We start from the raw sequence: 55,966 nt of genomic DNA on the forward strand, positions 1-55,966 counted from the left end.
GGTCAGAGCCTGATCCCCGCAGCCCGCAGCGCTCTTCAGAGGCGGCTGGAGAGGCGGGCATTCTTCACCTTGGCCTGGCCGGACGAACTGACGATCTACCCCTTCGGCGTCAAGTCGGTGATCCCAGCCCCGGACTCGATCACCTTGAACTTCGAAGGCGACCACGTCGCCGATCACGCAGTGCAACTGCTGCCATGGACCCGCGACACCGAGATCGGCGGAGTACCAGGACTCCGTGTATGCCGAACCTCGGCAAGCGGAATCGACCTCGTCGTCGCCGGGACCTCCGCCACGATCAACGTAACGGGGATCAGCAGGCATGCATGGGAGCAAGCCGAGTCCGCCAGAATTAGCTGGCTCGCAGACGCCGGTGAGGAGATGTGTCACATCACGTCACCGCACCTCCAGACAGCCCAGGAGCGCTTGTTCGAGCGGTACCTCGCTACGGATGACCATTCAGCCTGGCTCAGCAGCGGTCTCCTCCGCAGGATCGGCCTGTTCAGCCGGATCGAGGTACCGCTCCACTTCTCTGCCTGGAGGAATCCCGGACAACACGGCGAACAGTGGTGCTTCGACATGGACTACCACCCCCTGAACGGCGGTTGCCAGCACGAGGCGTTCCTGAGCCGACTCACCGACCCCATGTTTGGTCTCCCACTCACGGTCGTCCGTCGCCACTGCACGGGCGACTACTCATGGGGCGCCCAGTGCTCTATCGATGCCAAGGGCATGGGGCAGCCCGGAGAAGTCAACCTGCGATTCAACCGGCGTACTGCCGAACGAACCATGGCCTGGCAAGACATGTCACCGGCCGTCATGGCTGCAAAGCAACTCGTCTGGCACACACCATCTTTGCTCAGGTAGGTGCCCCTCGGCGGCATGGCTCAACACCCACGGGTCGCCCGTCACATGCCGCTACACGACGCTGCGACGCAGGCACGCATCTTGCGCTGCAGGCGGCTGCGGAGGACGCCGACCGGGGAGTGCAGGGGCACGGGCAGGCCGGGCAACAGGGCTTGGGCCAACTCCTGGGCAGTGCTGCCGCGCTCCAGCCACTGGGCGACGAGCGGCGCCAGCTCAGTGGCCTCGGCCTCGCCCAGCCACAGGCGCGGCTCCGAGCGGATCCCCCGGAACAGCGTCGCCGCCGCCTCGCGGACCTGCTCGTCCGGGATGGTCAGAGTCTCCTGGTCGATGGTGTGGCCCTCCTCCCGCCCTTCGGGCCGGTCGGCGGCCTCACTGCTGGTGGCCGATCGCTGATCGGCCTGCTCGGCGGGGTGGGAGGGTTCTTGATACCGGTCCTTTACAAGAGGGACGCCAGCACGGCCGGTGCTCGCCTCACCGGAGACCGGACGGGTGACACCCGGTGCCGCCAGCTGAGGGGTGTCGTAGACGTGGGTCTCGGTGTGGATCGTCCCGTCCGGCAGGCGGATCTTCTCGACCCGGTAGTACCCGGCCTCGGTCAACTCCTTCAGAGCCTTGCGGATCGCCCCGCGCCCCTGCGGGCTGGAGTCGGCCATGTGCCGGCCGTCCTCGCGCCAACCATCCGGGCGGGAGAGGAGGTCGGCGAGCAGGCCACGGGCGGTGTAGGACAGCTGCCGGTACTGCAGCATGGCGTTGGGCAGCACGGTGAAGTTGCGCACGTGGGCGCTACGACGGACACGCATCGGGAGGTCGCACTCCTGCTGCCGGACCCCGGGGTGTTACCAGCACCGCCGGGGTCGCCTATTTTCGGTTGGACCACGGAACGTACCACAACAACCAGGCGCACAAGGCGCGTTCACGCCAGCGACCTTGATCACTGTCCGGCCTCTGCGGAGGAACGCACTGCCCTGAGAGGTGTCGGCTCTGATCATTAGGCTTCCACCCATGACCAGTGATCTCGGATTCACCTGCTCGTGCTGCGGCGGGCACCACCCAGAGCTGCCGATGAACTACTCGACAACGGCCCCCTACGTCTGGGCCCCGGGCTTCGCCGACGCTCCCGACTGCCTGCTCTCGTCGGATCAGTGCGTCATCAAGGCACAGCACTACTTCGTCAAGGGCCTGATCGAGATACCGGGATGTGTTCTCCTGGGGCGTCTGGGTCTCCCTGAGCCGCGAGAACTTCTCCCGCGCCGCAGACCTCTGGGACACCCCAGGGCGCGAATCCGAGAAGCCGTACTTCGGCTGGCTGACCACCGAGCTTCCCATCTATTCGCCCAGCACGATCAACCTGAAGACCAACCTCCACATCAGGCCCATCGGTCAGCGACCCCTCATCGAGCTCGAACCCACCGACCACCCCCTCGCCGTCGAGCAGAGGACCGGCATCACCCAGGAACGCGTACGCGAAATCGCCGAGGCCGTTCTCCACTCCGCCAACGACGGCTCCTAACCACGACCAGCCAGGGGGAAGGGACATGAAACAGCTCTCGGAGATGGACGAGCGCGAGTACTTCGCCTGTATCGGCCAACGCCCCCTGATCATCGGCTGCAGCTCCTTCCACCAGCTGACCGCCTTCCTGACCGGCTACGACGAACACGCCAGCCGCCACGGCGGCCCCGTCCTCCTCACCGGCTGGCACGAGTGGCTCGTCGCCCGCCGAGGCCGTGACTGTAACCATGCCTGGCCCGGCCAGGTCCTGCACATCGCCCTCCCCGACGGCTGGGACAACATCTCGGACCTACCGTCCAAGGACGAGAAGCACGCGATCAAAGTCCTGTTCCAGCTCCTCGACGACTTCATCGCTGAACGCGAGGCCGCAAGGGGCGCTTGATGTTGGGTGGCCGAGCCAACCCGGCCACCCTTGCGGTCAACGGACGGCGAGGAGTTCTCCGCGCTCGACGGCCTCGCGCAGGACGGCCGCGAAGTCCTGGGGCAGGAGGTTGACCGCGTCGAGGGCGGCGGCGGTCAGGGGGATCTCTTCGAGGAGGTACTCGCCCCGGCCTTCCTGGCTGAACTCGGGGCCGGTGCGGTCCTCGAAGATCCACTTCTCGATGGTGGCGAGGTAGAAGTCCTGGCGTTCGTCGGCGGTCTCGATGGTGTGGAGGAGGTTGACGATCTCCGCCTCGCCCGCGATCTCCTCGCGGACCTCGCGCAGCAGGGCCTCCTCAGGGCTGACGTCGGTCGGTTCGATCTTGCCGCCGACGATCACCCAGTACGGGTCGATGCCAGGTCGGATGCGCTTGATCAGCAGCATGGTGTCGTTCGGGGTGAGGAGGACGGCGCGGACGCGGTGCTGCATAGTGGCCTGCTTCCTGTTCGATGGTGCGGGGCGAGTCAGTGGGGGAGCCAGCTGCTCGACAGCCCGGCAGGAGCTAACTCGCGGGCGCCAGGTGCCGGTTCAACCATCGTTCCTCCTCCGTCCTGTCCCGTAGGGGAGCGACCAGCCAGGGCACGAGGCGAGGGGCCGGCACTGCGGCGATCTGTTCGACCGGGTGGAGGAGCCCCCGTTCGCAGGTCTCCGCCGTCCAGACCGAGAAGCCGGCATGCGGGTGGGCCGGATTGATGCCGATCTCCCCCTTGGGGGTCGTGCCGTTGAACGGCGTCGGGATGCGCTCGGAGTTCCAGTAGCTCCACGCTTCCAGGGCCTTGACCTGTTCGAAGCAGTGGTAGAGCTGCGGGTAGCGGTCGGCGATCCGGATCTCCCGGAAGATCAGCTGGCCGAGGAGGTACGGGGCGGTGTCCGCCAGTGTGTCCAGGTCCGCCCGGTGGAAGGTGAGGGCGGAGGCGTCCTGATCCGGGGCAAGGGCTGTGGCGGCGAACAGGTGGGACAGCCGGCGTCGCACATGGCCGGGCAGGCCGGATGCCAGGCCGGGCTCGATGCGCTCGACGAGTTCGAGGAGCCGCGCGCAGTCCGGCGCGAACCGCCCGAGGTCGAAGAGAACTCCCATCCCCCGCACCGCAGAGAACGCGAGCTCCTTGTACAGGCGGTTGTTGAGCTCGCCCCGGTGGGCGTACTCCTTGGTCGCCCGGCTGGTGGAGTGGAGCATCAAGTACTCGGCGACGGTCTCGAAGTAGAGGTACCCAAGGTAGGGGAAGACCGGGACCGTGACGGCAAGGGTGTCGATGAACGACCCGTCCGGCGTCGTGCCACCGCTGGCGTTGCGCAGGAGCATGTCGAGGAACGGGGCAGCGACGCGCACCCGGTCCACGACGGACCGGAGCACATCGTCATCCTCGGCTTCGGTGAGGAAATGCCGGTACGTCTGGTACGTCCTCAGGTGGATACCTCCGAGGCGCAGGTAGTCGATGCCCTTGGCGGGCGCTGGAGCGCCGGGGGTGACCTCGATGATGAGCGGTGTGCTGTTCTGCCTGCTTTCCAGCAGGTAGGAGCCGAGGTTGTGGGGCCGGAAGGCGCTACCGGTCGGAGTGAGAGGCGCCCCGTAGATGGCGCCGACCAGGCAGCCGGTGGAGGCGTAGAGGTGCCCGCTGCTGCGGACGGTGCCCAGGTCGCGGGTCAGGTGGAGCAGGTGCATCGGGGCGCCGCTGGCCAGGCTTCGGAGCATGGCGTTGTCCCGCAGGAGCCAGCCGTTCGGGGTCTGCGTCTCCAGGCGGTGAGCCCAGTCGGCTTCGCTCTCCGCGAGCCCGGCGGGTGACGGGCGCGAGACCGGCGCGTTGTAGCTGGTGTGGGCGTATTCCCAATCGGCGTGCAACGGGTCCTCCTACTCGGGCAGCACGGTGTGGAGTGCGTGTTCCAGGGCTTCGCCGTGAGTGGCGCCGTCGAGGCGTGCCTGCTCGCTGTGAACGACCAGGTCGAACGCGACCGGCGGGAGCCACGCCGGCAGGGCTACGCGGAGGCGGCTCGGGTCAGGCCACCAGCGGCGGAGGGGCAGTCGGTAGCGGTCGAGTGCGTCGGCGGCCTTGAGGAGGTCCACCAGGTGCGGGCTCTGCCGGTAGGCGTCGGCCTGGCTGTCGGTGAAGTTGTCGTGCGGGACGTCGTGGAGCGCGACGGCAGTGATCGTCTCGGTGGTGACCGGTTGGCCGAAGGTGCGGGCCACGGTGTCGAGGTTGCCGGCGAGCCAGCGTGCGGCGCGTTCGCCGTGGCCGGGGTCGTCGCGGTCGTGGTGCCGTCGGCAGTCGTGGCAGGCCGCTGCGGCGGCGAGGGCCAGGGCTTGATCACGACCGGGCTCGTGATGTTGGGCGAGGAACTGGACGAGAAGGCTGACGCGGGCGTTGTGCATGGCGCCGTGGATGGAGTTGATCACGGCCGGGCTGGCGAACCAGGAAACGTCGGGTACCAGCAGGGTCGGGCGATGTGGCATCGTGGCCGGGGCACTGGGACCGGCGGGTCGGTTGCCGGCGATCCAGCTCAGGGTGTGCTGGTCCATGTGCTGGTGGTCCGGGAGCCTGCGGGTCTCGGCGAGTACGCGCAACGGCGCGTCGGCCGCTTCCTGTGTCGGCGAGATCATGAAGGACTCCTCGATGGGATCGGGTGCGATGGGCGTCACGCTGGGCGTGGTGGTGCTGACGATGGGCAACCGGCCGAAGGAGCTTCGTGCGCTCCTGGACTCGGTCGAAGCCCAGGAGGGCGGCGGCAGCACCCGGGCCGTGGTGCTCGGGCAGGGCGTGAAACTGCCCGAGCTGCCGGAGTGGCTGGACGCGGTCGAGCTGCCCGAGAACCTGGGCATCCCCGGAGGGCGGAATGCCGGCGTCGAGCGGCTGCGTGAACTCGGCGGTGTCGATGTCCTGGTGGTCCTGGACGACGACGGGCTGCTTCCCCGAACCGACACCTTCCGGTTGATCCGGGAAGCCTTCGAAGAGAATCCGCGCCTCGGTGTGGTGTCCTTCCGGATCGCGGACGAGACCGGGTACACCCAGCGCCGCCACGTCCCCCGATTCGGCGCGAGCGATCCGCTGCAGTCCGGCCCGGTCACGACGTTCCTGGGCGGCGGGCACGCGATCCGCATGAGCGTGATCGACCAAGTCGGCCTGTTCCCCGCCGAGTTCTTCTACGCGCACGAGGAGACCGACTTCGCCTGGCGCGCGCTCGATGCCGGATGGGAGATCTACTACCGGGCCGACCTGGTGTTGCAGCATCCCCGCACCGATCCGGCCCGGCACGCCACCTACTACCGGATGACGGCACGCAATCGGGTGTGGCTGGCGAAGCGTCATCTGCCTGCCGTTCTGGTGCCCGTCTACCTCACCTCCTGGGCGCTGTACACGGTGGTGCGGCGGCCGCCGCTCTCCGGTCTCAAGGCTTGGTGGTCCGGCTTCTTCGAGGGCGTTCGGACGCCGTGTCCTCCGCGTCGGCCGATGCGGTGGAGCACGGTGTGGCAGATGACCAGGCTGGGTCGGCCGCCGGTCATCTGACAGTCGGCCTCGCGGAGTTGCGGGTCAGGACCAGACAGCGAGGATCGCGTCGATGACGCGCTGCACGTCCGTACTGGTCATGGCCGGGTAGCACGGCAGGGACAGCTGCCGGGCGGCGATCTGATCGGTGACGGGCAGGTCGCAGTCGACGTACCGGTAGGCGGCGAGTCGGTGGACCGGTTTGAAGTGGACGCTGGTGCCGATCCCGTAGGCGTCGAGGAGCAGGTCGGCAACTGTGTCGCGGCTCCGGCCACCGAGCGGTTCGATCAGGACGGGGTAGAGGAACCAGCCGTGCTGGACGCCGTCCAGCACGGTCGGCAGCCGCAACCCCGGAAGGCCGGCGAGGGACCGGTCGTAGGAGGCGGCGATCTGGGCTCGGCGGGCGGTGAAGTCCGGCAGCTTCTGGAACTGCTGGATCCCGACCGCGGCCGTGATGTCCGGCATGGTGTACTTCAGGCCCGGCACGGTGACCTCGTAGTCGGCGGTGCGGCGCTTGCCGTGGCGCTGCCACACTGAGGAGTCGATGCCGTGTCGGCCGAGGAGGCGGGCGGCCTGGACGAGGTCCGCGCGGCCGACGATCATCCCGCCCTCGCCGGTGGTCATGACCTTGTTGGCGTAGAAGGAGAACACCGCCAGGTCGCCGATGCTGCCCGCTTGCAGACCGTCACGCGAGGCGTGCAAAGCGTGGGCGGCGTCCTCGATGAGGACCAGGCCGTGGTCGTCGGCGAGCTTGCGGAAGGCCGGCAGGTCGCAGGGGTGGCCGCCGTAGTGCATGACCACGATGGCCTTCGTCCTGGAGGTGATCGCCTGCCCGGCCGCCCCCGGGTCGATGTTGAACGTGACCGGATCCACCTCGGTGAACACCGGTGTGCCTCCGCACTGGACGACGGCGTTCGGGGCCGCGCAGAAGGTGAGGCTCGGAGTGATCACCTCGTCTCCCGCCTTGATGCCGGCGGCGAGGAAGGCCAGGTGCAGGGCGGCGATGCACGAGGAGACGGCGAACGCGTCCTCGGCTCCGAGTGGGGTCTTCACGACTTCCTCGAACCGGGTTGCCTTCGGGCCGTGGGTGAGCCAGCCCGAGCGCAGGGTGTGGATCACCTCGGCCTCCTCCTCGCCCCCGATGGACGGCCGGTTCCAGGGAAGGAACGGTGCGGTTGTTGTCACGGCCTCCCCCACGTGGCGGCGGTGTACTCGGCCTGATACCGCCGACAGGCGAGGGAGCGCAGGGATCGCACCCTGTCGGCGGTAAAGGCGTCCGCCAGCCCCCGGTGGTTGTCGTACTGGGGCTCGTCCGGGTCAGCGATCGTGCGGGTCGCGAGGAGGTCGGCGATCTCCTGCACGCCGTGCTTGAGCGCGGTGGCGCACGCCCCGGGCATGTGGCGTTGGAGCCGGGCGAAACTGACGCGGTAGTCGCGGGCGTCTGTTTCGTCCCGCTCCGGCCCGCGCTGGATCTTCGAGCCGGGCACGACGGCAGCGACCGTCTCGGCGATGTCGGCGATGGTGTGGTTCTCCTGGTCGCTGCCGACGTTCCACGCCCCGGCCAGGTTCTCGGCCATGACGCCGGCGAGGACTTCGGCGACGTCACCGACATGGACGAGGGGTCGGCGCTGTGCGCCGCCGTTGAGCGGGATGCGACCGGTGGCGACCGCGCGGGAAGCCATGGAGTTGACGACGGAGTCCAGACGCTGGCGGGGCGATGAGCCGTGGACGGTCGCCAGCCGAAGGGTCGTGAACTTGCTGACTCCGGCCAGTACGTCGGGCAGGCGTCGTTCGGCGAGGACCTTGGTCCGGGCGTAGATGCCCAGCGGGTTCGGCTCGGTGTCCTCGTCCACGGTGCCCTCGTGCCTGCCGTAGACGCTGCAGGAGGAAAAGAACACGTACTGGCCGACGCCCGCGCCGGCGGCAGCCTCGGCGGCGATCATCGGGGCGGCGTAGTTCAGCTCGACGGCCAGCTCCTCGTCCAGTCGACAGGCCGGTTCGCCGACGATCCCGCCGAGGTGCACGACGGCGTCCGCGCCGTCGCAGACGTCGGCCAGCAGGGCGGGGTCGCGCAGGTCCCCGGAGACGAACGCGGTGGTGTTGGGCAGCAGCTGGCCCGGGTCGTCCCCGCGGTTGTAGATCAGGCCGTCCACGACGGTGACGTGGTGGCCGTGGGAGACGAGGTAGTGGGAGGCGACGGAGCCGATGTATCCGGCTCCGTCGAGGAGCACGACGCGCATGGAAGCGGTCCCTTCGTTCAGGCGGCCATAGAGGCGGTCGGCGCGGCAGTGAACCAGTCCGGGATGGCGCCCGGCGTGGTCCTGAGCCAGTTCACGTAGCGGTCCACGCCCTCGGTGAGGGTGACGGCGGGGCGCCAGCCGAGCAGGTCGGCGGCCCTGCGGGTGTCGGCGTAACCTCCGCGCGGGTCGCCCTCGGGCATGGGTGTCTCGACGAAAGCGGCGCGGGGGTAGTGGGCGGCGACCAGCTCAGCGATCCGCCGGACCGAGGTGGGGATGCCGGTGCCGATGTTGATGGTCTGTCCGGCGGCCTGGTCGGCGACGAGGGCGAGGATCGTGGCGTGCGCGATGTCCTCGACGTGGACCATGTCGCGCACCTGGTGGCCGCCGCCGTTGAGCCGCATCGGCCGACCTGTGTGCGCGGACAGGGCCAGCCAGGGAACCATCCAGGAGTGCGAGCCGGGCTTGGGGATCTGCGGGTCGCCGTAAACCGAGAAGTACCGGACGATCGAGCGCCCTCTGGCCGGGGCGGCCACGCTCACCAGTCCCAGGTGGCGCAGAGAGCCACAGACGCTACGAGGACGCAGGCGGCGACGCGATGCCGTACTGGGCCCTCTCCTGGGGCCCATCGCGCGCCACGGCCAACTCCCGTAGTGCCAAGGTCTTCTCCCGGCTCAGCGACCGGAAGGGCGCCACGGAGAACTACGCGGCAGCGGCGGCCACCCAACCGGCCACGACCTACACGAGGATCCTCGCGCTCGACCTGGTGACCCAGGCGAGGATGGAACTCGCGGACGGCGGCATCGAGCAGGCGTGCGACACCTGGAACCACACGCTCGACGCCATGGCCGGCGTGCAGCCTGTCCGCACCCACCGTTCGGTGCTGGAGATACGCAAGAGCCTCGCCCAGTTCAAGAGCCGTGGCGTTTCTGCCGCCCAGGAACTCGACGAACGGGCAGCCACCTTCCTGACGTGATCAGCCCGGCGCCGCGCCTCCCGCAGGCCCGCCCAATCTAATCTCTGGGCGGGCCTCAGGGCTCAAACGTCGCCGTCCGAGGCGACGACCGCGAGCCGCCCGGTCGGCGTGATCGCCTGTGGCTTTCCAGCCCCCGGGGCGGCGCGGGAGGGAATCTCATGCTCGGTCATCAGCTCGTTGAATTCCTGCTGCGGCCCCGTGAATCCAGGCCCTACGGTGGGCAGATGACAGCGCCCTGGACCCCATTCACCCACCGCGACGGCGCGCCCGCTCCGTTGCTCGTGAGCGTCCCCCCCGGGTTGGAGATGCCACTGCGGAAGTGGCTGCACAGTGCTGCCTGGCATCAAGACGGGGACGCGACGCGGCGCGTTGCGGTGCGCTGTGACCTTGTGCTGGTCCGGGATGACGATCAGTACAACGACAGGCACGTCGACTACGCCGAGCGCCTCGCCCACTGGACACCTGCGGAACAGCTGCTCGAAGCCGTCGATGCCTTGCTTGACCTGCTGACTGCCGACCCCGCCCCGAGCCCGTGGCCGAGTATTCCGCTGATGCCTTCCGTACTCGAATCATTGACCGGCTTGCAGCCCGTGACGCGGCGAGATCTGCAGGTGCTTCTCGACGACGCGCGTTCGCGGTACACGATCCGCGAGGACGGCAAGGCCCTGGTGGCGCGAATCGACCCAGGGGTTGAGCACGCCGTACGCGACGCGGTGGCGAACGGCAGCCGACCGGAGCGGGGGTCGGCGTCCGAGCATCTCCAGGAGGCGTTCGCCCGGGCCAACGCGGTCACACCAGACCCGGTGGTGGCCTACAGCGAGGCGATCAAGGCGGTCGAGTGCGCGGCGCAAGCGACGCTGCAGCCGGCCCACGCCCGGGCGACGCTTGGCACGATGATCGGCGAACTGCCCAAGCTCAAGGAGAAGCTGCTCTTCGAGATCGAGGGCAGGAACCTGGGAGACGGGATCGAGATGGTGGGATCGATGATGTCGCTGCTGTGGAGCGGGCAGACCAGCCGACACGGCAAGCAACACGCGACGGACCGGGAAACCGTTGCGGAAGCCATAGCGGCGGTGCACATCGCCGCGGCCCTCGTGCAGTTCTTCTCCACCGGGGCGATCCGTCGCAAGTAGGGCCGCTGCGTCGAGAGGGCCAAGGGTTGGTGCCTGGGCCTGGCGGGAGTCGCAGGCTCACACGACGCACGGCGGCCGGGACGGTTCCCGGCCGCCGGAATGAACATCACATCGACGCCTTGGCGGTCCAGTTGTCCAGCCGAGGCGTATGTGGGGTCACTCCTCTGTTCGGTCCGTGATGACGCCCATCTCGGGGCCGAGGATGTCTGAGAGACGCAGGTACTCAACGCGGTCTTCTGCTGTCATGCGGGAGGCCGGATCGCGGATCAGGGTGCCGTCCGGAACGTCGTCGAAGTACTTGTCCATCAGCGCGCAGAAGGCACGGGAGGCATCGGCTTCCCGTTCCTCCTCGAAGTCGAGTTCGAGCTGCATCTGTGCACGGGCGGCATCCACCTCCTTGGGGGTACAGCTGCCGACAAGGGCTCGCTCCTGCTTGGTGAAGGGCCGCCCGTCGTGGCGGGTCCAGGTCCTGGAGTCGAGCGTTGCCTTGACGTTGGTATCGAGCAGCAGGGTGACGACCTCGGGGCGAACGTCGGTGCGGACGATGCCCCGCAGGCGCTGATACTCGCTGCGGTCCCTGTCGGTCATGACGGCGACGATGTCCTCGTCGGTGGCGCCGTCCGGGAACTTGATGGAGTACCGGTATCGGAGGATGCGGAGGGCTGCGGCGGGGTCGCCGAGGCCGTGTTCGAGCAGGATCTTCCGCGTGGAAGAGAGGACTGCCAGCTCCACGTCCGTGGCGTCGTGGGCGGTGGCCTGTTCCTCCTCGGTGAAGGGGCGTCCGTCGCTGTGAGACCAAGTGTTGGTGTCGGGACGGTAGATGAAGTCGGCGTCGTTCAGCAGGAGAAACACGTCGCGGCGGCAGTCAGACTGGAACAAGTGGGGAATTCTCCGAAGGGTTGGGGTTGGTACTGGCAGCTGGTGGCGGCTGATCGGGGGCTGAGGCTGCTGGACGGGGCTCGGCGCAGCAGGTTCTCCACTTCTCGGGGTCAGCGTCGACGGGTGGGGTCGTTCGTGGCCGGGCCGGTGACCAGCGCAGGGGCGACGGCGGGCGTGGCGCTGGCGCGTGCCCTGGTGGGCTTGGTCCGGGCTGCGGTGGTGCGCTGGCCGGTGGCGGTCTCTCGGCTGCGGGCTCGCACGGACCACAGGAGCTTCTGGGCAGGCGAGTTGGCGCCCGCTAGGTCATGCGGCTGGGCGGCCTGATCGAGGGCCTCGCCGATGTCGTGGCCTGCTTGTTCGGCGTCGGCCAGGACGGTGGCGAGGGCGGGCCAGACGGGGTCGGCGGTGATGCTCTCGGCGTGGTTGGGCAGCACGGTCCGAACGGTGTGCTGGCAGCGGGTGAGGGCACGGGTGTCGGGGGTGCGGTGGGCCAGGTCGGCCAGCGGCTGGGCGGCGGCCTGCTGGTAGGCAGCGGCGAGGTGGGTGCTGGCCTGCCAGGCGGCCTCGGCCTGCTGCTGATGGCCGCGCTGGGCGTGCCATTCGGCTGCAGCGATCACCGCGGCGGCGATCACGAACAGGACCAGGGCGAGGACTTCTCCGTCCTTGGTGCCACCCGTGTAGAGCAGTTCGCGGGTGACGCGGTGCAGGGTGCTGGCCTTGCGGTGGTGGGGTTTGATGCGGGAGCGGTTGGCGCGTTCGAACACCTCTGTGGCGGCTCGGAGTTGTGGTCGGTACGGGAGTGGGCTGAGGGCCGCGGTGATGTCGAGGAGTTCGCCGAGGGCGGCGATGTGAGCTTGGCCGACCTGGTCGTCGCTGGCGCGCAGGGTGTGGGGGACGGCCTCGGTGGTGCGGGCGGCGCGCTGCCAGGCGGCGGCTTGATCACCGGTGCCGGCGCCAGGTTCGATGCTGGCGAAGCGCTGGCGGATCTTGGGCAGGGACAGGTCGGAGGCAAGCGTGCTGCCGCTGAACCATGCCGTCTCACCCGGCAGGGTCACGCTGTAGCCGCCGATGTCGCCGGACGGAAGCCGCCGCGGCTTGACCAGGACGCCGAACTCTTCGAGGGCGAGGAAGAACTGCTCCTCGCTACTGGAGGCGGCAACCGCCAGCCGGACCTTCGTCCGGAGCTGTTCGCGGGCGGTGGTGGGGTGACCGAGTCGCTTGGCACGGTGCTGCTCGGCCTGGGTGGGGCGCTTGGCGGCGGTCCCGTCACCCGGTCGGACCCGCCGGAGGCCGTAGTCGACTTCGATCTTGCGGGCCTCGCACTGGGCGCGGGTGAAGTCACGGCCGTTCTTCGGTGTGCGACCGTCCTGGCGCACCAGGGTGGCGACGATGTGGATGTGGTCGGCGTTGTGCCGTACCGCGACCCAGCGGCACGCTTTGGTGTCGCCCTCGGGCGCGATCCCGGTGGCGCGCAGGATGCGCTGGGCGATGGCGGCCCACTCGGTGTCGGAGAGGATGCGGTCCTCGGGTGCCGCCCGTACGGAGCAGTGCCATACGGTCGTGGGCGGCCGGTTCTCGGGCCCAAGGGCGTTGACCGGCAGGTCGAGTTGGGCGGCGAGCTTGGCGATGGTGTCCCTGGGGCCACGCTTGCGCTCTGGGGCGGGGTCGGGGGCGAGGCCGTTCCACGAGGCGATCATGTGCGGGTCCTCGTGCTCGTCGGCCTTGCCCGGTCCGTAGAGGTACTGGATGAGGGCGTAGGTGCCGCCGGAGTTGTGGTCGATGCTGGGGATCAGTGCGTGTTCACCTTCCGATGATCGAGGCGGTGGCGGCGTCGATGCCGTCCAGGCTCTGCACGACGCGGTCGAAGACGTGCTGCAGGTGAGCCGGCGATGTGCCGCCGACCCACAGGTTGTGGGCGATCTGGTTGAGGTTGTTGCCGATGGCGGCGGCCTGCCGGTCGGCCTCCATCAGCTCTTGCAGCAGGCGGCGGGTGTCGGCGACAGCGGCCTCGGGGTTGTCGCTGCGGGCTGCGGCCAGGGTGACGGCGGCGGCGTAGCCGCCGGGCTTGAGGCCGCTCGCTGAGGCGGCGGCCTGAACGTCGGCCCACTCCTCGTCGCTGAACACCGGATGGCAGCGGTTGCGGCGGCGCATCTTCAGGTACTGGCGGTGCCGGATCCCGGGTATGACGCCGGGATCGCGCTCGGCAAGGCCGGAGGAACTCACCGACTGCGGCGCTTCTTCCACCGGCACCCCTGGGCCGGAACCGGTCGCCGCTTCTGCCACCCCCGGGGCGGAAGCGGCGACGGCCGGCGCCCCCTCCGGGGCGGCGGCGCCGTGTGGACTCCACACGGCCCAACTTGCTGCCGCGAGGCCCTCGGTTCCCTGCTGCGATGGGGAGTTGACGTCGATGGTCGGGTCGGTGTCACGGTGCACTCATGGGTCCTTACGAGTCGGGAGGTGGTCGGGGTGCCGCCCCGGCCCGCTCGGGGGCCAGGGCGGCGGGTACCGGCGGACCGGTTGCACTCGTCGCACCCGTCCCCAGGCAGGCCGGACGGGCCCGGGAGCGCAGAGGGTGGGACGAGTGGGACGGGTTCGGCGGGGCTGGGTCAGGCCGCGCTGTCTCCTTCGGCCTGCAGCGGCGCCGGCTCGGGACAGTAGCGCCGCCACGGGTCGAGGAGGTCGTTTCGGACGAAGCCCTTGGCCTGCCGGGAGTCGGGGAAGCGGATGTTGGACGAGGAGACGCCGAAGTCCTTGAGCAGGAGCTGCAGTCCGCGCGCGGTCAGACCGCTGACGCCGAACTCAGCCCACGGCGCCTCCTCCAACGCCCGCAGTTGGGCGAGGAGGGTGGCGGTGGCGAGGGCGGGCGGATCGCCGAGAGCGGTGAACACGGTCCGGATGTCCTGCAGGATCCGGATCTTGGCACCGTCGCCGTCGTCGTCCAGACCGGCCTCGTGAGCACACATCGCCGCGCACGCGGCGCGTGCGGTGGCGGGCCAGTGACCGCCGGCCAGGTCGGCGACGATCACCAACGGCTCCCAGGTGTCGGCAGCGTGGTCGGTCACCGGCATGGCCGGCAGCGTCCCCACCGCCTTCGGCAGCAGCGGGCGGAGCCAGTCGGCGACGCGGTCGCGCAGGTCGTGGAGCGGCTTGGTGTTGAGGGCCGAGCGGAACGGCTGCACGCTCTCGCCCGGCGCGCGGCGGCGCATCCGGACGACCACCGAGCGGTCCATGATCGTGTCGGGGAGATCGCCGATCCCGGCCAGGGCGGCCATCGCGAAGGTCGGGAACTTGCCCGGCCTCATGTCCGGTCCGTTGCCAACCATGCGGACCGCCGGACGGTTGCGCTGGTGACCGGCGTTCAGCACGCCGCGCAGTTCCTCGTTCCGCTCGGCGGCCTTCGACGTGCCGAACAGCGTGTCGGCCTCGTCCACCAGCAGGGTCGGCGGGTCCTCGGTGATCGAGCGGAAGACGGCGGGCAGGCTGGCGTTCACCGTGATGAGCGGGTCGTGGACCGTCTCGGTGACGATGTCCAGCAGCCGCGACTTGCCGCAGCGCTTGGCCGGACCAACCACCGCCAGTCGGGGCGCATGCTGCCACGCCGGCTGCCCGTGCGTGGCGGCCACCCACAGCGTCACCGCGTCCAGCGCGTGCGGGGACGGCAGCACGACGAACCGGGCGAGCGTGGACCGCAGCTCGTCCAGGAGCACCGCACCCGGGTCCGCGCGGACCACCGGGACCGCCTCCGGACCGAACCGGACCGGACCGTCGTCCGGACCGGACGGGACCGGACCGTCCGCAACACCGGTCCCCGTCACCGGACCGTCGATCCGGACGGTCCCCGTCTGCGGACCGGCGGTCCGGGACGGAACCGCAGGCCGGTCCGCCGGTCCGTCCCCGTCCGGTGGAACGGTCCGCTCGGTCCGCGCCTGCGGACCACCGTCCGTCGAAATGGTCCGGGACCGGTCCCCGTGTTCCGCCACAGGCTGCGGACCGTCCCCGGGTTCGGTCCCCGTGTCCGGACCGTCCGCAGCGGACGGACGACGGCCGTCCGCAGAGTCCGGAACCGACACCGGTCCCGTCGAGGGTGTGGAAGGCATGCTCTCCAAGGAGTCTCCTAACTGCGCTCCCGGACCGTGGAGTCCGGGACCGCCGAGTCGAGCGGTGATGTGGGGAAGGGCCGTACGGCCCGCCGACGCGCTGGGCGGCGGGGACCGGGGGTGGAAGCTGACCGTGCAGGTGGTGCTCAGGCGGCGGCGCGGCCTGAGCTCAGATCGTCCAGCCATGCCTCCACCTCGGTCCAGCGGTAGCGCAGGTGCCGGCCGACCTTGATCGCCTTCGGGCCTTGGCCCCGGTGCTTCCACCCGTAGACGGTGTCGAGGGGCACCTGTAGGTGGTCGGCGAGCTCCTGGGCGGTGGCCAGCGGGCGGCGGTCGGCAGTGGTGGCGCGGAAGGGCTTGGGCACGTATCTCCTATGGGCAGGGAACAAGGGCAGGCCGAAATAGACGGTCCCTTTTCGGGCCGCCTGCTCGGGTGAGCGATGGAAGTTCAGCAGGAGATCGGAGAATTTCCTAAAAAGACTCCAACCCCCTCGCGGGGGCCTCCTGCGAACGCGATCCGGGCGAGTATGACCGGCCTGCGGCTCGGGACCTAAAACGGACCGAGCATCACCCACCCTGGCTGGGTGCACGAAGTTGCCGCCCGCAGGTGACGGCGCCCATTAAGACCGTAGGAGCCGGGATATCCCCTGGGCAAGGACTTCGGGAAGATCACGGAAAAGATCTTGCTGAGCGCGCCAGGCCAGCGCGCTTGGGCCACCGACAGCACTCCCCCAGTGAGGACGCGTGGCCCAGGCCACTGCCACATGCCCCTCTCGCGAAGGCTCGCGCATTTCCCGGGACGATCTGACACTATTTGGCACTATCGGCCGCTGACGGGACGATCAAGCACCGTCCATTTGACAAACGCCCGCCGGTCGATGAATATCCAACACCCGCCCGAAGAAAGCATTGATCGCGACTTATCGGATCTGCGGTTCGCCCGCGAGGAAAATCCCCCTTTACCCACCGCCGCCCACCCGGCGCGTATCTCCATGTCTCCAACCCGAAGGAGCCGAATGGCCACCGTCTACGACACCTGGCACAAGACCTACCCCCGCCCGACCGACAAGCCCTACCGTGAGCACAAGGGCAAGTACCCGAGCGCCGACCACGGCAAGAGCAAGCGCTGGCAGGTTCGCTACCGCGACCCCGACGATGTCCAGCGCAAGGAGGACTTCGAGCTCAAGACGAAGGCCGATGACCGCGCCGCCGAGCTCATGGTCACGCTCAGGGACGGCACCTACATCGACCCGAACGCGGGGAAGACGACCGTGGGCGAGTACGCCGAGACGTGGCTGGAGGCCGCCACTCCCGGCCCGACCACCCTGGAGCGCTACGACGGCGTGGTGCGCAACCACATCGTGGCCCGCCTGGGGAAGTTGGAGCTCCGGGCACTCAAGCCGACCACGATCAAGCGCTGGATAAGGCGACTTCAGGACGAAGGGTTCGCGCCGTCCAGCATCGGTTGGTACGGCTCCATCCTGATCATGATGCTGGATGCGGCAGTTGACGACGGCGCGATCGCTACCAACCCCTGCCGGGCGAAGTCGGTGAGCTTCCCGAAGGTGGAGAAAGAGCCGGTCGTGCCGTGGTCCGTGGAGCGCGTCCACGCGGTCATCAACGGCCTGCCGGAGCGCTTCCAGGCCGGCGGCTCCGTCGCGTTCGGCTGCGGGCTCCGACAGGGCGAGGTCTTCGCTCTCGCCGTCGACGACATCGACTTCCGCCGCCGCATGGTGACGGTACGTCGGCAGGTGCGCTTCGTGGCCAAGACGATGGTGTTCGCGCTGCCGAAGGGCGGCAAGGTCCGACAGGTCCCACTGCCCGATGGACTGGCGAGGGCGCTCAAGGCCCACATGAAGAAGTTCCCGCCGACCCGGGTCACCCTCCCCTGGCGTCTCGCCGATGGCGACGACCACACGGCGAACCTGCTCTTCACCGACGACAGTTCCAAGCCGTACCACCGCAGCGTCTTCAACGCGGGCGCATGGAAGCTCGCGCTCGTCGCGGCCGGGGTGATCCCGCCGCGCGAGAAGGGGGCGAAGTACTTCCAGGCGGCCCCGGACGACGGCATGCACGCCCTGCGGCATGCCCACGCCTCGGTGCTGCTGGATACCGGAGAGACGATCAAGGCGCTCGCGGCCTACCTCGGCCACAGCGACCCGGGCTTCACGCTCCGGACCTACACCCACCTGATGCCGACGAGTGAGTCGCGGACCCGCTCCGCAATCGACCGGGTGCTTCCTGGTGCGAAGGCGGGGCACCACGCGCCGAAATCCGAGGGCATGTGCCCCACGTGTGCCCTGGCAGCCTGATCCCGGCCTCGCGTTCGCCGCGACCTGGGCCCAGGAAGAGGCCATTCGTGCAGGTCAGAGAGCCACACCCCCTACGACGCCGCGCGGAGCAGGGCGCCGTCCTGCCACTTGAGGATCTTGTCGAAGCTGACGATCGCGCCCCGCAGCGGGTGGTTGCGGAGCTGGACGTGGTCGGTGAGGGCGTGGATGAGGAAGAGGCCGCGGCCGGATTCGGCGGTGAGGTCGGGGAGGGTGTCCAGGTCGACCGGGCGCAGGGTGGGGGCGGTCGGCCCGCAGGGCAGGACGTGGGTGTCGTACGGGTGGCCGTCGCGGCGGGGGCGGTGGGCGGTGAGCACCCGGGACGGGACGGTGGCGCGGCCGCGGCGGGTGCGGTGCGGGCCCCGGCCGGTGACGGCCGGGCGGGCCGCCGGTGCGGACGCGGCCGGGCGGCGGGCGGGCGCGGCCGGCCCGGCGAGGGCCGGCAGGCCGGGGCCGGAGTCGGTGACCTCGATCCGCAGCCGGTCGCCGCAGATCGAGGCGGTGACCTGGAACAGGTCGTCGGGCCGTCCGGTGGCGCCGTGCTCGACGGCGTTGGCGCAGGCCTCGCTGAGGGCGACCCCGAGGTCGTCCGCGATCTGCGGGTCGACGCCCGCGGTCGCCATCGCACCGAGCAGGATGCGCCGGGCCAGCGGGACGCTGGCCGGGTCGCGCTTGAGGTGCAGAGTCCACCAGATGTCCACGGGAGGTCCCTCCTGGCTGCGGCTCCACATACAACTAGGTATCTCCGGGCGATTCGGCGGTGAACCGTTCCCGGGGGCCGCTACCGCCCGTTCGGCGGATGGACTGGGGGCCGGGGTCTGTGCCGGGCGGCGCGTCGGTCACCCCGCACGCCGCTGCCGAAAGGGGCATTCGTAGGGATTTCCCACCCTGCCCGTGTCGGCGGCGTACGCAATGAGAGGATGGCCCGGCCATGACTGCCCTCGCCGCCGCCCCGCTCCCGGGCGCCCCAGGACCGGCCCGGCCGGTGGGGTCCGCCGCCTGGGACCTGCGGCTTGCCCGGGCCGTCCCGTTCGCGCTGGTGTGCACCCTGATCGCGGCCGCCGGGCACGCCCTGGCGGGCGGCGGGAACGTGCCGCCGACCGCGCTGGCGGCGGGCTTCGCCGCGATGCTGGCGTTCGCGGCGGCAGGCGGAGGCCGGGAGCGTTCGCTGGCGGGCATCGCCGGGGCGCTGGGCGCCGGGCAGCTCGGACTGCACTGCCTCTTCCACGGTTTCAACGGCTCGATGCCCGGCATGCACCACGGCGGCTCGGCGGCGCTGACCGTGCCGCAGGTGGCCGGCCGGCTGATCTGCAACGAGGCCCGTCCCGGCACGCTGGCCGGCCTGTCCGGCGGCCCGTCGCCGGAGCAGCTGGTCTCCTCCGCCGGCCTGGACCCGCACGCGTACACCGCCGCGCCCTGGTGGCAGGCCGGCGTGTTCGGCATGACGCCGTCGATGCTGGCCGGGCACCTGGCCGCCGCGCTGGTCGCGGGCTGGTGGCTGCGGCGCGGCGAGGCGGCACTGTGGCGGCTGCTGCGGGTGGCCGCCACGGCCGCCAGGGAGCACTGGGCGGCGCCGCTGCGGACGGCGTTCGCGCTGGCCGCCGCGCTGCTGCGCGGGCTGTTCGGCGTGGCGGGCCCGGCCCGCCGGTTCGGGGCCGGGGACGGGACGGGCCCGCTCCCCGCGGGTGCCGTGCTGCGGCACAGCGTGGTGCGGCGCGGTCCGCCGTGCGGGGCCCTCGCGTACTGACCGGCGTTCCCGGCGGCCCGTTGGCCGTACCGGACGCCCGGTGTGCGCACCGTCCGGCCGTTCCCCGACCACCGGGGCGGCCCGAGGCTCTGCCCCCCACGTCCCCAGGCGCGGCCCCCGCGGCACGGCTCACGTCCGTCGCCCGGTACCGGCCGCCGCCGAGCTCCGATCGGAGACCCGCATCATGCGTTCCCTTCCCGCCCGCCGTCTCGCCGCCGTCGCCCTGACCGCCGCCGCCTCCGTGGTGGCGCTGGCCGGCCCGGCCTTCGCGCACGTCACCGTGAACCCGGGCGCGGCCGCCCAGGGCGGCTACACGGCCGTCGACTTCCGGGTGCCGAACGAGAACGACACGGCGGGCACGGTGAAGCTGGAGGTCAACCTCCCGCTGGACCACCCGCTGGCCTCGGTCCGGACCCTGCCGCTGCCGGGCTGGACCGCCGCGGTCGAGAAGGCCAAGCTCGACAAGCCGATCAAGGTGCACGGCAACGACGTCACCGAGGCCGTCTCCAAGATCACCTGGACCGCCGACGCCGGCACCAAGATCGCCCCCGGCCAGTTCCAGGAGTTCCGGGTCTCGCTCGGCCCGCTGCCGACCGACTCCGACAGCCTGGTCTTCAAGACCCTCCAGACCTACGACAACGGCGACGTCGTCCGCTGGATCGACGAGAGCAAGGACGGCCAGCCCGAGCCGGCCAAGCCCGCCCCCGTCCTGAAGCTCACCAAGGCCGCCGAGGGCGACGGCCATGGCGTGACCGCCTCCCCGGCCGCGAACGGGGGCAGCTCCGACCACGCCGCCGCCTCCGGCGACGCCAAGTCCAGCGACTCCACCGCCCGCACCCTCGGCGTGGTCGGCATCGTGGTCGGTGTGATCGGCACCGCCGTCGGCGTGCTCGGCCTGCGCCGCAGGAGCGGCGGCTCCGCCTCCTGACCCCCCGCGCCGGCGGTCCGCGACCCCACCCCGGGCCCGGACCGCCGGCCGTTCACCGCGCACGATCGGAACTCCCATGCCCCGCACCACCCGCACCACCCGTCTGGCCGGCGCGGCCGCGCTCGCGCTGGCCGCCGCCCTGACCCTCTCCGCCTGCGGTTCCTCCGGCGGCGACGGCACCGCCGCCAAGGTCACCCGGCAGAAGGAGGACACCCCGTACCAGGGCACCAAGCTCGCCAGGAACTTCGAGAAGCCGGACCTCCAGCTGACCGACACCTCCGGTCAGCCCTTCGACCTGCGGCAGCAGACCAACGGCAAGGCCACCCTGCTGTTCTTCGGCTACACCAGCTGCCCGGACGTCTGCCCGACCACCATGGGCGACATCGGCGTCGCGATGAAGGCGCTCCCCGAGGAGGACCGGAAGAAGATCAACGTCGTCTTCGTCTCCACCGACCCCCAGCGCGACACCCCCCAGGTGCTGCGTACCTGGCTGGACTCGATGGGCGGCGACTTCATAGGCCTCACCGGGGACCTGGCGAAGGTGAAGACCGCCGCCAAGTCGCTCGGCATCATGATCGAGGACCCGGTGGTCAACCCGGACGGCACGGTCACCTCCACCCACGGCGCCCAGGTGCTGGCCTTCCTCCCCTCGGACGACAAGGCGCACGTGCTCTACATGAGCGGCACCGAGGAGAAGACGTACGAGCACGACCTGCCGCTGATCGCCAAGGGGGTCGCGGCGTGACCGCGGTGACCACCGGAACCCGCCGCTTCCGCCGCACCGCCCTGCTCGGCGCCGTCGTCGCGACGGCCCTGGGCGGCGGCGCCATCCTGGCCGCCTGCGGCACGGACGGCGGCACCGGCGGCGGCACCGGCCAGGACGGTGCCGCCGCCGGCCCGGCCAGGCTCAGCGTCGCCGACTCCTACATCCCGCTGCCCCCGGCCGGCGGCATGGCGGCCGGCTACCTGACCGTCAACAACGACGGCGGACAGGACCAGCTGCTCAAGGTGACCAGCCCGGCCGCCGGGTCGGTCACCATGCACCGCTCGACCGCGTCGACCATGGAGCAGGTGGACAGCCTGGACGTCCCCGCGCACGGTGCCCTGCAGCTCGCCAGGGGCGGCAACCACCTCATGATCATGGGATGGCAGAAGGCCCCCGCCCTCGGTGACGAGCTGGAGCTCGACCTCACCTTCGCCAAGTCCGGCACCATCTCCGTCAGGGTGCCGGTCAAGGAGCTCACCTACCGCCCCGGCCAGAGTTAGGGGACCGCCAACCATGGGGACCGCCACCACGCAGCCGGCCGGCCCGGAGAAGGCCGCCCACCGCCGGATCGCCGGGGTGCTCGGAGTGCTCGGCGCGCTGCTCGCGCTGATGCTCGCGGGCGCCGGACCGGCCTCCGCGCACGCCACCCTGGATTCCACCGACCCGCGGCAGAACTCGGTGGTCGCCACCGCCCCGCAGGCCGTGACCCTGACCTTCAGCGAGTCCGTCTCGCTCTCCGGCGACTCCGTCCGGGTGCTCGACCCGGCCGGCCAGGCCGTGGACACCGGCAACCCGGCGCACGCCGACGGCAAGGGCAACACCGCCAGGGTCGGGCTGAAGGGCGGGCTCGGCAACGGCACCTACACGGTGGCCTGGCGGGCCGTCTCGGACGACTCGCACCCGATCGGCGGGGCGTTCACCTTCTCCATCGGCGCGCCCTCGGACACCTCGGTGTCGGCCACCGCGTTGCAGGGCGCCGAGGCCGACGGCCTGGTCGCCGCCCTGTACGGCACCGGACGCACCGTCGCGTACGCGGCCTTCGCGCTGCTGGTCGGCGCCGCCGCCTTCGTGCTGCTCTGCTGGCCGGCCGGCACCGCCCGGCGCCCGGTGCAGCGGCTGCTGATGACCGGCTGGACGGCGCTGCTGGTCTCCACCGTCGCGGTGCTGATGCTGCGCGGCCCGTACGAGCGCGGCTCGGGGGTCGGGCAGGCCTTCGACCTGTCGCTGGTGCGCGCCACGCTGGACGAGCGGATCGGCACCGCGCTGGCCGCCCGGCTGCTGCTGCTCGCGGCGAGCGGGGTGTTCCTGTCGCTGCTGGTCGGGCAGCTGGGGCAGCCGCCGCGGCCGGTCGGGCCGAAGCCGGAGGACCAGGGATCCGTGGTTTCCGGGGCTTCCGAGGACGACCCCGAGGCGGCCGAGCTGCGCGAGCTGGAGCGGCGGGCCGCCGAACGGCCGCAGCGCGAGGTCCGGCTCGGCCTCGGCGTGGCCGGGCTGGTGCTGGCGGTCGCCCTCTCGGCGACCTGGGTCGGCGCCGACCACGCCTCGGTGGGCATCCAGGTCTGGCTGGCGCTGCCGCTCGGCATCCTGCACCTGATCGCGATGGCGCTCTGGCTGGGCGGGCTGGCCGCGCTGCTGGTGGCACTGCGCGAGGGCGTCGGCGCCGGGGTGGTGGACCGCTTCTCGAAGATCGCCTTCGGCTCGGTGGCCGTGCTGGCCGTGACCGGGATCTACCAGTCCTGGCGGGGGCTGGGCAGCTGGGGCGCGCTGACCGGCACCGAGTACGGGCGGCTGCTGCTGGTGAAGAGCGGCTGCGTGGTCGTGATGCTCGGCGTCGCCTGGATCTCCCGGTCCTGGCTGGCCCGGCTGCGCTCGGCCCCGGCCGAGGCGGTGGAGGTCGAACAGGCCGAACTGCCGGAGCCGGTCGCCGTGGCGGCGCACAGCGAGGACCCGCTCCGGCAGGCCCAGCTGGAACGCCAGCGGGACGCCCTGCGCAGCGCCGGACGGGACCGCGGGCTGACCCCGACCCGGGCCGGGCTGCGCCGCTCGGTGCTGGTCGAGGCGCTGGTCGCGGTGGCCGTGCTGGTGGTCACCACGATGCTCACCAACTCGCCGCCCGGACGGGTCGCGGGCGAGGTCAAGGGCGAGGGCACCGCAGGGGCCGTCGCACCGGCCGCCGGCGGGGCCGCGGCGGCGCCGCAGACCGAGCCCGGCCGCACCGTCGACCTCAAGCTCCCGTACGACACCAAGGGCCGGACGCCGAACGCCAAGGGCACCGCGACCGTCACCCTCAACCCGGCCAGGACCGGCCCGAACGAGGTGAAGCTCGCGCTGGTCGGCGCGGACGGGCAGCCGGTGGACGTTCCCGAGGTGCAGCTCGCCTTCACCCTGCCGGACCGCGACCTGGGCCCGCTGCCGGTCGCGCTCACCCCGGAGGGCACCGGCCGCTGGAGCGGCACCGCGCAGCTGCCGCTGGCGGGCACCTGGGTGGTGTCGGTGCAGATCCGCTCCTCCGACATCGACCAGACCACCCCGACCCAGCAGTTCAAGATCGGGTGAGCGAGGTGGCGGACGTTTCGACACAGCAGGAGTCCACGCGGCACGGGTCCACGCCGCACGTCTCGACGGGGCACCCGGGCTTCACCCGGCGGGCGCTGCTCGGCACCGCCGGGGCCGGGCTGCTGGCCGGCGCCGGCGCGGGTGTCGCCGGGGCGGTCGTCCTGGACGGCCGGCCCGGTACGGCGACCCCCGCGGCCGGCCGGCCGGGCGGGGCGCTGGGCGCGGCCCGGGTGCCGTTCCGCGGCGAGCACCAGGCCGGGATCACCGACCCGCCGCAGGCCAGGGTGCAGCTGGCCGCCTTCGACCTGACCGAGGGCGTCGGCCGGGACGGGCTGCGCACCCTGCTGCAGCGCTGGACGAGGGCGGCCGACCGGCTGACCGCCGGAGAGCCGGCCGAGGAGTTCGACAACCAGGTCGCGCTGGACGCCGGGCCCTGCTCGCTCACCCTCACCCTCGGCTTCGGCGCCACCCTGTTCGACCGGGCCGGACTGGCCGACCGCCGGCCGCCCGGGCTCGAACCGCTGCCCGCCTTCCCCGGTGACGCGCTCGATCCGGCCCGCGGCGACGGCGACCTGTTCGTCCAGATCGGCGCGGACGACGCCCTGGTGGCGGTGCACGCGCTGCGGGTGCTCCAGCGGCTGGCGGCCGGCACGGCGGCGCTGCGCTGGCAGTCGGCGGGCTTCGCCCGCACCCCGGGGGCGGCCGCGCAGCCGGTGACCGGACGCAACCTGATGGGCCAGATCGACGGCACCAACAACCCCAGGCCGGACGAGGAGGGCTTCGCCGCCAAGGTGTTCTGCGCCGCCGGCGGCGACCGGCCGGCCTGGCTGGCCGGCGGCTCGTACCTGGTGTTCCGGCGGATCCGGATGCTGCTGGACAACTGGGAGGCGCTGCCGGTGGACCGGCAGGAACGGGTGATCGGGCGGCGCAAGTCGGACGGCGCCCCGCTCGGTGCGCCCGCCGGGGCCGGCGAGCGCGCCCCCGTCGACCTCACCGCCCAGGGCCAGGACGGCACCCTGGCGATCCCCTCCGACGCGCACGTCCGGGTCGCCGCCCCGGCGGCCAACGGCGGGGCGGCGATGCTGCGGCGGGGCTTCTCGTACCACGACGGGCTGCTGCCGGACGGCTCACCGGACGCCGGACTGCTCTTCCTGGCCTTCCAGGCCGACCCGCGCCGGGGCTTCACGCCGGTGCAGCGCAAGCTCTCCAGGGGCGACGGCCTCTCCCGCTTCCTGCGGCACGAGGCGAGCGGCCTGTACGTGCTGCCGCCGGGCGCACCGGCCGGAGGCTACCTCGGGCAGCAGCTGCTGGAGGGGTAGTTCCCCGAGGCCGGGCGCCGCGGGCCCCCGTCCGTGAGACACGTTCCTGCCCGGGCCGCGGAATCGTTAGGGTGACTGCTTCGGCAACCCTGCCCGCGCACCACCGAGATCTCCCGGAGGCGTCATGTCGGCCACCCGCTACACCTACCTCGGACCGGCCGGCACGTTCACCGAGGCGGCGCTGCACACCCTGCCCGAGGCGGCCACCCGGGAGCTGGTGCCGCTGTCCTCGGTGGCCCTGGCGCTGGAGGCGGTGCGCGGCGGGGAGGCGGCCGGGGCGTTCGTCCCGATCGAGAACTCGGTGGAGGGCGCGGTCACCGCGACCAACGACGAACTGGCCGCCGGCACACCGCTGATGATCTACCGTGAGGTGCTGCTGCCGATCACCTTCGCGCTGCTGGTGCGGCCCGGCACCGAGCTGTCCGGGATCAAGACGGTGACCAGCCACCCGGTGGCCCAGCCGCAGGTGCGGCGCTGGCTGGCGGCCAACCTGCCGGAGGCGAGCTGGGAGTCGGCCGCCTCCAACGCGGACGGCGCCAGGCTGGTCGCCGAGGGCCGCTACGACGGCGCCTTCGCGGGCGAGTTCGCGGCGCCGATCTACGGGCTGGATCCGCTGGTCAAGGAGATCGCGGACGCGAAGAGCGCGGCCACCAGGTTCGTCCTGGTCGGCCGCCCGGGGCGGGTCTCCTCGCCGACCGGCGCGGACAAGACCTCGATGGTGGTCTGGCTGCCCGCGGACCACCCGGGCGCGCTGCTGGAACTGCTCCAGGAGTTCGCGGTGCGCGGGGTCAACCTGATGCGGATCGAGTCCAGGCCGACCGGCGAGGGCATGGGCAGCTACTGCTTCCTGATCGACTGCGAGGGCCACCTGTCCGAGCGCCGGGTCGGCGAGGCGATCATGGGGCTCAGGCGGATCTGCCCGCAGGTGCGGTACCTCGGCTCCTATCCGCGCGCCGACCGGCAGGAGTCCACCCACCGGCGTCCCGGCACCTCGGACGAGGATTTCGTCTCGGCGGCGGACTGGCTCTCCCGCGCGCTCGACGGCCGCGGGGACATCTGAGGCGCCGGGGCGGCCGAGAGCCTCAGGGCTTCCGAGGGCCTCGGGACAGCCGAGACCTTCGGGACATCCGAGCGACACCTCTTGTCTTTCCGCTGTCTTTTCGACCGTTTCCGACCATTTTTGATCGGGTCGATCGGGAGGGGCGGGTGACCCGACCCGTCATCCACAGGCGGCCCCGATGCCGCGACCGCTGTCCACAGGCCCCTCCGCTGTCCACAGCCCGGAGTTATCCACAGGCCTGGGGACGAGTCGACAAACCGGTATAGCCATTGCCCAGACCTGGTCGGACCATCGGTTTGCGTCGCAGAGATGACCAATCGGACCAGAGTCACCCGGTTGCCAGCAAATCACCCATCCGAGTGCTTCAATTCCCTCACTCGGGAAGGTTCATTGAGGTTTGAAACCTCAATTCCCTGATTCGTTCACGCGGAAGGCAATCCTCCCCTTTGATCCACAGGCCCGGGCCCCGGCCTGTGGATAACCCACCCCCGGAGCGTCCCCCACGCGTTCCCCACAATAGTTATCCACAGGCCGGGAGGAGTTATCCCCAGGGAAAAAGCCGTACCGGTGGAGGAACGGCCGACCGGTACGCTTGGGCCTGTGATTGACCTTCGCCTGCTTCGTGAGGACCCTGACCGAGTGCGCGCCTCGCAGCGCGTCCGTGGCGAGGACGTCGACCTGGTCGACGCCCTCCTCTCCGCCGACGAACGGCGCCGGTCCTCGGGCAGCCGCTTCGACGAACTGCGCAGCGAGCAGCGGGTGCTCGGCAAGCAGGTCGCCCAGGCCAAGGGCGAGGAGAAGGCCGCCCTGCTCCAGCGCACCAAGGACCTGGCCGCCGCGGTCAAGGCCGCGGACGCCGAACAGGGTGCGGCCAAGGAGGAGGCGGACCGCCTGCTCCGCTCGCTGGCGAACCTCATCGACCCGGCCGCCCCGGTCGGCGGCGAGGAGGACTTCGTCACCCTGGAGGAGATCGGCACCCCGCGCGACTTCGCCGCCGAGGGCTTCGAGCCGCGCGACCACGTCGAGCTCGGCCAGATCCTGGGCGCGATCGACACCGAGCGCGGCGCCAAGGTCGCCGGTGCCCGCTCCTACTACCTGACCGGCGTCGGCGCGCTGCTGGAGCTCGCCCTGGTCAACATGGCGATCGCCCAGGCCACCGCGTCCGGCTTCATCCCGATGATCACCCCGACCCTGGTCCGCCCGGCCGCCATGGACGGCACCGGCTTCCTCGGCCAGGCCGCCGAGAACGTCTACCACCTCGCCGAGGACGACCGGTACCTGGTCGGCACCAGCGAGGTCCCGCTCGCGGCGTACCACATGGACGAGATCCTCGACGCCGAGAAGCTGCCGCTGCGCTACGCCGGCTACTCCTCCTGCTTCCGCCGCGAGGCCGGCACCTACGGCAAGGACACCCGCGGCATCATCCGCGTCCACCAGTTCGAGAAGGTGGAGATGTTCGTCTACACCACTCCGGAGGACGCGGAGAACGAGCACCGCCGCCTGCTCCAGTGGGAGAAGGACTTCCTCAACGCGCTGGAGCTGCCGTACCGGGTGATCGACGTCGCCTCCGGCGACCTCGGCTCCTCGGCCGCGCGCAAGTTCGACATCGAGGCGTGGATCCCCACCCAGGGCAAGTACCGCGAGGTCACCTCGACCTCCAACACCACCGAGTACCAGGCCCGCCGGCTGTCGATCCGGATGCGCGAGGAGGGCAAGACCCGCCCGCTCGCCACCCTGAACGGCACCCTGGTCGCCGTCCCGCGCACCATCGTGGCGATCCTGGAGAACCACCAGCGGGCCGACGGCTCGGTCGTCGTGCCCGAGGCACTGCGGCCGTACCTCGGCGGGCGGACCGTCCTCGAACCGGTCAAGTAGCCCGGTCCGCAGCACCCAGCACCACCCGCCACTCCCGGGAGACGCACGGCCCATGAGCACCATCAGCCCCAGCCCCGCCTCCCCCGGAGCCCCCGGAGCCCCCGGCGGCGGCGACCTGCCCTACCGGCTGGTCGCCACCGACCTCGACGGCACCCTGCTCACCAGCGAGGAGACCGTCTCCGAGCGCACCCGCGCCGCCCTGGCCTCGGCCACCGGCGCGGGCGCGCTGCACATCATCGTCACCGGACGCTCGGCCGTCTGGGCCCGCCCGGTCTTCGACGAGATCGGCTACACCGGGATAGCGGTCTGCGGCCAGGGCGCCCAGGTGTACGACGCCGGCGCGCACAAGCTGCTCACCTCGCTCACCCTGGACCGGCGGCTGGCCGCCCTCGCGATCGAGAAGATCGAGGCCGAGACCGGCCCGCTCGCCATCGCCGCCAACCAGGACGGCCTCGACGGCCAGGTGCTGGCCGGCCCCGGCTACGAGTTGCAGATCGGCTCCGAGCTCCCGGTCGTCAGGGTCGAGCGCGACGGGCTGCTCACCGCCCCGCTCGGCAAGCTGTACATCCAGCACCACGCCCTGACCGACGACGCCCTCGCCGAGGCCGCCAGGCGCGCCGCCGGCGACCTGGTCGGCGTGGTGATGGCCGGCGCGGGCGTGGTCGAGCTGCTCCCGCTCGGCCTGTCCAAGGCCACCGGACTGGCCGTCGCCGCCCGCCGCCTGGGCGTCCGCGCCGCCGACACCATCGCCTTCGGCGACATGCCCAACGACGTCCCGATGTTCGGCTGGGCCGCCCACGGCGTCGCCATGGCCAACGCCCACGAGGAACTCCTCGCGGTCGCCGACGCCGTCACCGCCGGCAACGACGAGGACGGCGTCGCCGAGGTCCTGGAGCGCCTCTACCCGCAGCGCTGACGCCTCCGGTGGGCGGCCCCCACCGCGCGCAGGTCGCCGTGTCCCCGGTGGGACGCGGGGACCACTTGTCCGCGCAGCGGCCGTCCGGAGGGACGATCGGGTGTTCACGTGCTGTTCAGGGGTGGGTTGTAGGATGACCGGGCAAGCGGTTGTAGGATGACCGCCGACCGATGATGACGTGTGCGGTGACGACGGGAGGTCCGGCATGAGCGGCGGTCTGCAGGCGGCCGGACGGCGCTCCCTGGTCGACACCACGATCGAGCAGCTGCGGGGGCAGCTCGCGGCCGGGGCGTGGCCGGTGGGGTCGCGGATTCCCACCGAGCACGAGCTGGCCGAGCGGTTGCAGGTCGGCCGGAACACCGTGCGGGAGGCGATCCGGGTGCTGGTGCACGCCGGAATGCTGGTCTCCCGGCAGGGCGAGGGGACGTTCGTCCGCTCCACCAGCGACCCGGCGTCCGTGCTGCGCGGCGTCCAGCGCTCGGGCATCCGGGACGTCCTGGAGGTCCGCGCGGCGCTGGAGACCGAGGGCGCCCGGCTGGCCGCGCTGCGGCACACCCCCGAGGACGTCCGGCGGATGCGGGCCGCGCTGGCCCGCGAGGCCGAGGTGTTCGCGGCGCACCCCGAGCGGGCGAGCCGCGAGGCCACCGTCGAGCACGACCTGGAGTTCCACACCGCCGTCGTCGAGGCCGCGCACAACCCCGCGCTGACCGAGGTGTACCGCTACTTCGGCGCCTCCGTGCGCGAGTCGATGACCTCCGCCTTCGGCGACCACGAGATGCCCGAAGCGGTCGTGGCCACCCACGAGGCGCTGGTCGACGCGATCGAGAGCGGTGACCCGGACCTCGCCGAGGCCGCGTGTCGTGCGCTGCTCGCCGAGCCGACCGCGGCCGTCGAGCAGCTGCTCGCGGCCATCGCGGCCCGGAAGTAGGACGGCGCGAGCCTCCCCTTCCGTCGTCCGCTTCCACGCACATTCACGAAAGAACAGCACACCCATGGCCGTCACCCGCGCCCAGCAGCCGGTTGCCACCACTCCTGCCCCGCTCCCCGTCCGCGCCCGGCTGGCCCATCCGTTCCTGCTGCTGACCGGCATCGTGCTGGTCGCGCTGAACATGCGCGCCTGCCTGGCGGCGGTCTCCCCGATGGTCGGCGAGATCCAGCGGACTTTCGGCCTGTCCGCCACCGCGAGCGGGCTGATCACCACCGTGCCGGTGCTGTTCCAGGGCGTCGGCGCCCCGCTCACCCCCCGGCTGACCCGCCGCTTCGGCACCGAAAGGGTGGTGCTCGGCGCGGTACTGGTGCTGGGCGCGGGCGTGCTGCTGCGGGTGCTGCCCTCGGTGGCGGCCCTGTACGCGGGATGCGTGGTGATCGGCGTGGCCATCGCGGTGCTGAACGTGTCGATGCCGGGCCTGGTCAAGCGCGAGTTCCCGGACCGCGCGGCCACCATGACCGGCGTCTACTCGACCACCATGCTGGTCGGCGCGACCCTCGCCGCCGGCACCTCCGTCCCGCTGGAGCACGCGCTCGGCGGCGGCTGGCGGGCCTCGCTCGGCGCCTGGTCGCTGCTCGCGCTGGTCGCGGCGGTGGCCTGGCTGCCGCAGGTGCTGCGCTCCCGGCAGGAACGGCAGGAGCAGCAGGGGCGGCCTGGGACGGCGACCGCGGCCGCCACGGCCGGCAAGCCGATCGAGGGCATCTGGAAGTCCCCGCTGGCCTGGCAGATCAGCCTCTTCATGGGCATCTCGTCGCTGCTGGTCTACACCCTGGTCGCCTGGATGCCGACCATCCTGGCCGACCACGGCATGGATCGCGGCCAGGCCGGCCTGGTCTTCGCCTTCTCCAACCTGGTGCAGGTGGCCGGCGCCTTCCTGGTGCCGCTGATGGCCGGCCGGATGACCAGCCAGCGCGCGCTGGCGGTGACCATGGCCGTCCTGAACGGGCTGGGCATCGCGCTGCTGCTGGTCGCGCCGGTCTCCGCCGCCTGGGTGTCGGCGACCATCCTCGGCGTGGCCCAGGGCGGTTCGCTGGGCCTGGGCCTGGCGTTCATCGTGCTCCGCACCCGCACCGCGGGCGGCGCCGCCCAGCTGGGCGGGATGTCGCAGGCGATCGGCTACCTGGTCGCGGCGGTCGGCCCGGTCGGCGCCGGTGCGCTGCACCAGCTGACCGGCGGCTGGGACGCCACCCTGCTGCTGATGCTGGTCCTGGTGCTGGTGGTCGGCGCGGCCGGCTGGGGCGCGGGCCGCGACCGCGCCCTCGGAACCGCCTCCTGAACCACCCGCCGGCCCCGCCCGGGCCGCGCCCCGCGGATCACCGCCGTACGGATCACCACCGTGCGGCGGTGATCCGTACCGGGCTCACTCCTCGCCCGCGAGGGTCAGCCCGGCCAGCTTCACCGAGGCGAACACCGTCGCCCCGACGGTGACCGCCAGCAGCAGCGGCACGGCCGCTCCGAGGGAGACGCTCGCGGTGATCGCGTCCTCCCCCGCGACCGCCCCGGCCACCGCCCGGCCCCACTGCTGGATGCTCAGCGTCCGGGCGCCCTCGACGTAGTTGCCGACCAGCGACTCCCAGATCAGGGCGTACGCCAGCCCGGCCACCACGGCGTGCCTGGTGACCACGCCGAGCAGCAGGAACAGCGCGCTGTACGCGGCCCCGGCGACCAGCACCGCCACGGTGTAGCCGAGTGCCACGCCGTCCTGGGTGCCGTAGAGGATCAGCCCGGCCAGCAGCGTCGGGACCACCGAGAACAGCCAGGTGACGCCGATCGCGACGGCCAGCTTGGTGGTGACGATCCGCCACCGGGGCAGTGGCTTGGCGAGCAGGTAGACGATCGAGCCGTCGTCGATCTCGTTGGCGATCACGCCGGTGCCGACCACCAGCCCGAGGATCGGGACCAGGGTGCCCAGGCCCAGCTCTCCGACGATCTTGAGGGTCATGCGGTGCTCGTCGGCGTCCGATCCGGCGGCGATGGCCGCGGCGACCAGCAGCAGGACGGGGGCCACCAGCAGCAACAGGCCGCGGCGGCGGCCCAGCAGCCCGCGCAGGGTCAGCCTGGCGACGGTGGGGTTCATGGTCGGTCGGCCCCTTCCTGGGTCCGGTTGGTCGGTGACAGCACGGGGTCCGGGGTCCTCATGTGGAGACCAGGTAGGAGAAGACGCTCTCCAGCGATTCGTCCGCCGGGGAGACGGTGTACAGCCGGATGCCGGCCTCCCCGGCGACCCGGGGCAGCAGGGTGGTGAAGCCCTGGAAGTTGACCGCCTCGATCCGCAGCGCCCGCTCCCGCTCGTCCACCTCGATGCCGGAGGTGGAGCCGTCGGCGATCAGCGCGGCGGCGAGCCGGCGGTCGTCGCTGGAGCGGACCAGGTAGCGGTGCGGGCGGTCGGTCATCAGCCGGCGGATCCTGCGGAAGTCGCCCGAGGCCGCGTGCCGGCCGGCGACCACCACCTCGATGTGCCGCGCCAGCTGCTCGACCTCCTCCAGGATGTGGGAGGAGAACAGCACGGTGCGGCCGTCCGCGCCGAAGCGGCGCAGCAGCTCCATCAGCTGGAGCCGCTGGCGCGGGTCCATGCCGTTGAAGGGCTCGTCGAGCAGCAGCACCGACGGGTCGTGGACCAGGGCGGAGGCCATCTTGACCCGCTGCTTCATGCCCTTGGAGTAGGTGCCGGTGCGGCGGTCCTTGGCGTAGGCCATCTCCACCAGGTCCAGCGCCCGGCGGGCGGCGGCACCCGGCTGGGGCAGGCCGTGCAGTTCGGCGTTGGCGAGGACGAACTCCCAGCCGGTCAGGTAGTCGTACATCGACTCCCGCTCGGGCACCAGGCCGATCTGCTCGTACACCCGCTGGTTGCGCCAGATCGGCGCGCCGTCCAGGGTGACGGAGCCGCTGGAGGGGGCCAGGAAACCGCTCATCATGTGGATGAGGGTGGACTTGCCCGCGCCGTTCGGCCCGAGCAGGCCGGTGATGCCCGGGCCGATGGACATGGTGATGTCGTTGACCGCGACCACGTTCCCGAACCACCGGGAGACCTTGTCGATGCTGATGGTGGCCATGCCGCCCTCTCTCAGACCCTGCTGTCGAATCAGACGCGGCTGTAGCGGCGCAGCAGCAGCCGGTACGAGCCCGCCACCATGGCCACCGCGACGAGCGCGAACACCACCAGACCGAGGCCGCCGGGCGCGTGCCGGCGGTCGAAGCCCTCGCCGAGCCCGAACAGCTCGTTGACCACGGAATCCACCAGCAAGGTGGGCGAGATCAGCCCCGACCACTGCATCGCGTCGCTGCCGCCGTTGGAGGGGTTGCTGATCCCCACCGCGATGGCGCCCAGCGCGGTGCTGACCGTCAGGTAGCCCATGATGGCGGCGACCCCGAAGCCCCGGCGCGGGGTGGTGGCCGCGATCAGCACGGCCACCGAGGTCGGCACCAGGGCGTACAGCACGGCCGCGGCCAGGCCGTACAGGAAGTGCCCGGTGTTGTGCCCGAAATCCATCCCGCCGAGCAGCGAGCCGACGTACAGCACCAGCAACGGGGCCGTCATCAGCAGCAGTTGGGCGCAGACCATGGCGCCGAACTTGGCCCGGACGTAGTCGGAGTGGGTGATCGGGCGGGAGAAGTAGAGCGGGACGGTCAGGTAGCGCAGGTCCCGGGAGAGCAGCACCGGGGCCTGGGAGGCCAGGAAGACCGAGACCACCAGGCTGAAGTTGGAGAGGTAGCCGGCGTACTCGACCGGCAGCTCCTCCCGCTTCATCACGATCGCCAGCGCCACGAAGATCACCGCGGGCAGCGTCATGACGCCCAGCACGAGCATCGGCAGCACCTTGGACTTGCCGGAGCGGCCGAGGCCGTACGCGGCGCGCAGGCTCTGGGTGAAGAGCGCGCGGGTGGCGTAGGCGCGGCCGAGCCGGGGGCCGGCGTAGCCGCGGTAGCCGATGTCGTGGATGACGCCGGTGTCGGTGGGCCTGGTCTCAGGAGGCAGCGCCATCGTTCGTCCCTCCCTTGCTCTGCTCGGTGTCCCTGCCCCGGCCGGCGTCCTGGGCCTCGTCGGCCTGCTGGGCGTCGGCCTGTTGGGCGTCGGTGTGCTGGGCGTCGGTGTGCTGGGCGTCGTCGGTGAAGAGCTCGGCGACCCGGTGGCGGCGCTGCTCCAGCCGGACCAGGCCGAGGCCCAGACCGGCGACGGTGTCGCGGATCGTGTCGTACGTCGAGTCGTCGGCCAGCCGGACCAGCAGCAGGTGCGAGCCCTCCGACTGGACGGACAGGCCGGCCGCGGCGAGGCGCTCGCGCACCAGCGGCCCCGGCTCCGCGCCGTGGTCCTCCGGGAGGTCGGTGACCTCCACCGCGAGGACGGCCGTCGCCTCGGTGAAGGAGGCGGTGGAGGAGGAGCGCAGCAGCTTGCCTCCGTCGATCACGACCAGGTGGTCGCAGGTGCGCTCCAGCTCGCCGAGCAGGTGGGTGGTGACCAGCACCGAGATGCCGAAGTCGGTGTGCACCCTGCGGATCAGCCCGAGCATCTCGTCCCGGCCGGCCGGGTCGAGGCCGTTGGTCGGCTCGTCCAGCAGCACCAGCTTCGGGTCGTGCACCAGTGCCTGGGCGAGTTTGACCCGCTGCTTCATGCCGGTCGAGTAGCCGCCCATCGGGCGGTACCGCTCCTCGTACAGGCCGACGTGCCGCAGGGTGTCCGCGGTGCGCTCACGGGCCGCGGTGGCGGGCAGGCCCGCCATCCGGGCCATGTGCACCACGAACTCGGTCGCGGAGACGTCCGGTGGCAGGCAGTCGTGCTCGGGCATGTAGCCGACCTGCGCGCGGATCTCGGGGCCCCGGGTGGCGATGTCCAGGCCGAGGACCTCGCCCCGGCCCGACGTCGCCGGGGCCAGCCCGAGCAGGATCTTGATCAGTGTGGACTTGCCCGCGCCGTTGGCCCCGACCAGACCGACCACACCCGGCCGCACCTCTACGGTGAGCTGGTCGAGGGCGGTGACGCGGGGAAACCTCTTGGTGAGGCCGTCCGTCTTGATGACAGCTGTGGACACGTCGACCAACGTAACGGTCCTGTCCGGCAAGGGGCATGAGCTGGAATGACGAGGCCGTCTGCTGCTGCGGTATGACGTCGGGCCCCCGCACCCCTAGGGGGTCGGCAAAGGCGGAACCCGCCTGTACTCTTTGTCGGCATCTTGACGTACTTGCCGAACTCTTTGCCGACGGGGGTGCTGGAGCAGCAGCGCTCCGGCACGGAGGGGATCGATCGACATGTCTGACCGGGCGACCGCGTTCGACCGGATGATGAACCCTTGGGCCTATGACGCGGACGGGAACCTGACCGCCCAGGCCCGCGCCCAGGAGACGGCCCGCACCCGGATCAACTCGGCCTCGGCGGCCGGTGGCGGCGGTGGCGGCGGTGGCGGTGGCTTCAGCGCCGACCCCGGCGCGCTCACCGCCGCGGGGAACAGCTCCGACCAGATCCACGCCCGGCTCAACGCCGACGGGCGCGGCGCCGACGAGGCCACCGCCAAGGTCTCCACCGCGCTCGCCGACTGGAGCACCGGCAAGGCCGCGCAGGGCGTCGCCGGCACCTGGGACCAGTGCGTCGCCGCCCTCGGCGCCACCGTCGGACAGACCACCCAGGCGCTGCGCGCCACCGCCGCCGGCTACCGGCAGAACGAGTCGGCCGTCCAGCACGACCTCGGCGCCTGAGAGGACCCCCAGCGATGGTCGACTTCCACGAACTCAGCACCGCCGACTTCGGCGTCCTGGACAACGCCGTCACCGCCTGGACCACCGTGGCCCAGAAGATCAAGTCGATGGACGACGACTGGGGCAGCACGGTGATCGCCAAGGTGAACTCCGCCTGCTGGAGCGGCCCCTCGGCGGACCAGGCCCGCCCCGGACTCCAGCGCACCAACGAGCAGTTGACCGCCGCCGTGACCGAGGCGAACGCCTTCGCCTCGATCTTCAAGGAGGCGTCGACCGAGTTCAAGGCGGCAAAGGCCAAGCTGGACAAGGCCGTCGCGGACGCCCGCGCCGCCGGACTGACCGTCACCGACAACGGCACCGTCAGCTGGCCCCCGGCCGACTCCGCCACCCGGCACGACCACGAGGCCCTCCGGGACTACCAGAAGGAGTGGGGCGCCAAGGCGGAGGCCGCCCGCAAGGCGATCGACGCCGCCGTCGCCGAGGCCACCGCCGCCGACGAGCGGATCGCCTACGCGCTGCGCGCCGACAGCACGACCGACCCGCAGAAGTCCTTCAACGGCAAGGCCATCGGCGGCGGCCCCGAGGCCGACGGCAAGCGCGCCGCCCGGCTCGCGGCCAGGGGCGGCGACATCACCGAGCCCGAACTCACCGAGCTGAACTCGCTGCTGGCCTCGCACGGCGACGACCCGAAGTTCGCCACCAAGTTCTACCAGGACCTCGGCCCGGACGGCCTGATCAAGTCCTGGAACGGCATGGTCGGCGACCCGGCGCACCCCCGCGACGACAAGGACCCGCGCTGGAAGGCCTACCAGCGGCTCCAGAAGAACCTGGGGCTCGGCCTGGCCACCGCCACCCGCACCACCAACGAGCCGCACCTGTCCGACGAGTGGGCCGCCGCCCTGCGCAAGGCCGGCTCCCAGCCGGTCTGGGACAAGCCGTACCGGGCCTCGGGCCTGGACTACGTGCCGTACGGCTACCAGGTGCTCTCCGGCATCCTGATGAACGGGAACTACGACGCCCACTTCATCAACCCGATCGCCGAGCACGTCACCCAGCTCGACACCCAGGACAGGTACTGGCCGGCCCCGATGCCCGGCTCCAGGATCCAGGGCTTCAACCTGAGCGGAGGCGACGAGGCGGGCTCCGGCTTCCGCCCCACCACCGCCGTGCTGGAGGCGCTCGCGCACAGCCCGGAGGCGGCCGACACGTTCTTCACCGAGCGGCCGACCGCGTACAACGAGGACGGCACGGTCAACCAGGGCGGCAAGCCCAAGCCCTCGGACTACTTCGACTACTACGCCCACGACAAGGACTGGATCCCGGACACCACCTCGCGGGACTCCACGGTGTGGGACCAGAGCAAGCAGGCCGGGCCGGCCGCCTTCGGCCGCGCCCTGGAGGCCGCCACCACCGGCCACCCGTACGACGAGCCCGGCCCCGTCCCGCCGGAGCGGCACACCACCGAGCAGTCCGACCTGATGAAGCGGGTCGTGGACACCTTCGGCCGGCACGGCGACGACGGCGCGCTGGACGACATCAAGGGCGACGGCAAGCTCGCCGCCATGCGGGGCAGCCTCGGACACATGACCGCCGAGTACATCGGCGACGTGCAGAACTCCCTCTCCCACGGCACCGACCTGCCGGTCAACGGCTCCCCCGCCGCTCTCGACGCCTCCTCCGTGGCCGGGCTGCTCGACGCGCTCGGACGCGACCCGGACGCGTACGGCGCGGTGACCAACGCCAACCAGGCGTACACCACCGCCCTCATCCGCGGCCACCTGGACAGCGGGCAGACCGACTTCGCCCGGCTGGAGTCGGACATCAAGCACGACGCGGAGTCCGGCGGCGTCGTCGGCGGCTACCTCAACCAGGCCCGGGTCGACGAGGTGCACAACCAGCACGCCGCCTCCGACAAGGAGTTCAACGACGCGCTGGAGAAGAACGTCGGCTACGGCAAGACCGCCTTCAACTCCGTCATCGGCACCGTGACCGACAAGATCCCGCTCGGCGGCGAGATCGCGGGCGAGATCGTCGACTCGATCGCCGAGAGCGTGATCGAGGCCAACAAGAAGGACACCACCGAGGACGGGCGCCAGGAGAGCCGCAACCACACCGCCGAGGCCGAGGGCCGGGTGGCTCGGGGGGCCGACCAGGCGGTCAGGGACGCCGGCTCCGGCACCGGGGTGACCCGCCAGGACATCGACCGGCTCGCCAACAGCGCCCGCGACAGCTCCCTCCAGGGCATGGCGCGCGGCACGGCGAACAACGTGAGCACCAACGCGAAGGGCGACGCGTGAGCGGACTCGCGGCCCGCTGGGCCCGGCTCCTGGCCGGCCGGTGGGCGGGGCGGTGGGCCGGCCGGTGGGCGGGGCGCCTCCACGATCCGCTGCTGCTGCCGGCCGTGCTGGTCGTGGCGGTGGCGGCCGCCGGGTACATCGGTTACCGGGACTGGCAGGGCCACCGCCCGGTCGAGGCCGCAGGACGGTCGGCCCAGCTCTGCCGGCAGCCCACCGGCGCCGACACCCCGCTCGGACGGCTGCTGCCGCCCGGCCGGCAGGACTCCGAGGAGCGGATCCGCTCCGGCGTCCGCGCCACCGACCAGCAGACCTGCACCGTCCGGATCGACGGACGCACCGTGCTCACGGTGACGTCCGTCCTGCGCACCGGGGACATCGCCCTGACCTCCGCGGACGCCCGGCGCCGGGACGCCCGCCCCTTCGACGTGCCCGGCCTGTCCGCGGCCTGGCCGGGCGGCGCCGTCGCGGCCCAGTACTGCCTGACCGGCCCGAGCGGCTACGTCGAGGTGCAGGTCACCGCCGGGGAGGCGGCCCGCGCCGACGGTGCGGACGGCCTCGACGCCCTCGAACAGGTCGACCGCGCCGCCCTGGCGGCGCTCACGAAGGAGCTCTGCCGGTGAAGCACCCCCGGGCCCTGACCGCGGGCGGCGCCGCGCTGCTGCTCGGCGGCGGCCTGCTCGGCTGGCACCTGTACCTCGGCCACACCGCCTACCGGCCGCCGGCCGTCGCCCTGTCGCACGGCGAGTGCCTCGGCCTGCTCGACGACCCGGACGTCACCGCGCTGCTCGGCGGCGCTCCCCGGGTCTACGTACAGACCGACCACCGGACGGCGGACGCGACCACCCCGGCGTCCGTCCGGTGCTCGGTCAACGGCGAGGGCGGGCTGCTGCTCACCGCCGAAGCCTCGGTCGGCGCCGAGCTGACCGGCGGCGACAGCCGCGGGGCGGCCAACTTCGAATGCGTGCTGGACGGCAGGAGCACCGGCTACCGGGCCGTGGTCAGGCTCACCGGCAAGGACGGCAGGGCCCTCGCGGACGAACCCGGCCGCAAGCGGATGGGCCGGCTGGCCGGCGGCTTCGCCGAGCGCGCCGCCGGGAGGCAACTCGGCTGCGCGGGCGGCGCCGAGCGGCTCGACGTGATGTGAGCCGCCCGGCGCCGTACGCGGTGACGACGTACGGCGACGGGGGTGCCTCCCACAAGGCCGGCACCCGTCGGTCGCGGAGGGATCAGGGACGGCCCGCGGCGGTCCGCGTGGCCATCACGGGCAGCCCCAGCGGGTTCACCAGCGGGGTGCCGGAAGCGGCCCCGGAGGCGGACGGCGCCGCGGCGGCCGACTTGCCGGTCACGGCGGCGGCCGACTTCGCGCCGATACCCGTGGTGTAGTACCCGAACATGTCGACCACCAGGTCGGTGCTGCCGACGTGGTTGAAGAAGTCCACGTACCCGTTGGCGCCCACGGCGGCGTTGACCATGTTGGGGATGGTCTGGCCCGCCGTGAAGTTCAGGTTGGAGGCGTTCGGCAGCCCGGCGCCGGTCGGGGCCGAGTCCGCGGGCCCGGCGTCGGGGTACACCGTGACGTAGCTGTCCATGGTCGGGTTGGTGGCCGTCACGTTGAGCAGCAGCGAACCGACCCCCCGGTCGCGCGGCTTCATGCCCCAGCCGAGCAGGGAACTGCCGCCGGGGATCGGGCCGCCGCCCTGACGGCTGTCGTACTGCCGCACAGGGGTGCCGGTGACCAGCACGCCGTCGGTGGTCTGGCCGCTGGTGTCCGGGACGAAGTAGCCGGAGGCGTCGACCACGATGTCGACCGGCGCGAACGCCGAACTGAACACGTCCACCAGACAGTCGGTGCCGAGCCGGGCGATCGCCGTGTTGGAGATCGTCTGCCCCCGGCCGAAGTTGAGGCTCGACGAGTTCGGCAGCGCCTGCCCGTGCGGGTAGACCGTCAGGAAGCCGACGTCCTGCGGGTCGGTGACGGTCACGTTGAGCGCCGCCGCCGTCGCGTCGTACGGGATCCTGGCCTGCCTGCAGAGGTCCACCGTGACCGTGCCGCGGGCCGGCACGTGGGTGGGCCTGGTGTCCAGCACCCGCTTGGGGCTGAAGCCGGTGTAGACGGCACCGGTGGTGTCGGGGACGTAGTAGCCGGTGATGTCGGCGACCAGGTCGAGGTTGCCGTCCGAGCCGTTGAGCAGCTCGACGGCGCCGCCGGCACCGAGCTGGACCGTCACCGCGTTGGGGACGGTCTGCCCCGCGGTGTGGTTCAGGTTGGAGGTGATCGGGGCGGGCCGGCCGGCCGGGTAGACGGTGACGAACCCGGCGTCCCCGGCGTTGGTCGCGGTGACGTTCATAACGACGGCGACGGCGTCGGCCGGAACGCCCGCGGTGCCCGCGACCTTCAGCGAGGCGACACCGCGGCCGCGGAGCGTGCTGCCGTTGCGGGTGTCCAGCACGCGCTGCGGCGCCACCGCCACGTAGGTGCCCGCGCTGCCCACCGAGACGTCCAGCGGCTTGGCCAGCGGAGTGCCGACCGCGCCGAAGCTGTGCGTGCCGTTCGCGTCGGTGACGGCGATCTCCAGCGCGTACAGGCCGGCCTGGCAGCCCGCCGGCAGCGCGCCGTTCGGGCCCTGCGTGGTGCCGGCCGGGGCGAACGACAGGTCCAACGAGACCGTCGTCGCGAAGGTGCCGGCCGGGAAGGCGGCCGAGGCCGTCGGCGCGCAGCCCGGGGCGACCGGCCCGTGACCGGTCACCGTGACCTGGGAGATCGCGACCGAGTCCGACACCTGGAAGGACACCGGGACGCTGCCCCCGGAGGGCGGCACCTGGCGCTGGAAGGACACCTCGCCGATCGAAACGGCGTCGGCCGGACCAGTGCCGGCCGGACCACTGTCGGCGGAGGCCGCGGGCGCGGCCAGGCCCGCCACGGCGAGCCCGGTCACCGCCGCCAGCGCCACCGCGGTGGACCGGCGCGGCCGGATGCCCCTGGATATCTCTCTGGTCATGCCGTCCTTCGTCCTGGACTCGACACACTCGGCCGGGGCATGAGGAATCCGCGACTCCGGAACCCACCCCCCGGGAAATCGCCCAGATCCTAGCGGCCCCCGGCGACAACGACCTGGCCCGAGCACCCCTGGAGTGCTCGGGCCAGGCCGTTGTCGCCGCTCAACGCGTCCGCCACTCAACGCGTCCGCCGCTCAACCCAGCTGGGCGAGGCCCTCGGTGGCGATCCGCTCGAAGACGGCGAGGTCGTTCTCGAAGATCGAGTCGGGGACCGGCCAGTGGATCACCAGCTCGGTGATCCCGATCTCCCGGTAGGTGCCCGCCCAGTCGACGAACGCGTCCAGCGAGGCCAGCGGCCGCTCCGCGGTCGAACCCTGGAGCAGCACCTTCTCCAGCCCGGCCACGTCCCGGCCGGCCGCCTCACAGGCCGCGGTCAGCTTCCCGACCTGCGCCGCGACCACACCGGGAGCCTGCTCGACGGGCACGTCCGCCGGGCCCTTCGGGTCGCCGTACGTCACCCAGCCCTGCCCGTACTCGGCGGCCAGCCGCATGCCGCGCGGCCCGGCGGCCGCCACGTAGAACGGCAGCCTCGGGGTCTGCACGCAGCCGGGGACGTTCCGCGCCTCGACCGCCGAGTAGTACGTCCCCTCGCGGGTCGTGGCGTCGTTGCGCAGCAGCTCGTCCAGCAGCGGCACGAACTCCCCGAACCGGTCCGCCCGTTCCTTCGGCGACCACGCGTCCTGCCCCAGCGCCGTCGCGTCGAAGCCCGTCCCGCCGGCCCCGATCCCCAGCGTGAACCGCCCACCGGACACGTCGTCCAGCGTGATCAGATCCTTCGCCAGCATCACCGGGTGCCGGAAGTTCGGCGAGGACACCAGCGTGCCCAGCCGCAGCCGCTCGGTGGCCGTGGCCGCCGCCGTCAGCGTCGGCAGCGAGCCGAACCACGGCTCGTCCTGGAACGACCGCCAGCTCAAGTGGTCGTACGTGTAAGCGGCGTGGAACCCGAGTTCCTCGGCCCGCCGCCAGATCTTCTGCCCCTCGCTCCACCGGTGGATGGGGAGGATCACCGTGCTCAGTCGCATGGCAGCGACCCTACGGTAGCCGTCAGCGGCCGGGGCCCTCCGACTTGACGACCGCTTCAGCGCCGCAGCCAGCTCAGCAGGGTCGCCGCCGTGAACGCCGTGGCCGACGCCAGCCAGACCGCGCGCGGGGTCAGCCACCCGGGGCCTTCCGGCGGCCGGGACTGCGGGACCGGAGCCAGCAGCGCGTCCGCGAAGGCCTGGGCGGTCGGCGGTCGGTCCGCCGGCTCGACGGACATCGCGGCCCGTAGCAGCACGGCGACGTTCGGCGGGAGCTCCGCTCCGGCGGGGAGCGCCGGCAGCGTCGAGGCGGTCTGCCGGTCGGTCATCAGGGCTGTGGCGCGTCCGCCCGGGCCGAACGGCTTCTGCCCGGTCAGCAGCTCGTAGGCCACGACGGCCAGCGCGTACACGTCGGCCCTCCCGTCGAACCCGCCGGTCTGGAAGGCCTGTTCCGGTGCCATGTACGCGGGCGTGCCCGTGGTCACCGTCAGCCCGGAGGCGTCGGCCAGTTGCTTGGCGCTGCCCAGGTCCGCCACCAGCACCGCGGCGGGCGCGGGGCCGGCGGCGAGCAGCAGGTTGGACGGCTTGACGTCGCGGTGCACCACGCCCGCCTCGTGCAGGACCTGAACCGCGTAGCCCGCCTCCGCGGCCAGCCGCAGCGCCTCCTGCGGGTCGCACTGCCCGACCCGGTCCGCCAGGGTGCCGCCACGTACGTGGTCCATGACGAAGTAGGGCCGGTCCTCCTGCACCCCGACGTCGTGCACCCGGACCACCCGCGGGCTGGCGATCCGGCGCAGCAGCCTCGCCTCCGCCAGGAACCGCTCGCGCACATCCGCGTTGGCGGCCCAGTTCTCGGCCAGCACCTTCACCGCGACCTCGGTGTCGAGCTCCGGATCGTAGGCCTTCCAGACCGTCGCGAAGGAGCCGGCTCCGAGCCGCTCCTGGAGGAGGTAACGGCCGAGCTTGCGCATGTGGCAGCATTCTGCCGGAGTCGGGGGGAGTGCGGAACTCCCGTTCGACGGGCGGGGTGCCAGACGGTGCCGGGCGGGGCGGAACGGGGGGATCCGGGTGTTCGAGGACGGCGAGCTGGAACGGCTCGTGGCGGCCGCTCAGGCGGGGGAGCCCGGCTCGACGGAGTACCTGCTGGCCAAGCTGCGGCCGGTGGTGCTGCGCCGCTGCTCGCGCTTCCTGCCCCACCACGCCGACGCGGAGGAGGCCGCGCAGGACGCGCTGCTGTCCATCAGCACGCACCTCGGCGGGTACGGCGGCCACGGCTCCTTCCTGGGCTGGGTGACGGTGATCGCCTCGAACGCCGCCCGGTCCACCTACCGCTCGATGCGCCGGCGCGCCGAGGACAGCCACGCCGACCTCCCCGAGTCCGTCGACCCGCGTACCACCAGCGTCATCGCCGGGACCCGGCTCGACCTGATGGAGGCGCTGGCCGCGCTGGAGCGGCAGCACCCCACCCTGGTGGAGGCCTTCGTGCTGCGCGACCTCGGCGACCTGACCTACGTCCAGGTGGCCGAGGAACTGGACGTTCCGCTGGGCACGGTCAAGGACCGCATCCACCAGGCCCGCCGCTTCATGCGCGAGCGCCTGGTCACCGGTCTGTGAAGGGCGGTCCCGCGGTGGGCGGCGGCCACGCCGTCGTCCGGCCCCGGTCCGCCGTCGCCGCCCTGGTCGCCGCCGCCACGCTCGGGCTGGTGACCGGCCGGTTCGTCCTGCCACCGCCCTCGGGCGCGTCCGCTCCCGCGACGCCCGACGGGTCCGTCCCGGCGCCCGGGACCTCGGCCTCCGGCTCACCGACCGGTGCGACCGGTGCGACCGGTGCGACCGGTGCGACCGGGCCGGTGACGACCGCGAACCTTCTGGAGCCCGCGGCGTTCGGCCCGGACCTCGACACCGGGCGGATCCACGTCACCGACCGCTTCGGCGACGGGGCTTACGCCAACGCGGCCTGCTCCGGCGAGAAGACCCTCACTCAGACCCTGGGCGGGCCCGGTGCCCACTTCCGCGGACTGATGACCGGCCCCCGCACCTCCCCGGAGGACCCCACGCGGTCCGCCGACCACGACGGCCAGGTCGCCCGCGAGGTCGCCGCCGCGGCCCAGAGCCCTTCCCTGGCACAGAACTTCGCCGACCGCCTGCTGCTGGAGGAGGTGCCCTGCCAGGAGGCGGCGCCGGGGCACTGGGTCTACGGAAGGACCACGACGGTGCGGCTCGCCCCGGACGTCACCGCGAGCTGGATGGGCAGCTACCAGGGATCCCTCAACACCACCCGTACGGCGCCCGAGGGCAAGGAGCCCTGCGGCGGCATCGCCGTGCTGCGCAGCGGCAACCACTACGCGGTGCTGGAGGTCGATGCCTGCCTGGGGACGGCCGCGATGGACCGTGTGGTCAGGACCGCTCTGTCACAGCTGTGAAACAGCCGGTCCGGGCTCCAACTTTCCCTTCTCCGGCGGCATCTCCCCGGTCGTACGAGGACGCAGCAGGCGTCCCGACCAGCAGGGGGACCAGATGACCGAGAACCAGGCCGTCCAGCAGAAGTCCGTTCGCCGCAACCGGGTCGCCGCCGCGGCCTGCTTCGCCGCCTCACTGATCACGGTCAGCGTCGTCGGCGGGAGCCAGTCGGCCACCGCCGACGGGACCGCGCCCGACGCCGCGCACCGTGCCGCGGTCGCCGCCCAGCCGGTCACCGGCGCCACCGCCCACCCGGCCGCGGTCGCGGCCGCCGCGCCCGGACTCGGCTCCGCCGGCCTCGTCCAGAGCGAGGACTCCTCCCGGCAGGGCCTGAACCCGGTCGGCGCGACCATCGATCTGACCGGACGCGAGGGGCTGTCCGCCTGCTCCGGCGAGGAGACGATGCGCGGCCTGACCGCGGGCAAGGCCACCGGGTACGCGTCCGTGACCTGGACCTTCGACACCGACAGCCGACTGAAGGAGTCGGCTGCGAGCGCCCCCACCGGGACCGCGGCCGACAGCTGGGAGAAGCAGCTCGTCGCGCTCGTCCAGGAGTGCCAGGACGAGCCCGCCGGCCACTGGTACTACGGCGCGGCCCACACCCTGACCGTCAACGGCGGCACCGCCCGCTGGTACCTGTCCTACAACGGCGACGGCGCCGTCAGCGGCGGGGCCGCGGTCCTGCGTACCGGCACCAGGGTCGCCGTCGTCGAGCTCACCGGCCGGCCCACCGACGTCCCGGCCTCCGTCGAGGGCGTCGTCACCGCGGCACTGAACCGCCTCCGCTCCTGAACGGCGGCCCCGCACCGCCCGCGCCGGCGGGCGGAGCGGGTCAGGGGTATCACGTCCACTGGGCGTCCGATCGCCCGTAGCGGTGGGCTGTGCCTTCGAGGGCCCGTGAGCGGGCGCGGCCGTGGGCGGGTGGGCCGGTTGCGGGCCCCGGCCGGGCGCTACGGGTGGGGGCGGGTGCGCTGGGCGGGGAGGGAGGGGGCGGCGGTGCGGCGGGCCAGGTCGGCGAGGGTGTGGAAGAGGACGTCGCCGAGCAGGACCGGGTCGCGCGAGGCGGCGGGCGCCTGCGGGTCGCCGGGGTCGGGGCGGGCGGTCTGGGGCGGCTGGTCACTGAGCTGGCGTGTGGGCATGGCTCTTCCTGCCGACGGGGTGGCCGTGGGCAGTCATGCCCGGCGTGTCCTGCCGGGGACCACCGGCGCGGGCGGATCGGCCGGAAACGGCGCATGAAGGGCTTGATCACGGCGAGGACGGCGGCCGGGCGCGGGCCCGTGACGGTGACCTCGGGGCACCGATGGGCGAAGATGGACCGGTGACCGAACCGCGCACCGCCCTCCGCCTCATCGCCACCGACCTGGACGGCACCCTGCTCTGCTCCGGCGGCACCGTCTCCGACCGCACCGCCGCGGCGCTGGCGGCGGCCGAGGCGGCCGGGGTGCAGGTGGTGTTCGTGACCGGGCGGCCGCCGCGCTGGATGCGGCAGGTGAGCCCGCACATCGGCGGGCACGGGGTGGCGATCTGCTCGAACGGCGGCGCGGTGGTGGACGTGCGGCGCGGCGAGCTGCTGGAGAGCTTCCCGCTGCCGGTGGAGACCACCCTGGCGGTGGTCGAGGCGCTGCGGGCCAGGCTGCCCGGCACCGCGTTCGCCTTCGAGTACCCGGGCGGCTGGGCCAGGGAGGCCGGGTACGCGGTGCCGATGTGGGGCGACGAGCTGGAGCACGAGGTCGGCAGCGCGGAGGAGCTGCTGGGTGCCGGCGGTCCGGTCCGGGGCCTGTTCAAGCTGCTGGCCAAGCACCCTGACCTCGACCCGGACAAGTTCCTCGCGGAGGCCGGGGAGGCGGCCGGGCACCTGGCCGAGATCACCCGCTCCGCGGCGATCCCGCTGCTGGAGATCAGCGCGCCCGGCGTCACCAAGGCCAGCACGCTGGCCCGCTGGTGCGCCGGGCGCGGGATCGACCGGAGCGAGGTGGTGGCCTTCGGCGACATGCCGAACGACCTGGAGATGCTGGCCTGGGCCGGCACCGCCTACGCCGTCGCCAACGCGCACCCGCGGGTGCTGGCTGCGGTGCCGCTGCACACCGTGAGCAACGAGCAGGACGGCGTCGCGGCGGTGCTGGAGCGGCTCCTCGGCCGGTAGGGCCGCAGGAGCCGCCCCACCGGCCCGGACCGGCACAGCCCGGACCGGCACAACCGGCTGGCCGGCCTAGCCGAAGCGGCCGTTGACGTAGTCCGAGGTCCGCTGGTCGCGCGGGCTGCCGAAGATCTGCTCGGTCGGCCCGGCCTCGACGATCCGGCCCGGGGTGTCGTGGGTGGCCAGGAAGAACGCGCAGGACTGCGAGACGCGCTGGGCCTGCTGCATGTTGTGGGTGACGATCACGATGGTGAGCCGCCCGCGCAGTTCGTCGATGGTCTCCTCGACCCTCCGGGTGGAGGTCGGGTCGAGCGCGGAGCAGGGCTCGTCCATCAGCAGGATGTCCGGCGAGACGGCCAACGACCGTGCGATGCACAGGCGTTGCTGCTGGCCGCCGGAGAGCGCCCCGCCCGGGGTGTGCAGCCGGGTGGACACCTCGTCCCAGAGCCCGGCCCGGCGCAGGCTGGTCTCCACCAGGTGCCGGCGCTCCTCCTTGGAGACCTTGATCCCGGCCAGCTTGAGCCCGCTGGAGACGTTGTCCTGGATGGACATCGCCGGGAACGGGTTGGGCCGCTGGAACACCATGCCGATCCGGCGCCGCACCTCGGCGGGGCGCCGGCCCGGCCGGTAGACGTCGTCGCCGTCCAGCAGCACCTCGCCGGCGAGGGCGGCGCCGCGCACCATCTCGTGCATCCGGTTGAGGATCCGCAGGTAGGTGGACTTGCCGCAGCCGGACGGGCCGATCAGCGCGGTGACCTCGCCGGCCGGCATCGCCAGCGAGACCCGCTCCAGCACCTTGCGGCTGCCGAACCAGGCGGAGACCTCCCGGGTCTCCAGCCCGGCCAGCGGCTCGCCGTCCTGGTACCGGCCGTCGGCGCCGTACGGCTCCGCGCCGTACGTCCCGGCGGGCGGCGCGGGGGCGACCGGGGGGAGGGTGATGGTGTCGGCGACGGGGTCGGCCGGTGAGGAGTCGACCAGGGGGGTGTCGGTCAGTGGTGCGTCGGTCATCGGAACGGTCCTCCGGGCGCGCGTCAGTAGAGGTTGGGCAGCAGGGCGGCGGCGTTCTCGTAGACCGCCCAGAGCAGCGCGGCGGCCACCGGCGCGAGGCTCAGGTACGCGGCCGAGCGCCGCCAGAACCGGGCCAGCACCAGGGCGCCGGCCACCGTGCCGAGCAGGCCGAGCGACCACAGCTGGAGCGTGGCCAGCGCGCCCTTGTCCGCGGCAAGCGCCTTGTCGTACGGGATGGTCGCGGGGCGACCGCCGGGGTTCTGCTGCGGGTCGCCCTCCAGCCGGGCGCCGATCAGCACGGTGGAGCCGGGGATCCAGTCGGAGTCGCCGGTGACCAGGACGAGCCGGTTGCGGGCCGGGTCGACGACCGGGTGGTCGCCGTCGCCGTACACGTTGACGGTGTAGGTGAACTTGCCCTGCCCGGTGGTGGCTTCGATCTTGTCGCCGACCCGCAGCCTGGACAGGTCGGCGAACGGGGCGCCGAAGGTGGCGCCGCGGCCGAAGACCACCGCGACCCCGCCCTGGCCGGGCAGCGCGGTGTCCCTGCGGTGGCCGGGGCCGCGCATCAGGTCCCGGCCGGTGGTGCCCTCGACCACCACGGCCTGGTGCAGGCCGATCGCCGGGATGTCCAGCAGCGCCACCGGGGCGCCGTCGGCGGCCGCGCCGGTCGGGGCGACCGCCTTGGCCAGCTGGTCGCGGAAGGTCTTGTACGCGGTCGACTGGTAGTGCCGCTGCTGGACGTGCGAGAGCGTGAACAGGAAGCCGACGAAGCCGAGCACCAGCGCGGCCGCCAGGCTGACCGCCCAGGCGCCCTGGAGGAACCGCCGCCGCCCGGCGGAGACGGCGGCCCTGGCCGGGGCGGCGGGGGTGACGGGGGCGGCCGGCCGCTCCGGCGCGGGCGGCGCGACCGGCTTCTCCAGCACCGGGGCGGTCACGAGGTGCCGCCCGAGCCGTTGCGGCGGCGCAGCAGCCGGCGGCCGAGCAGCGGCGGGACGAGCACCACGGCGAGCAGTTCCAGCGCGGTCAGGGAGGACAGCATCCAGTCCTCGGGCCTGCCGCTGACCTCGACCACGTTGGCGGCCACCTCGGTGGATCCGCCGCGGCCGCGGGCGACCACCTGGCCGGTCTGCGGGTCGATCACGTCCTCGGTGCCGTCACCGCCGGCGCCGGGCGCGTTCGGGTCACCGGCGGCACCGGCAGCACCGGCCGCGTTCGGGTCACCGGCACCACCGGCGGTACCGCCGGCACCGCCCGCCGCGTTCGGGTCACCGGCACCACCGGCGGTACCGCCGGCACCACCCGAGCCGGAGCCGCCCGCACCGGTACCGGCCTTGCCGCCGGCGGTGCCGCCGGCCCCGCCGGAGCCACCGTTGCCGCCATTGCCGCCGGTGCCGCCGCCCGAACCGGCGTTCGTCGCCTGACCGCCGCAGTTGGCCCCCGCGTCCTTCTTGTCGCACGGGTTCGGCGCCGGCGCGTTCTTGAGGACGGTCAGCTCACCGGCCGAGTTGAAGGTCGGGTTGGCGCAGTTGGCGAGGGTGTCCGGGTTCACCGGGCTGGCGTTGCCGGGGATGCTCTTGGTCTGGAGCAGACCGCCCTTGACCAGGCCGCGCGGGATCGGCGAGTAGCCGAGGCCGTCCGCCTCGCCCTGGCCCTCGCAGAGCACGTAGGAGAGGAAGCGGCTGAGCGCGGAGCCCTTGTCGTTGTTGAACCGCGGCGGCACCGGCTGGGCGGCCCCGGCGCGCGGCACGATCACGTAGCTGTAGCTGGAGATCGGGTAGGCGCGCGGGTCGTCCATGGTGTAGACGCCGTCGAGGTTCTGCTGGAGGTAGTTCGGGTCGGTCGCCGGGGTGTTGTCGTCGACGCCGCGGATCTTCGCCGCGGTGAGCGCCACCGCGACGTTGGAGGCGGTCGGCAGGGAGTAGTAGCCCGCCGCGTTGAGCACCTTGACGACCGGCCAGTTCGAGCGCTTGGCGAAGGCGTACTCGTCGTAGCCGATGGTGCCGAGGTTGTTCGGCTCCTTGATGTAGCCGGCGACGGTGTCGGAGCTGCTCTGCGCGGTCATCCGGCCGGAGGACGGGAAGAACTCGGTGTAGTCACCGCAGGGGACGCCGTTGACGCCCTTGCAGTAGGCCTCCCACTGCTGCTGGTGGGTGTGCTGCATCCACCGGGTGAACTGCGCGGTGGCACCGGAGCCGTCCGAGCGGACCACCGGGGTGATCGGCAGGTTCGGCAGGGTCTTGCCGTAGTCGGCGGTGATCTTCGGGTCGTTCCAGTTGGTGATCTTGTTGGTGAAGATGTCGACGACCGTCTGCGGGGAGAGCCGCAGGTCGCGGACCTGCTTGCCACCGACGACCAGGTTGTACATGAAGGTCGTCCCACCGGCCGTGATCGGCACGTAGGAGTAGCCGTAGACCGGGTTCTCCTTGGTGCCCTGACCGCCGCTGCGGCGCTCGCCGCTGAGGCCGGTGTCGTCCTGCGAGCGGAACGGCACGTCCGTGGCGGTGAAGTCGTCCTGCCCGAGGCTCCAGGCGTTGCGACCGGCCGCCGAGCCGATCGGGTTGAAGTTGATCTGGATGCCCAGCGGGCCGACGTCCTGGCGCCACTGGTCGATGGCGGGGCCGGCCCAGCTGGAACCGTCGGCGTTCAGCGCGACCGAGGCCGCGTACGCCGGGACGCTCTGTCCCAGCAGCAGGGAGGCCGCGGCGAGCAGCAGGGACAGCAGCCCTGCCGCCAGTCGGGCCACGGAGCGCCTTGCGGCCTCCCAGGACATGTGAACTCCTCTGGTTCCGAGGGTGGTTGTACGGCGCATCACTGCTTCTTCGGCTGGTTGACGGACGGACGGGCGACGGCGGCCGCGGCAGCCGCCTCGAGGCGGCGGGCGTTGCGATTGAGCTCGCGCTTCTGGGCCCGCGTCAGCTGGCCGGGCTGCCGTCCGCCGAGCACACGGGCGGTGACGAAGAGGATCAGCACCAGGCCCATGAGGGTCAGTGCGGCGGCGAAGCCTCGCGAGATCATTCCGTCGTAGGGCTGCTTGACGTAGTTCCAGATGTACAGCGGCAGCGACACCTGGTGCTCGGAGAACGGGTTGCCGTTGAACTGCGAGGTGAAGCCGGAGGTGAGCAGCACCGGTGAGGTCTCGCCGACGCCGCGCGCCATGCCGAGCACCACGGCCGTCATCAGGCCGGGGCGGGCGGTGGGCAGCACCACGTTCCACACCGTGCGCCACTGGCTGCCGCCCAGTGCGTACGAGGCCTCGCGCAGGGTGCCGGGCACCAGCCGGATGACCACCTCGGAGGCCCGGGTGACGATCGGCATCATCATCACGGTGAGCGCGAGCGAGGCCGCGAAGCCGCTCTTCTCGAAGCCGAAGGTGATGATCACGATGCCGAGCACGAAGAGCCCCGCGACGATGGACGGCAGCGCCGTCATCGCCTCCACCAGGGTCCGCACCGGCCGCGCCATCCGGCCGCCGACCTCGGACATGAAGACCGCCGCGGCGATGCCCAGCGGAACGGCGAACAGCGTTGCCAGGCCGAGCTGTTCGAGCGATCCGACGATCGCGCCGAGCGCACCGCCGGAGTCGATCGGGGAGAGCGGGCCGGTGCGCTCCATCGACTCGGTGAAGAAGTTCAGATGGCTCGCCGCTTCGATGCCCTTGCTCGCCACGAAGCCGATCTGGTCGACGATCAGCGCGACGACCGCGATCCCGGCGCTCCACGCGACCACGGACACCAGGCGTTCGCGCACCAGCATCGCGCCCCACTGAAGCCGGCCCAGCGCGAAGTAGCCGGCCAGGAACAGCGCGTACCAGCAGATCACGAAGCCGGAAGCGCCGCTGAACGGCAGCACGCGCTCGTACAGCAGCCAGTTCAGCCCGAGCGAGCCGACCAGGGCGCCGGCCATGGTGAGGACGTCCTCACGCGTGACGCCGCCGAGCTTGACCTTCTTCTCGGGGCGGGGTTCGCCGGGCCCGGCCGGTGCGGGACCGGCGGCGGGCACCGGACCGGCGGCGGGCCCGGACGCCGCGGCCGGCGGCAGGTCGAGCGTGGTCATCGGGTGGTCCCTTCACGGTGGTTCGGGCCGCGGTCGGCCGGGAGGCGGAGAAATCGACCGTCCGTCATGTTCAGTCCGCCGTCGAGGCGCCGGAGCGGGACCGGTTGATCACGAAGCCGGCCCCCACGTTGACCACCAGGGTGAGCGCGAACAGCACCAGGCCGGCCGCCATCAGCGCGGAGAGCGAGAGCTTGTCCGACTCGCCGAAGCGCAGCGCGATCAGCGCCGAGATCGAGTTGGCGCCGTTCTCCAGGATGTGCGTGATGGTCTTGAAGTTCGGCGAGATGATCAGCGCCACCGCGATGGTCTCGCCCATCGCGCGGCCGAAGCCCAGCATCACCGCGCCGATGACGCCGCCCTTGCCGAACGGCAGGACGACCGTGCGCACCATCCCCCAGCGGGTGGAGCCCAGCGCGTACGCGCCCTCCCGCTCGCCCTGCGGCGCCTGGGAGAAGACCTCCCGGCTGAGCGAGGTGATGATCGGAATGATCATCAGGGAGACCACCACGCCGGCGATGAAGGTCGAGGAGGTGTAGGAGGTGCCGATGTCCCCGGTGCGCACCTTGAGGAAGGGGATGTACTCCCCCAGGTGGTTGGCCATCCAGCGGACGAAGCCGACGATCCTCGGCTGGAGGAAGAACAGGCCCCACAGGCCGTAGACGATGCTGGGGATCGCCGCCATCAGGTCGATCAGCGAGATCAGCGTGGCACGCAGCCGCGGGGGCGCGTACTCGGCGATGAAGACCGCGGTGCACAGCGCCACCGGAACGGCGATCACCAGGGCGATGACGGCGATCAACAGGCCGTTCGGCAGCACGGCGGCGATACCGAAGTTGTGGGCGGCGGTCTGCCACTTCTGCTCGGTCAGGAAGGACCAGCCGACCGTCCGGAAGGCGTCCGTGCCGCGAAGGAGCAGGAAGAAGGCGATCAGACCCATGATCGCGAACACCGAGAGCCCGGCCACCCGCAGCACGCCGCGGAACACCCGGTCGGCCGGGGTGGCGGGGGCGGTGATGACGCGGGGAACGTCGGTGTCTGGTCCGCGATCGGGTCGGCCCGGCGCCCCGGCGGGCGTTGCCGCGGGCTCGGCGGCGGCTGTCATGGCTGCATCTCCGTGCTCGGGTACGGAGGCCGGGGCGGAGCCCAGGCCCTGAGGGTGGCCCGGCGGGGCCGGAACGGCGGCCCCGCCGGGTCGTACGGACGGCGTGCGCGTCACGGACGGCGGCGCACCCGCGACCAGCCCTTGCGCAGGCCGTTCAGCGCCCGCTCCCCGGCCGGCGTGCCGCCGAGGATGAGCGCCGCAGGGCCGCCGACCAGCAGCACCAGGCCACCGATCAGCGCGACCGGGAGCAGCAGCCTGGCCGCGCCCGAGCGGTCCGCGGCGGGCGTCCCGGCCGCCACCGGTGCGGCGGCCAGCGGGCCGCCGCTCGCGCTCGGCGTGGCGGTGGGCTTCGCGCCCGGCGCGGCGGCCGGGGCGACCGCCCCGGTGCCGCCGGTGGTTCCGGTACCGCCGGTGGAGCCGCCGGTGAGGCCGGAGCCGGACGAACCGTCGCCGGTCGTGCCGCCGGTTCCGCCGGTACCGCCACTGCCGTCGGTGCCCCCGGTGCCGCCGGTGCCGCCGGTGCCCCCGGAACCCTCACCGGAGCCGGACGAGCCGGTGCCCCCGGTGCCCCCGGTGCCGGCCGCACCCTCGCCGCCCTCGGCGGGCGGGGTCGTCGGGGCGACCTGGTTGCCGGGCAGCTTGCCGTCCTGCGCCTCCACGTGCTTGGCGGCGTCCGCCGCCTGCTGGCGCTGGGCGCCGTTCAGGGCCAGGAAGCCCGCCGCCAGCTTGCCCGGCTCGAAGCCGAACACCTGGCCGGTGGTGGTCACCGTCTTCAGGAACTGGGAGACCGCCCCCGCCTTGGCCTCCGGGAGGCCCTGGGTGGGCACCATCGCGTACTGCACGGTGGTCAGCGGGTAGGCCCGCTGGTCCCGCGAGAAGGCCGTGTCGGCGACGCCGTACGGCAGTTGCTGCACGCCGGTGGCCGGGTCGGTCGGCATGTCGGCCACCGCGGCCTGGAAGCCGGAGCCGTCCGGTGAGACGAACTGGCCGGCTGGGTTGAGCAGTTGGGCCTCAGGCAGGGAGAAGGCCTTCGCCTGGCCGGTGTCCATGACGGTGAACAGCGTCCGCTCACCCGGCGGCATGGCCGGGCAGGCGGGATGGGTACCGTCCCCGTTGAGTCTCGCGACCGTGCAGTTGGGCGTGTTCTGGAGGAGCTTGCGGGCCATGTCGCCCAGCCCCATCGTGTTGGGGTTCCACTCGTACTGCTTCCACCGGTCGAACGGGTCTTCGGTGGCCCCGGCGATGCCCGAGGAGTCCTGTCGGATGAAGGACTCGACCGGGTACCCGGAGAAGGTGGGACGCAGGTAGAAGGTGTCCACGTGCATGCCCCACGGGTCGGGCTCGCCGTCCAGGAAGCGTGCCGCGTCCGGGTCCGACACGATCCACGAGGTCAGCTGGTGCACCAGGTCCGTGGTACCGCCGACGACCGTCGGGCTGGAGTTGGCGGTGCTGCAGAACGTCGGCCAGGCCAGCCCGGAGGCCGGCGGAAGGACGTTGAGCTTCAGGAACTCCGGATCCTTGAAGAAGCAGTCGGGGTTGCCCCGGACCGAGGCGATGTCGGAGCTGGCCGGCGAGTAGGACTGGGTGAGCAGCTTCGCCAGCAGCCGGGCGTTGAGCTTCATGTCGCGGATCTGACGGCCCGTCCCCGGATCGTCCACCACGAAGACCACCGAGATGCCGGTCGTCGTCAGCGGGGCGTAGACGTACGGCCTCGCCGGCGGCTCCCGGTCCGGCCGGGCGGTCAGCGCCACGTCCTTGCGGCCGCCCAGGAAGTCCTCCCGGGCCTGCGGCTCCCCGCCGGCCGAGCTGTACTGAAGCGCGAGCGGCGCGCTGCCCTGGCAGAGGCCGGCCCGCCACTGCTGCATGGCCCGGTTGGCCATCTCCAGCCCGGCCAGCGTCATGTCGGCGGTCCGGCCCTCGCACTCGGCCGGGGTGGGCGCGAACTGCAGCGGGATGGCGACGTGGTTCTGCCACGCGCACTGCTCGCTGGTGGTGAGCTGGTTGCGGACGTTGCCCTGGCCCATGACCTTGTCGGTCGCCGTCGGAACGTACCCGTCGGCGGTGACGTCGGCGTCGTGGTTGTCGCAGTTGGTCTTGCCCTTGCGGTTCCAGATCGCGATGCTGTCCCCGCCGTAGTTCGGCTCGACCACGATCGAGCACGGGTGGGTGGCGTCACACCCCAGCGTCGGGCTCTGCACCGCCGTCCAGACCTCGATGTTCGCGAAGCCGGAGCCGTCCGGCCCGGTCGGGGAGAGGGCCATGTTGCTCGGGAAGTCCGGCGTCGTGATGCCGGGCGCGGGCTTCGGCTGCTCGAAGCCCTTCTCCGGGTCCGTGTTGTACAGCGTGCTCCCGTAGCAGTCCGTGATCTTGGGGTCGGCGCCCCGGCACTGGTAGACCCTGACCGGGTAGCGCGCCAGGTCCCCGAACACCGGGGTGACCGGCACCGGCGCCCCCATGAAGTCCACGGTCGGGGTGAACCCGGTCCAGGACACCTGGATGACCTGGTTGGTCAGGTTCTTGGTCTGCGAGACGGTGATGCTGCCGTGAGGGCCCTTCGACTGGCTCTCCGGGATCCAGACCTCCGGTCCCTCCACGGTCGTGGCGGACCCGGTCGCCGCGGTGGCCGGTGCCACCGTGCCCAGGCCGATGGGCACCACGCCGAGCGCGACCACCACCGACCACACCAGCGCGATCGACGGCAGTCGGCGTCTCCACCCCCCCGGTTCTCTCCGGACGGGCAATCGGACTCTCATGACGGGCACCTCCGTGCGGATCCGCGCCGCCGGGATGCGCGACGCGAGGGGGATCGGGCTGCGGGCGCGACCGGCGATTCCGGTACGCATCCATTCGGCCCGCCACACATGGCCGGATCCGGTCGCCCACGTGTACGAGGGCCCAACGCGGCGACTCCGTAGCGGAATTGGCCAATCCACACGGGGAGGCCCGCACCTGACGGCGCGGGCCTCTCGGGGTCGGACGGCGTCAGCCGTTGACCGTCAGGGAGAACGAACCCACCGACTGGCCGGCGGTGAAGAAGGTGGTCTTCAGCTGGGTGTCCAGGTAC

Annotated in this window: 53 protein-coding genes and 1 pseudogene (2 of these 54 cut by a window edge); 26 read left to right on the top strand and 28 right to left on the bottom strand. The window is 72.2% G+C overall.

Annotated elements, in window-relative coordinates:
• A protein-coding gene (locus tag ACIQOW_RS26940) for a hypothetical protein (RefSeq protein WP_401089069.1) crosses the window boundary here: on the top strand, positions 1-864 show its 3' portion. 99 nt of this gene lie to the left of the window's left edge; 864 of the gene's 963 nt are visible here — the last part of the coding sequence; its start codon lies off the left edge, out of view; it ends in the stop codon at positions 862-864.
• Between the two features lie 41 nt (positions 865-905).
• Here ACIQOW_RS26940 and ACIQOW_RS26945 read toward each other — a convergent pair whose 3' ends face one another.
• Complete coding sequence (locus tag ACIQOW_RS26945) at positions 906-1,664, bottom strand: hypothetical protein (RefSeq protein ID WP_401089071.1); 759 nt, start codon at positions 1,662-1,664, stop codon at positions 906-908.
• A 262-nt stretch (positions 1,665-1,926) separates the two neighbouring features.
• Between ACIQOW_RS26945 and ACIQOW_RS26950 the strand changes: the two are divergent.
• Together ACIQOW_RS26950 and ACIQOW_RS26955 are read left to right on the top strand one after the other, a co-directional pair.
• A pseudogene (locus ACIQOW_RS26950) lies at positions 1,927-2,374 on the top strand (DUF2199 domain-containing protein).
• A gap of 25 nt (positions 2,375-2,399) precedes the next feature.
• Positions 2,400-2,756, top strand: coding sequence for a hypothetical protein (locus ACIQOW_RS26955; RefSeq protein ID WP_401089075.1), 357 nt, complete (start codon positions 2,400-2,402; stop codon positions 2,754-2,756).
• A gap of 36 nt (positions 2,757-2,792) precedes the next feature.
• On the opposite strand, the gene ACIQOW_RS26960 is transcribed toward ACIQOW_RS26955, so the two are convergent.
• The 3 genes from ACIQOW_RS26960 to ACIQOW_RS26970 form a co-directional block, all read right to left on the bottom strand.
• Positions 2,793-3,224: an NUDIX domain-containing protein gene (locus tag ACIQOW_RS26960; protein WP_401089077.1), complete on the bottom strand. Its 432-nt coding sequence runs from the start codon at positions 3,222-3,224 to the stop codon at positions 2,793-2,795.
• A 73-nt stretch (positions 3,225-3,297) separates the two neighbouring features.
• Positions 3,298-4,635, bottom strand: coding sequence for a hypothetical protein (locus ACIQOW_RS26965; protein WP_401089079.1), 1,338 nt, complete (start codon positions 4,633-4,635; stop codon positions 3,298-3,300).
• Positions 4,636-4,644: 9 nt separating this feature from the next.
• Positions 4,645-5,391, bottom strand: a complete 747-nt coding sequence (locus ACIQOW_RS26970; RefSeq protein ID WP_401089081.1) for a hypothetical protein — start codon at positions 5,389-5,391, stop codon at positions 4,645-4,647.
• A 13-nt stretch (positions 5,392-5,404) separates the two neighbouring features.
• Between ACIQOW_RS26970 and ACIQOW_RS26975 the strand changes: the two genes are divergently transcribed.
• Positions 5,405-6,295, top strand: coding sequence for a glycosyltransferase family 2 protein (locus ACIQOW_RS26975; RefSeq protein WP_401089083.1), 891 nt, complete (start codon positions 5,405-5,407; stop codon positions 6,293-6,295).
• A 24-nt stretch (positions 6,296-6,319) separates the two neighbouring features.
• Here the strand turns inward: ACIQOW_RS26975 and ACIQOW_RS26980 are convergent, their stop codons facing one another.
• From ACIQOW_RS26980 to ACIQOW_RS26990, 3 genes are read right to left on the bottom strand one after another with little or no spacing between them, the layout of a single operon-like run.
• Positions 6,320-7,459 (bottom strand): DegT/DnrJ/EryC1/StrS family aminotransferase, encoded by a 1,140-nt coding sequence (locus tag ACIQOW_RS26980; RefSeq protein ID WP_401089085.1) that lies wholly within the window; start codon positions 7,457-7,459, stop codon positions 6,320-6,322.
• Positions 7,456-8,514, bottom strand: coding sequence for an NAD-dependent epimerase/dehydratase family protein (locus ACIQOW_RS26985; RefSeq protein ID WP_401089086.1), 1,059 nt, complete (start codon positions 8,512-8,514; stop codon positions 7,456-7,458). Before ACIQOW_RS26985 ends, ACIQOW_RS26980 begins: the two co-directional genes overlap by 4 nt.
• Before the next feature lie 17 nt (positions 8,515-8,531).
• On the bottom strand, positions 8,532-9,053 hold the full coding sequence (locus ACIQOW_RS26990) for an NAD-dependent epimerase/dehydratase family protein (RefSeq protein WP_401089088.1): 522 nt from the start codon (positions 9,051-9,053) through the stop codon (positions 8,532-8,534).
• Positions 9,054-9,109: 56 nt separating this feature from the next.
• On the opposite strand from ACIQOW_RS26990, the gene ACIQOW_RS26995 reads away from it, so the two are divergent.
• Together ACIQOW_RS26995 and ACIQOW_RS27000 are read left to right on the top strand one after the other, a co-directional pair.
• Positions 9,110-9,487 carry a hypothetical protein gene (locus ACIQOW_RS26995; protein WP_401089089.1) on the top strand — a complete coding sequence of 126 codons (378 nt, stop codon included), beginning with the start codon at positions 9,110-9,112 and terminating at the stop codon, positions 9,485-9,487.
• 224 nt (positions 9,488-9,711) lie between these two features.
• The gene (locus ACIQOW_RS27000; RefSeq protein WP_401089091.1) at positions 9,712-10,620 is read left to right on the top strand and encodes a hypothetical protein; all 909 of its coding nucleotides are present in this window, start codon (positions 9,712-9,714) and stop codon (positions 10,618-10,620) included.
• A 156-nt stretch (positions 10,621-10,776) separates the two neighbouring features.
• Here ACIQOW_RS27000 and ACIQOW_RS27005 read toward each other — a convergent pair whose 3' ends face one another.
• From ACIQOW_RS27005 to ACIQOW_RS27025, 5 genes are all read right to left on the bottom strand, one after another.
• Positions 10,777-11,499 (bottom strand): hypothetical protein, encoded by a 723-nt coding sequence (locus tag ACIQOW_RS27005; RefSeq protein WP_401089093.1) that lies wholly within the window; start codon positions 11,497-11,499, stop codon positions 10,777-10,779.
• 110 nt (positions 11,500-11,609) lie between these two features.
• Entirely contained in the window at positions 11,610-13,196 is a 1,587-nt protein-coding gene (locus ACIQOW_RS27010; RefSeq protein ID WP_401089095.1) for a relaxase/mobilization nuclease domain-containing protein, read from the bottom strand.
• Positions 13,197-13,299: 103 nt separating this feature from the next.
• Positions 13,300-13,932 (bottom strand): MobC family plasmid mobilization relaxosome protein, encoded by a 633-nt coding sequence (locus ACIQOW_RS27015; RefSeq protein ID WP_401089097.1) that lies wholly within the window; start codon positions 13,930-13,932, stop codon positions 13,300-13,302.
• 173 nt (positions 13,933-14,105) lie between these two features.
• Positions 14,106-15,326 carry a DUF3631 domain-containing protein gene (locus ACIQOW_RS27020; RefSeq protein WP_401089278.1) on the bottom strand — a complete coding sequence of 407 codons (1,221 nt, stop codon included), beginning with the start codon at positions 15,324-15,326 and terminating at the stop codon, positions 14,106-14,108.
• A gap of 416 nt (positions 15,327-15,742) precedes the next feature.
• Positions 15,743-15,961, bottom strand: a complete 219-nt coding sequence (locus tag ACIQOW_RS27025) for a helix-turn-helix transcriptional regulator (RefSeq protein WP_401089098.1) — start codon at positions 15,959-15,961, stop codon at positions 15,743-15,745.
• 651 nt (positions 15,962-16,612) lie between these two features.
• On the opposite strand from ACIQOW_RS27025, the gene ACIQOW_RS27030 reads away from it, so the two are divergent.
• Positions 16,613-17,908 (top strand): tyrosine-type recombinase/integrase, encoded by a 1,296-nt coding sequence (locus ACIQOW_RS27030; RefSeq protein ID WP_401089100.1) that lies wholly within the window; start codon positions 16,613-16,615, stop codon positions 17,906-17,908.
• A 71-nt stretch (positions 17,909-17,979) separates the two neighbouring features.
• Here the strand turns inward: ACIQOW_RS27030 and ACIQOW_RS27035 are convergent, their stop codons facing one another.
• Positions 17,980-18,627, bottom strand: coding sequence for an ATP-binding protein (locus ACIQOW_RS27035; RefSeq protein ID WP_401089102.1), 648 nt, complete (start codon positions 18,625-18,627; stop codon positions 17,980-17,982).
• Positions 18,628-18,857: 230 nt separating this feature from the next.
• Between ACIQOW_RS27035 and ACIQOW_RS27040 the strand changes: the two genes are divergently transcribed.
• The 11 genes from ACIQOW_RS27040 to ACIQOW_RS27090 all read left to right on the top strand — a co-directional run bounded on the left by ACIQOW_RS27040 (position 18,858) and on the right by ACIQOW_RS27090 (position 31,357).
• On the top strand, positions 18,858-19,673 hold the full coding sequence (locus tag ACIQOW_RS27040) for a hypothetical protein (protein ID WP_401089104.1): 816 nt from the start codon (positions 18,858-18,860) through the stop codon (positions 19,671-19,673).
• Positions 19,674-19,857: 184 nt separating this feature from the next.
• Complete coding sequence (locus ACIQOW_RS27045) at positions 19,858-20,601, top strand: YcnI family protein (RefSeq protein WP_401089106.1); 744 nt, start codon at positions 19,858-19,860, stop codon at positions 20,599-20,601.
• A 76-nt stretch (positions 20,602-20,677) separates the two neighbouring features.
• Complete coding sequence (locus tag ACIQOW_RS27050) at positions 20,678-21,346, top strand: SCO family protein (protein ID WP_401089108.1); 669 nt, start codon at positions 20,678-20,680, stop codon at positions 21,344-21,346.
• Positions 21,343-21,867, top strand: coding sequence for a copper chaperone PCu(A)C (locus ACIQOW_RS27055; RefSeq protein ID WP_401089110.1), 525 nt, complete (start codon positions 21,343-21,345; stop codon positions 21,865-21,867). The genes ACIQOW_RS27050 and ACIQOW_RS27055 overlap by 4 nt, the downstream gene beginning before the upstream one ends.
• 13 nt (positions 21,868-21,880) lie before the next feature.
• Positions 21,881-23,923, top strand: a complete 2,043-nt coding sequence (locus ACIQOW_RS27060; protein ID WP_401089112.1) for a FixH family protein — start codon at positions 21,881-21,883, stop codon at positions 23,921-23,923.
• 5 nt (positions 23,924-23,928) lie between these two features.
• Complete coding sequence (efeB, locus tag ACIQOW_RS27065) at positions 23,929-25,242, top strand: iron uptake transporter deferrochelatase/peroxidase subunit (RefSeq protein WP_401089113.1); 1,314 nt, start codon at positions 23,929-23,931, stop codon at positions 25,240-25,242.
• 124 nt (positions 25,243-25,366) lie between these two features.
• Complete coding sequence (gene pheA, locus ACIQOW_RS27070) at positions 25,367-26,302, top strand: prephenate dehydratase (protein ID WP_401089115.1); 936 nt, start codon at positions 25,367-25,369, stop codon at positions 26,300-26,302.
• A 600-nt stretch (positions 26,303-26,902) separates the two neighbouring features.
• A complete protein-coding gene (gene serS / locus ACIQOW_RS27075; protein ID WP_401089117.1) occupies positions 26,903-28,177 on the top strand; it encodes a serine--tRNA ligase in 1,275 nt (424 codons plus the stop codon).
• 52 nt (positions 28,178-28,229) lie between these two features.
• The gene (locus ACIQOW_RS27080; protein ID WP_401089119.1) at positions 28,230-29,093 is read left to right on the top strand and encodes an HAD family hydrolase; all 864 of its coding nucleotides are present in this window, start codon (positions 28,230-28,232) and stop codon (positions 29,091-29,093) included.
• 205 nt (positions 29,094-29,298) lie between these two features.
• Complete coding sequence (locus tag ACIQOW_RS27085) at positions 29,299-30,021, top strand: FadR/GntR family transcriptional regulator (protein WP_401089121.1); 723 nt, start codon at positions 29,299-29,301, stop codon at positions 30,019-30,021.
• Between the two features lie 64 nt (positions 30,022-30,085).
• Positions 30,086-31,357, top strand: coding sequence for a CynX/NimT family MFS transporter (locus tag ACIQOW_RS27090; RefSeq protein WP_401089123.1), 1,272 nt, complete (start codon positions 30,086-30,088; stop codon positions 31,355-31,357).
• A gap of 84 nt (positions 31,358-31,441) precedes the next feature.
• On the opposite strand, the gene ACIQOW_RS27095 is transcribed toward ACIQOW_RS27090, so the two are convergent.
• Genes ACIQOW_RS27095 through ACIQOW_RS27110 form a run of 4 tightly spaced genes read right to left on the bottom strand, consistent with a single transcriptional unit; the run spans position 31,442 to position 35,108 of the window.
• Complete coding sequence (locus tag ACIQOW_RS27095; protein ID WP_401089124.1) at positions 31,442-32,158, bottom strand: ABC transporter permease; 717 nt, start codon at positions 32,156-32,158, stop codon at positions 31,442-31,444.
• Positions 32,159-32,216: 58 nt separating this feature from the next.
• Positions 32,217-33,134 (bottom strand): ABC transporter ATP-binding protein, encoded by a 918-nt coding sequence (locus ACIQOW_RS27100; protein ID WP_401089126.1) that lies wholly within the window; start codon positions 33,132-33,134, stop codon positions 32,217-32,219.
• A 29-nt stretch (positions 33,135-33,163) separates the two neighbouring features.
• Entirely contained in the window at positions 33,164-34,063 is a 900-nt protein-coding gene (locus tag ACIQOW_RS27105) for an ABC transporter permease (RefSeq protein WP_401089128.1), read from the bottom strand.
• A complete protein-coding gene (locus ACIQOW_RS27110; RefSeq protein WP_401089129.1) occupies positions 34,047-35,108 on the bottom strand; it encodes an ABC transporter ATP-binding protein in 1,062 nt (353 codons plus the stop codon). Before ACIQOW_RS27110 ends, ACIQOW_RS27105 begins: the two co-directional genes overlap by 17 nt.
• Before the next feature lie 217 nt (positions 35,109-35,325).
• Between ACIQOW_RS27110 and ACIQOW_RS27115 the strand changes: the two genes are divergently transcribed.
• The 4 genes from ACIQOW_RS27115 to ACIQOW_RS27130 are packed head-to-tail and all read left to right on the top strand — an operon-like array spanning position 35,326 to position 39,210.
• A complete protein-coding gene (locus ACIQOW_RS27115; RefSeq protein ID WP_401089131.1) occupies positions 35,326-35,769 on the top strand; it encodes a hypothetical protein in 444 nt (147 codons plus the stop codon).
• A gap of 14 nt (positions 35,770-35,783) precedes the next feature.
• Positions 35,784-38,066: a hypothetical protein gene (locus ACIQOW_RS27120; protein WP_401089133.1), complete on the top strand. Its 2,283-nt coding sequence runs from the start codon at positions 35,784-35,786 to the stop codon at positions 38,064-38,066.
• Positions 38,063-38,686, top strand: a complete 624-nt coding sequence (locus ACIQOW_RS27125; RefSeq protein WP_401089135.1) for a hypothetical protein — start codon at positions 38,063-38,065, stop codon at positions 38,684-38,686. The genes ACIQOW_RS27120 and ACIQOW_RS27125 overlap by 4 nt, the downstream gene beginning before the upstream one ends.
• The gene (locus tag ACIQOW_RS27130; protein WP_401089137.1) at positions 38,683-39,210 is read left to right on the top strand and encodes a hypothetical protein; all 528 of its coding nucleotides are present in this window, start codon (positions 38,683-38,685) and stop codon (positions 39,208-39,210) included. The genes ACIQOW_RS27125 and ACIQOW_RS27130 overlap by 4 nt, the downstream gene beginning before the upstream one ends.
• 82 nt (positions 39,211-39,292) lie before the next feature.
• Here ACIQOW_RS27130 and ACIQOW_RS27135 read toward each other — a convergent pair whose 3' ends face one another.
• The 3 genes from ACIQOW_RS27135 to ACIQOW_RS27145 form a co-directional block, all read right to left on the bottom strand.
• On the bottom strand, positions 39,293-41,065 hold the full coding sequence (locus tag ACIQOW_RS27135) for a hypothetical protein (RefSeq protein WP_401089138.1): 1,773 nt from the start codon (positions 41,063-41,065) through the stop codon (positions 39,293-39,295).
• A 192-nt stretch (positions 41,066-41,257) separates the two neighbouring features.
• Complete coding sequence (locus ACIQOW_RS27140; protein ID WP_401089140.1) at positions 41,258-42,145, bottom strand: LLM class flavin-dependent oxidoreductase; 888 nt, start codon at positions 42,143-42,145, stop codon at positions 41,258-41,260.
• A gap of 56 nt (positions 42,146-42,201) precedes the next feature.
• Positions 42,202-43,113 (bottom strand): serine/threonine-protein kinase, encoded by a 912-nt coding sequence (locus tag ACIQOW_RS27145; RefSeq protein WP_401089142.1) that lies wholly within the window; start codon positions 43,111-43,113, stop codon positions 42,202-42,204.
• A gap of 97 nt (positions 43,114-43,210) precedes the next feature.
• Between ACIQOW_RS27145 and ACIQOW_RS27150 the strand changes: the two genes are divergently transcribed.
• The 3 genes from ACIQOW_RS27150 (at position 43,211) to ACIQOW_RS27160 (ending at position 45,394) form a co-directional block, all read left to right on the top strand.
• Positions 43,211-43,756, top strand: a complete 546-nt coding sequence (locus tag ACIQOW_RS27150; protein ID WP_401089144.1) for an RNA polymerase sigma factor — start codon at positions 43,211-43,213, stop codon at positions 43,754-43,756.
• Entirely contained in the window at positions 43,753-44,565 is an 813-nt protein-coding gene (locus tag ACIQOW_RS27155; RefSeq protein WP_401089146.1) for a hypothetical protein, read from the top strand. Before ACIQOW_RS27150 ends, ACIQOW_RS27155 begins: the two co-directional genes overlap by 4 nt.
• A gap of 94 nt (positions 44,566-44,659) precedes the next feature.
• A complete protein-coding gene (locus ACIQOW_RS27160) occupies positions 44,660-45,394 on the top strand; it encodes a hypothetical protein (protein WP_401089147.1) in 735 nt (244 codons plus the stop codon).
• A 158-nt stretch (positions 45,395-45,552) separates the two neighbouring features.
• Here the strand turns inward: ACIQOW_RS27160 and ACIQOW_RS27165 are convergent, their stop codons facing one another.
• Positions 45,553-45,741, bottom strand: coding sequence for a hypothetical protein (locus ACIQOW_RS27165; RefSeq protein WP_188299315.1), 189 nt, complete (start codon positions 45,739-45,741; stop codon positions 45,553-45,555).
• A 161-nt stretch (positions 45,742-45,902) separates the two neighbouring features.
• Between ACIQOW_RS27165 and ACIQOW_RS27170 the strand changes: the two genes are divergently transcribed.
• Entirely contained in the window at positions 45,903-46,745 is an 843-nt protein-coding gene (locus ACIQOW_RS27170) for an HAD family hydrolase (protein ID WP_401089149.1), read from the top strand.
• A 66-nt stretch (positions 46,746-46,811) separates the two neighbouring features.
• On the opposite strand, the gene ACIQOW_RS27175 is transcribed toward ACIQOW_RS27170, so the two are convergent.
• The 7 genes from ACIQOW_RS27175 to ACIQOW_RS27205 all read right to left on the bottom strand — a co-directional run.
• Positions 46,812-47,747 carry a phosphate ABC transporter ATP-binding protein gene (locus tag ACIQOW_RS27175; RefSeq protein WP_401089152.1) on the bottom strand — a complete coding sequence of 312 codons (936 nt, stop codon included), beginning with the start codon at positions 47,745-47,747 and terminating at the stop codon, positions 46,812-46,814.
• 23 nt (positions 47,748-47,770) lie between these two features.
• On the bottom strand, positions 47,771-48,682 hold the full coding sequence (locus ACIQOW_RS27180) for a sortase (protein WP_401089154.1): 912 nt from the start codon (positions 48,680-48,682) through the stop codon (positions 47,771-47,773).
• Positions 48,679-50,517, bottom strand: a complete 1,839-nt coding sequence (locus ACIQOW_RS27185; RefSeq protein ID WP_401089156.1) for a substrate-binding domain-containing protein — start codon at positions 50,515-50,517, stop codon at positions 48,679-48,681. Before ACIQOW_RS27185 ends, ACIQOW_RS27180 begins: the two co-directional genes overlap by 4 nt.
• A gap of 38 nt (positions 50,518-50,555) precedes the next feature.
• On the bottom strand, positions 50,556-51,800 hold the full coding sequence (gene pstA / locus ACIQOW_RS27190) for a phosphate ABC transporter permease PstA (protein ID WP_401089157.1): 1,245 nt from the start codon (positions 51,798-51,800) through the stop codon (positions 50,556-50,558).
• A gap of 70 nt (positions 51,801-51,870) precedes the next feature.
• The gene (gene pstC, locus ACIQOW_RS27195; RefSeq protein ID WP_401089158.1) at positions 51,871-52,902 is read right to left on the bottom strand and encodes a phosphate ABC transporter permease subunit PstC; all 1,032 of its coding nucleotides are present in this window, start codon (positions 52,900-52,902) and stop codon (positions 51,871-51,873) included.
• A 110-nt stretch (positions 52,903-53,012) separates the two neighbouring features.
• Positions 53,013-55,655 carry a hypothetical protein gene (locus ACIQOW_RS27200; RefSeq protein ID WP_401089160.1) on the bottom strand — a complete coding sequence of 881 codons (2,643 nt, stop codon included), beginning with the start codon at positions 55,653-55,655 and terminating at the stop codon, positions 53,013-53,015.
• Between the two features lie 229 nt (positions 55,656-55,884).
• Positions 55,885-55,966, bottom strand: partial view of a hypothetical protein gene (locus ACIQOW_RS27205; protein WP_188296267.1) — the 3' portion only. 506 nt of this gene lie beyond the right edge of the window; only the last 82 of its 588 coding nucleotides appear in the window; its start codon lies off the right edge, out of view; the stop codon is at positions 55,885-55,887.

The sequence above is a fragment of the Kitasatospora sp. NPDC091335 genome, assembly GCF_044757205.1.
Classification (GTDB): domain Bacteria; phylum Actinomycetota; class Actinomycetes; order Streptomycetales; family Streptomycetaceae; genus Kitasatospora.

Excerpts from the sequence above, each read along its gene's own strand:
- ACIQOW_RS26945 (WP_401089071.1), bottom strand. The coding sequence starts at position 1,664 with ATGCGTGTCCGTCGTAGCGCCCACGTGCGCAACTTCACCGTGCTGCCC.
- ACIQOW_RS26955 (WP_401089075.1), top strand. The coding sequence starts at position 2,400 with ATGAAACAGCTCTCGGAGATGGACGAGCGCGAGTACTTCGCCTGTATC.
- ACIQOW_RS26960 (WP_401089077.1), bottom strand. The coding sequence starts at position 3,224 with ATGCAGCACCGCGTCCGCGCCGTCCTCCTCACCCCGAACGACACCATG.
- ACIQOW_RS26970 (WP_401089081.1), bottom strand. The coding sequence starts at position 5,391 with ATGATCTCGCCGACACAGGAAGCGGCCGACGCGCCGTTGCGCGTACTC.
- ACIQOW_RS26975 (WP_401089083.1), top strand. The coding sequence starts at position 5,405 with ATGGGATCGGGTGCGATGGGCGTCACGCTGGGCGTGGTGGTGCTGACG.
- ACIQOW_RS26985 (WP_401089086.1), bottom strand. The coding sequence starts at position 8,514 with ATGCGCGTCGTGCTCCTCGACGGAGCCGGATACATCGGCTCCGTCGCC.
- ACIQOW_RS26995 (WP_401089089.1), top strand. The coding sequence starts at position 9,110 with ATGCCGTACTGGGCCCTCTCCTGGGGCCCATCGCGCGCCACGGCCAAC.
- ACIQOW_RS27000 (WP_401089091.1), top strand. The coding sequence starts at position 9,712 with ATGACAGCGCCCTGGACCCCATTCACCCACCGCGACGGCGCGCCCGCT.
- ACIQOW_RS27010 (WP_401089095.1), bottom strand. The coding sequence starts at position 13,196 with ATGATCGCCTCGTGGAACGGCCTCGCCCCCGACCCCGCCCCAGAGCGC.
- ACIQOW_RS27030 (WP_401089100.1), top strand. The coding sequence starts at position 16,613 with ATGGCCACCGTCTACGACACCTGGCACAAGACCTACCCCCGCCCGACC.
- ACIQOW_RS27040 (WP_401089104.1), top strand. The coding sequence starts at position 18,858 with ATGACTGCCCTCGCCGCCGCCCCGCTCCCGGGCGCCCCAGGACCGGCC.
- ACIQOW_RS27045 (WP_401089106.1), top strand. The coding sequence starts at position 19,858 with ATGCGTTCCCTTCCCGCCCGCCGTCTCGCCGCCGTCGCCCTGACCGCC.
- ACIQOW_RS27050 (WP_401089108.1), top strand. The coding sequence starts at position 20,678 with ATGCCCCGCACCACCCGCACCACCCGTCTGGCCGGCGCGGCCGCGCTC.
- ACIQOW_RS27060 (WP_401089112.1), top strand. The coding sequence starts at position 21,881 with ATGGGGACCGCCACCACGCAGCCGGCCGGCCCGGAGAAGGCCGCCCAC.
- pheA (WP_401089115.1), top strand. The coding sequence starts at position 25,367 with ATGTCGGCCACCCGCTACACCTACCTCGGACCGGCCGGCACGTTCACC.
- ACIQOW_RS27080 (WP_401089119.1), top strand. The coding sequence starts at position 28,230 with ATGAGCACCATCAGCCCCAGCCCCGCCTCCCCCGGAGCCCCCGGAGCC.
- ACIQOW_RS27085 (WP_401089121.1), top strand. The coding sequence starts at position 29,299 with ATGAGCGGCGGTCTGCAGGCGGCCGGACGGCGCTCCCTGGTCGACACC.
- ACIQOW_RS27090 (WP_401089123.1), top strand. The coding sequence starts at position 30,086 with ATGGCCGTCACCCGCGCCCAGCAGCCGGTTGCCACCACTCCTGCCCCG.
- ACIQOW_RS27095 (WP_401089124.1), bottom strand. The coding sequence starts at position 32,158 with ATGAACCCCACCGTCGCCAGGCTGACCCTGCGCGGGCTGCTGGGCCGC.
- ACIQOW_RS27100 (WP_401089126.1), bottom strand. The coding sequence starts at position 33,134 with ATGGCCACCATCAGCATCGACAAGGTCTCCCGGTGGTTCGGGAACGTG.
- ACIQOW_RS27105 (WP_401089128.1), bottom strand. The coding sequence starts at position 34,063 with ATGGCGCTGCCTCCTGAGACCAGGCCCACCGACACCGGCGTCATCCAC.
- ACIQOW_RS27115 (WP_401089131.1), top strand. The coding sequence starts at position 35,326 with ATGTCTGACCGGGCGACCGCGTTCGACCGGATGATGAACCCTTGGGCC.
- ACIQOW_RS27120 (WP_401089133.1), top strand. The coding sequence starts at position 35,784 with ATGGTCGACTTCCACGAACTCAGCACCGCCGACTTCGGCGTCCTGGAC.
- ACIQOW_RS27135 (WP_401089138.1), bottom strand. The coding sequence starts at position 41,065 with ATGACCAGAGAGATATCCAGGGGCATCCGGCCGCGCCGGTCCACCGCG.
- ACIQOW_RS27140 (WP_401089140.1), bottom strand. The coding sequence starts at position 42,145 with ATGCGACTGAGCACGGTGATCCTCCCCATCCACCGGTGGAGCGAGGGG.
- ACIQOW_RS27145 (WP_401089142.1), bottom strand. The coding sequence starts at position 43,113 with ATGCGCAAGCTCGGCCGTTACCTCCTCCAGGAGCGGCTCGGAGCCGGC.
- ACIQOW_RS27160 (WP_401089147.1), top strand. The coding sequence starts at position 44,660 with ATGACCGAGAACCAGGCCGTCCAGCAGAAGTCCGTTCGCCGCAACCGG.
- ACIQOW_RS27165 (WP_188299315.1), bottom strand. The coding sequence starts at position 45,741 with ATGCCCACACGCCAGCTCAGTGACCAGCCGCCCCAGACCGCCCGCCCC.
- ACIQOW_RS27170 (WP_401089149.1), top strand. The coding sequence starts at position 45,903 with ATGGGCGAAGATGGACCGGTGACCGAACCGCGCACCGCCCTCCGCCTC.
- ACIQOW_RS27175 (WP_401089152.1), bottom strand. The coding sequence starts at position 47,747 with ATGACCGACGCACCACTGACCGACACCCCCCTGGTCGACTCCTCACCG.
- ACIQOW_RS27185 (WP_401089156.1), bottom strand. The coding sequence starts at position 50,517 with ATGTCCTGGGAGGCCGCAAGGCGCTCCGTGGCCCGACTGGCGGCAGGG.
- pstA (WP_401089157.1), bottom strand. The coding sequence starts at position 51,800 with ATGACCACGCTCGACCTGCCGCCGGCCGCGGCGTCCGGGCCCGCCGCC.
- pstC (WP_401089158.1), bottom strand. The coding sequence starts at position 52,902 with ATGACAGCCGCCGCCGAGCCCGCGGCAACGCCCGCCGGGGCGCCGGGC.
- ACIQOW_RS27200 (WP_401089160.1), bottom strand. The coding sequence starts at position 55,655 with ATGAGAGTCCGATTGCCCGTCCGGAGAGAACCGGGGGGGTGGAGACGC.